The organism is Xanthomonas hortorum (assembly GCF_024339125.1).
In the GTDB taxonomy this organism is placed as follows: Bacteria; Pseudomonadota; Gammaproteobacteria; order Xanthomonadales; family Xanthomonadaceae; genus Xanthomonas; species Xanthomonas hortorum.
This window is the reverse complement of the sequence record NZ_CP101417.1, coordinates 4,807,955-4,862,175: the sequence shown is the minus strand read 5'-3', so window position 1 is coordinate 4,862,175 and position 54,221 is coordinate 4,807,955. Positions and strand designations below refer to the sequence as shown.

Sequence of the window (54,221 nt, the reverse complement as noted above, 5' to 3'; positions counted from 1 at the left end):
TGCCGCTGGAGCCGAAAAACACCAGATCGCCGGTCGCCAGCTTTTCGGGCGAAATTCTGGGTCCCTGGATGGCGGCCAGCTCGCGCGAGGTACGTGGCAGCGCCAACGCCAATACATCCTTGTAGACATAGGCGACCAGGCCGCTGCAGTCGAAACCGGTTTCCGGCGTGTTGCCGCCAAACAGGTAGGGCGTGCCGACCAGGCCCAAGGCGCGCATCAGGATGTTGTTGGCGGCGGCCGGGTCTGCCGGCGGTACCTGCGGCCATACGCGCGCAGTCGGCGCTGGGGCGGCAGCCGGGCGACGCACCGGGGTCTGTGCGCAACCGCCCAACAGCACGAGCAGGCCCAGCAATACACTGGCCACGACACGACGGGTGTGAGCGGCGAAAACTGGCGTGATAGGCATGGAGCCGGGATAATGGTCGGTTCGAACAGGTCGCCATGATGGCGGCGCACCCGGCGGCCGACAAGCCGTCCTCCACCGTCTGCCACCGGGCAGCCCATTCAGAGCCAGGCATGAAGATCGAAAAAGACAGCGTCGTCCGCTTCCACTACACCGTTTCGGAGATCGGCCAGGAGCCGATCGAGAGCTCCAAGGAACGTGACCCGTTGGCGATCATGATCGGCCACGGCAACATCATTCCGGGCCTGGAAGCGGCCATGATGGACAAAGAGGCCGGCGAGAGCTTCGGCGTGGACGTCAAGGCCACCGAGGCCTACGGCGAATACCGCGAAGGCCTGAGCCAGCGCGTGCCCAAGAAGCACTTCGGCGCCACCAAGCTGGCACCGGGTACCCAGGTGATGCTGCAGACCAACTTCGGCCCGCGCGCAGTGACGGTGCAGAAGGTCGGCATGAGCGTGGTCGATGTGGATCTCAACCACCCGATGGCCGGCAAGGATCTGCACTTCGATGTGGAAATCATCGACGTGCGTGAAGCCACCCAGGAAGAGCGCGACCACGGACATGTGCATGGCGAAGGCGGCCATCACCACTGAGAGCGGTGATTGACACGGCCGCGCTGCCCTCGGGCGGGCGTGGCCGGTGTCTGAACTCTGCATGTGCCACGCAGACATGCCGGTTTCTGGACCGTCTCCGCTTCCAGCCAACGAGGGCTTGCGACGTGTTGCCAGCCACTCCGGGTGACCGCTGTAGGTTAAACGGCCCGCCATCTCGGCGGGCTGTTTGCATTTTGTCGTGCATACCACGCTCCGAGCCTTGATGACACCACGCGATTTTCTGCAGCCCATTGCCGCAACCGAGCGCATCGTCGTGCTGGATGTGCTGCGCGGCTTTGCGCTGCTGGGCATCCTGCTGATGAATATCGAAGCCTTCGTCGGCCCGCTCGATCTGGCGCTCACCGGCGTGGATCCGAACTGGCATGGCATCGATCGTGTTGCCGATGCGCTGGTCTACCTGTTCGTGCAGGGCAAGTTCTACACCTTGTTCGCGTTGTTGTTCGGCATGGGCTTTGCGGTAATGGCGCAGCGCGCCGAGCAGGCCGGGCGCGGGTTTTTCGGCACGTATCTGCGGCGGACCCTTGGATTGCTGGCGATCGGGCTGGCCCATGCATTGCTGCTGTGGTCCGGCGATATTCTGGTGACCTACGCCTTGCTGGCGTTGCTGTTGCTGACCACCCGCTCGGTGCCAACGGTGACGCTGCCGTGGGTTGCGGCGCTGGTGTACTGCTGCGCGCCTGGCTTGATGCTGCTGTACGGCGCGGCAGGGACGTTGACGCAGGCCGATCCGGCAGCTGCGGTGGAGTGGAAGGCGGCGATGGCCGATGCGGCGCAGCAGGCGGTCGCGAACGTACAGGCGCAGCGCGCCGCGTACGGCAGCGGCACGTACCTGCAAGCGACGCTGCAGCGCTGGCATGACCTGCAGGAAGCGATGACCGGGCTGAGCATCAATGGTCCGGCGATGCTTGGCATGTTTCTGTTGGGCAGCTGGTTTGTGCGCAGCGGCGCGATTGCCGCACCCGAGCGCTTTCCGCGTCTGTTTCGCACGTTGCGATATGGTGTGTTGCCGCTCGGGCTGGGCGTGATGCTGGTGAGTTCTGCGTTGGAGCCGTGGATGGATCCGGCGCGTCTGGACTTGCGTGTGTCGGGCGCCTTCGCCTTGTCGTTGATCGCCGGGCCGCTGATGAGCCTGGGTTACGCCGCATGGGTGGTGCAGCTTGCACCGCGCCTGGCGTGGCTGGCACCGGCCGGGCGCATGGCATTGACCAACTACCTGCTGCAGTCGTTGCTGTGCACGTGGGTGTTCTACGGTTACGGGCTTGGTTATTTCGAGCAGTTGCCGCGCATGTGGCAGCTGCCGTTTGCGCTGGGGTTGTTCGCGCTGCAGGTGGTGCTGAGTCGGCTGTGGCTGCGCTGGTTCCGCTTCGGACCGATGGAGTGGCTGTGGCGTAGCGTGACCTATTTGCGTGTGCCGCCGATGCGACATGGCAGCGCGCGCCTGGAGTGACACGTGTCGTAGCACGCGCATTGCTGCGGGTTGCGTGGCATTGCACTTTGCGCAGTTGCCAGGCCAGGTCTGCAGGCCCAGCACGCAGTGGTGGGCAGGATCGTGACGTATTGCTCGTCGCTGCTATGACGACTGGATCGCCGGTGACGGGTTGGATTGCGCCCGATTGCAGCCGATAGACAAGCCGTGCGCGACCTGCCGTCCGTCCTCACGTCTGGCTCGCGGCAGGGCATGGCATGCTCGCCATCAGCATGAGCACTGCAAGCGAACAACTGATGGCCGATCTGATCACGGGCCGCGCACCTGCGCTGGACCTGCCTGTTTACCGCGCGGAGCGATTCGCATGAGTGCCCGTTACGACTACGACGTTGTGATCCTGGGTGGCGGTTCCGGTGGATTGGCGGCGGCATTTCGCGCGGCAAAACACGGTGCCCGCGTGGCGATCATGGAGCCGAACGAGTTGGGTGGCACCTGCGTCAATCTGGGCTGCGTGCCGAAGAAGGCGATGTGGTTGGCAGCCGATCTGGCTGGAAAAATCGCACTGGCCAGCGCGCTCGGTTTCGATGTGCCGCGGCCGACATTGGCGTGGCAGGAACTGGTTACGCATCGGCAGGGCTACATCGCCAACATCCATGCCAGTTATCGGCGCCGGCTCGATGAGGATGGCGTGGTCATGATTCCGCAACGCGGCGTGTTGCAGGACCGGCACACCCTCATGGGCAGCGACGGCGTGCCGGTGACCGCCGAGCACATCGTGATCGCCACCGGTGCGCATCCACTGCGCCCGGATGTGGACGGTGCCGAGCACGGCGAAGTGTCCGACGATTTCTTCAATCTCTGTCACGCGCCCGCACAGGTGGCGATTGTCGGTGGCGGCTATATCGCGGTGGAAATCGCCGGCTTGCTGCAGGCGCTGGGTAGCCGCGTGCATCTGTTCGTGCAAGGTGAGCGGCTGCTGGAGCGTTTCGATGCCGAACTGACCTTGCAGCTGGCCGACAACCTGCGCCATCTCGGCGTGCGCCTGCATTTCGGATTTTGTACCACCGGCCTGGAGCGCGATGCCGACGGTGGGCTGCGTGTGCATGGGCACCCGGCGCATACGAGCGAGCAGGGCAATGATGTCTTCGATAAGGTGTTTTTTGCCGTGGGTCGACGCGCCAATACCGCTGGGCTGGGTCTGGAGGCAGTTGGTATCGCGCTGGGCGAAAAAGGCGAAATCGTGGTGGACGAGGGTCAGACCACCAGCGTGCCGAATATTCATGCGATCGGCGATGTTGGCGGCAAGGTCGGGCTGACGCCGGTGGCGATCACGGCCGGTCGCAAGCTGATGGATCGCTTGTTCGGCAATCAGCCGGATGCGCGCATGGACTACGAAGGCGTGCCGAGCGTGGTGTTCTCGCATCCGCCGCTAGGGCACGTCGGACTGACCGAAGAGCAGGCGCGCGAGCGTTACCACGGTGCGGTGCGCGTCTACCGCAGCAACTTCCGCCCGATGCTGCATGCACTGGCCGATTCACCCCAGCGCAGCCTGTTCAAACTGGTGTGCGTGGGCGAGGAAGAGCGCGTGGTCGGCGTGCACCTGCTGGGCGAGAATGCGGACGAAATGCTGCAGGGGTTTGCGGTGGCGGTGAAGATGGGCGCGACCAAGCGCGACTTCGACGAGACCGTGGCGATTCATCCCACTTCGTCCGAAGAGATTGTGTTGATGCATTGAGGTGGTGGTTGCGGCAGCTGTGGCTGTCGCAGCTGCGCGGACGAGAGCAGCAACTCAAAGCCCCTCTCCCCCCGGGAGAGGGGCTCTGATCCTTAAGTGGCATCCTTGCGTGATGTCCAAGCCTCGCCAAGCCAGTCCTCGTCCGTCTGCCAAGCCAGCTGCGCGTTCCGCGTCCAATGGTGCGGCGCTCTCCAGCGAGCAGGCACGACTGCGCATTTTTGAAGTGATCCGTGCGATTCCTTCCGGCCAGATTGCCGGTTACGGCGAAGTCGCGCTGCGTGCCGGCCTTCCCGGTCGGGCGCGGCTGGTGGCGCGCGTACTCAGCGGCAACGACGATCCGCAGCTGCCCTGGCATCGTGTGCTGCGCAGCGATGGCCGGATCGCGTTGTCGGAAGGCTCGTCTGGCTACCGCGAGCAATGTCGGCGCCTGCGTGCCGAGGGCGTTGCGGTGGAGCAGGGGCGGGTGCGGCGTGCCAGTGCCGCGCAAACCCTGGATGCGGCTGTGTGGGGGCCTTCATAAGCCTGCCGTTATGATGGTTGGCATTCCGAAGGATGCCGCCATGCCACAACTGCCGCCCGTCACCAAAGCGTTATTGATTGCCAATATCGGCTTGTTCCTGTTGCAGTGGGCGTTGGGCGACTTGGGCGCCGGTGTGCTGCCCTCCGATGCCGCGCTGTCGTCGCTGATGTTGTGGCCGATTTCCAACGGCTTCGATGCGTTTTCGCCAGGCGCCAGCTTCATGCCGTGGCAGTTGCTGACCTATGCGTTCCTGCATGGCGGTTTCAACCATCTGTTCTTCAACATGCTGGCGCTTTTCATGTTTGGCGCGGCGTTGGAACAGACCTGGGGCCAGAAGCGCTTTCTGACCTATTACCTGGTGTGTGTGGCCGGTGCCGGCGTGTGCCAGCTGCTGATGGCCTGGTTCACCCAGAGTGGCGCACCGGTGGTGGGTGCCTCGGGCGGGGTATTTGGCCTGTTGCTGGCCTACGGCATGTTGTTTCCCAACCAGCGGGTGATGCTGCTGTTTCCGCCGATCCCGATGAAGGCGCGCACCTTCGTGATCGTGTTCGGTGCGATCGAACTGTTTCTGGGCGCGACCGGCTGGCAGCCGGGCGTGGCGCACTTCGCGCATCTGGGCGGCATGCTGTTCGGTTGGCTGATGATCCGTTACTGGCGCGGGCAGTCACCGTTCGGCGGCAGCGGCGGCAAGGGTGGGAAAGGTGGTCGCAAGCCGCCGTTGCGTGTGGTGCGTTGAGGTAGTGGCGGTGGATCAGATAGGCGCTGAACGGTAGGAGCGGCCTTGGCCGCGATGAGGCGTTATCGGTAATGCCCCGTCGCGGCCAGGGCCGCTCCTACGAAGAGCAGGGTGTGGTTCTTCGGGATGGAAGAACGCGAGTGACAGAAAAAAAAAGAGCGCGGAATCCGCGCTCTTTTTTTATTGCCAGTGACTGCGTGTTGGTTGCCAGTGACTGCCTGGCGCTGAAATCAGCGCCAGATCTTCAACTGCTCGGTATCCACACGCTGCATCGGCTGGCCCGGCTTGCAGGTGAATGCTGCACCGAACTCGGGCAAGTTGGACAGCGGGCCGTTGGTGCGCCACTGGCCCGGTGCACGGATGTCGGCGCTTGCACGCTGCACCGCTTCGTTCGGCGACAGCTGCTGTGCCCACAGGCCGGCCCAGGCAGTGAAGAACGCCTGCTTGTCGGCCTCGGTGGCGGCCGGCTGGGCCTTGCTGAAGGCCTGCCAGGCCAGTTCGATACCCGCCAGGTCGGCCAGGTTTTCTTCGGCGGTCTGCGCGCCGTTGACCTTGACGTTGGGCACGCCCGGGTACGGATAAGCGGCGAACTGATTGGCCACCTTGCCAGTCAGCAGCGTCCAGCTGGTCTTCTCGGCCGGCGTCCACCAGCTGCGCAACTCGCCCTTGGCGTCCACCAGCGAGCCCTTGGCGTCGATGGCACGGGTGATTTCGTGTGCCACCAGCGCGCCGTAGGCGCCGTACTGCGCGGCCGGGCTGCTGCCGTTGGTCAGCACCGGTGCCTGCAAGACGGCGGCGGTGATGATCAGACGGTTCTGCGCGATGTCATAGGCCACTGCCGGCTGCTGCGGCAGTACGTCCCAACGACGGTCGGCGTTGCCCTTGCCGATGCGCTTCATTTCTTCGCGGTGACGCCAGGTCGAGGCGATCAGCATGTTGCCGCCGAAGCTGCCGCGGCCCATCGGTTGCACGGTGTAGTCCAGGTCACGCCGCGGTGCACCGACTTCGATCTTCATCGCCGACAGTTTGGCCTTGGCTTCGGCGATCACCTCGCCGTTGCCCCAGCCGGTGCGCTCCAGCGCGGCCAGCTGTGCATCGCGCACCTGGTCGGCGATGGCTTCGGCCTGACGGCGGGTGTCGCTGCTCAGGTAACGCGCCACGTATTCGCGACCGAGCATCGGGCCGGCGGCGATATTGATCGCGTCAAGCACCTGCTGCCAGCGCTGCGGCGGCAATGCATCGCCACGCAGCAGACGGCCGCGGAACTGGTATTCGGCATCGTGGAAGCTCTTGGACAGATACGGCGCCATCGCATCGCCCACGCGCCAGCGCAGGTAGGCCTTCCACTGGTCAGGCTTGATGCTGACGATCATGCTGTCGAGCTGCTTGAACATGGCCGGGTCGGCCATCGACACCAGATCGTCCTTGACGCCCTGCGCTTCCAGAAAGTCGGCCAGGCGCAGGTTCTTGTACTGCTTGGTCAGCTCCTTGGTGGCGATCGGGGCGTAGTTGTTGAACGGGTTGTTGATGCCCTGCACCGACTGCGCGCTGCGTGCCAGCGCGGTTTCGATCTGCAGCACGGAGGCAGCATCGGCTTCGAGCTTGTCGGCCGGGGTACCGGTCAGCGCCAGCATCTGCTTGACGTAGCTGCGGTAGCGGCCCATCAGCGCCTGGGTGTCGGCATCGGTACGGGTGTAGAACGCTGGATCAGGCAGGCCCATGCCGCCTTGCATGAAGTAACCGATATGGCGATCCAGCGCCTTCAGATCCACGTCCGGGCCGAAGTTGAAGCCGACCGGGATACCGACCTGATGCAGCGCGGCGATGGAAGCGGGCACATCCTTGGCCTTCTTGATCGCGTCGATGCGCGCCAGCAAGGGGGCGATGGGGTTGGAGCCGTCCTTTTCGACCGAGGCTTCGTCCAGGCCACTGGCCCAGAAGTCGCCGAGCAGCTTCTGCACGTTGCCCTGCGGGGTCTTCATCGAGGCGTCCAGCAATTCGCGCTGCTGCTGTAGGGCGCGCTCGGACAACTGGCCCAGTGCGGTGACGGCGCCGGTCTGCGGCAGCGGATTGGCCTTGAGCCAGCCGGCATTGGCGTAATCGTAGAAATCGGTACACGCCGCCGAGACGGCCGGGGCCTTGGGAGCGGCCTTCTTCTTGCGCGCGGCGTCGGCGTCGGGGGCGGACAGCAGCGTGATCAGGCTGAAGCCAAGAGCGAGGGCAAGCGGACGAATGGTGGGCATCGAGAAGAAGGGTGGCCAGATTGAAGTCGGCGGAGTTTAGCAAGGCTGCGCCTCGTGCAGGCGGGCGCGAGCTGCCGTTCGTCCTCGGTGCCGGCCGCTTGCATGAACGCGACAGGCCCGCGTGGGCGGGCCTGTGCGTGTTGCCGTCGTGTTGGAAGCGCTTGCAGGCAGTGACTAGCGCAGCGCTACCAGATCACCACGCGGTCTTTCTCAGGCCGCACCATTGCATCGCCAGGCTTGCACGCAAACGCGGTGGCGAATTGCGGCATGTTGGAGGGGGCGGCGATGGCGCGCAGATTGTCCGGTGAGTGGGGGTCGCTCGCGAGGTAGACTAGCTGTTGCTGCTCGCGTGTGAGTCCACGCCAGTTACGCGCAAAGCCCAGGAAAAACCGCTGCTCGGGGCTGTACCCGTCAATATTTGCACCGCGCTCAGGGTGCTGACGCAGTGCGGTCTGCAGCGCGTCGTAGGCAATGTTGATACCGCCCAGGTCAGCGATGTTTTCGCCCAAAGTGAGTCTGCCGTTGACATGCATTTTGGGGTGACTCGGCAAGGGAACATACGCATCGAACTGCTTCACCAAGCCGTCGGCACGCTGCTCGAATGCCTTGCGATCCTGCGCAGTCCACCAATTGACGTTGTTGCCCGCGCCATCGAACTGGCTGCCTTGATCGTCGAAGCCATGCGTGGCTTCGTGCCCGATGATCGCGCCGATGGCGCCGTAGTTCAGGGCATCGTCGGCATTGGCGTCGAAGAACGGCGGTTGCAGGATGCCGGCCGGGAAATTGATGGTGTTGGTACTCGGGCTGTAGTACGCGTTGACCGTCTGCGGAGGCATCGACCACCGCTTGCGATCGGTGGGTTTGCCGATCTGGGCGATGTCGTAGTGATAGTTGAACTTGGCCGCCGCCTGCAGATTGCGGTAGTAGGCCCCGGGAACGATCTCCAGCCCCGACCAGTCACGCCAGGTGTCCGGATAGCCGATCTTGGGCAGGAAGGCCTCCCACTTTGCAAGCGCCTTTGTTTTGGTTTCGTTGCTCATCCAGTCGACGTTTTCGATGCGCGTCTTGAGCGCGGCGCGGACGTTGTCGACCAATTCGGCCGCGCGTTGCTTGGCTTCGGGCGTGAAGACCTTGGCGACGTAGAGCTGGCCAAGGCCTTCGCCCATGGCTTCGTCGACCGCGCGCAGGACGCGTTTCCAACGTGGGCGTTGCTCCGGTTGTCCGGACAGGGCCTTGCCATAGAAGGCGAAGTTGTTGTCGACGAATGCCTTGCTGAGCTGTTTGGACGCCTCGTCGATGGTATGGAAGCGCAGGTAGGCCTGCCATTGTGCAATTGGTGCACTGGCCAACTGATGGTCGAACGCTGCGAAGAAACGCGGTTGCGACAACGAGAAGCCGGCGCCCACATCCACGCCTTGCGCGGCAAAGAAGTCTTTCCATGAAAAGTGCGGGGTGAGCTTGTCTGCCTCGGCAACGCTGACGAAGTGATATTGGTTCTTGGGTTGGCGTGCATCGGTTGGCGCCAGCGACGCGGCAGCCAGTTGCGATTCCAGTGCCATCACGTCCTTCGCCTGCGCCTCGGCCGCGTCGGCATCGCTGCCGGTGAGCTCGAACGACTTGGCGATATAGGCCAGATAGGCCTCACGGATGGGAGCGTATTCGGCAGCGGTGTAGTAATCCTTGGTCGGCAGGCCCAGGCCGCCTTCGTTGGCAAAGGCGATTTGCCGATCTGCCTTGTGGAAGTCTTCGCTTGCGCCGAACTCGAAGACCTTGCCATCGCCCTCCGCATAGCGGCTGGTGATGTACGCGGCGACATCCTTGGCGGATTTCAGCGCGCCAATGGCCTCCAGCTGCGGGCGGATCGGCTGGTCTCCCGCCGCCTCGATGGCGGCTTCGTCCATCCCCGAGGCGTAAAGCAGACCAAGTTTGCGTGCAAGCGGGTCGGCTTGCTTGTCTGCCTGCTTGGCGGCGCTTTCAACAATCTCTCGCTGCGTGACCAGGCTCTTTTCCGTCAGTTCGTCGAACACGCCCCAACTGGTGCGGTCGGCCGGAATCGGATTGGCTTTGGCCCACTTGGCGTTGACGAACGTATCCAGGTTCTGGCAAGCGCTTGTTGCCGTGTCCAGCTCGTTGATGTCGAACGAGGATTTGGTTGCGGAGGCGGCGGCGGTTGCCGATGCGCGCGTCGGCGCAGCCGTTTGCGCGGGCGTGCTGCTGTCGCCGGCTTCGCGCTTGCAGCCGGTCAAGGCCACAACCAGTGCCAGAGCGAGCGTAGAGGTCTTGATCGGTGACATGGAAGCCCAGTCGCATGAAAGGACACCGAGCATAAGCGCGTGCGTCTTTGCGAGAGCACGCGTTTAGCTTTGTTGAGGCTTGGTGTTTATGCTCTCGATGGCTGAGTGACGAACTCACGCTTCAAGCATGGATAGATGCGCAGGCGATGCGTTTGTGTGTGCGCAAAAATCCCATCGAAAACGAAGTGGCTGCTGCATGCGAGTGCCTGCTGCCTGCGTTGCGGAAACAATCTCGCGCAGTCCGCACGCGTCGCGAACGTGCGTTTCGGAAATGCCCAAAAAAACGGGCGACGATCAACCGATCGCCGCCCGCGTTGGTTACCGCTTTCTTGCGATGACGATTACCAGATCACGACCTGCTTATCGCCCTGACGCACCATCGCATCGCCGGCCTTGCACGAGAACGCGGCGGCGAAGGCCGGCATGTTCGACGGCGCACCGATGGCGCGGAAGTTGGCCGGTGCGTGCGGATCGGTCTTCAGGCGCACCACCAGTTCTTCCGGGGTGAAGTTGCGGCGCCACACCGTGGCCCAATTGAGGAAGAAGCGCTGGTCGCGGGTGATGCCGTCGCTCTTGGGATCGTCCTTGCCGGCGGTGGCGGTCTTCATCGCGTCGTAGGCGGTGTTGAGGCCGCCCAGGTCGGCGATATTTTCGCCCAGGGTCAGGTCGCCCTTGACCTTGTCGCCGGCCGAGGTGCGATAGCCGTCGAACTGCGCGACCAGCTTGCCGGTGCGTGCCTTGAACGCGTCCAGATCCTTCTGCGTCCACCAGCCCGGATCGGCGATGAAGTTGCCATCGGCACCAAAGCGGCTGCCCTGGTCGTCGTAACCATGCGTCATCTCATGGCCGATCACCGCGCCGATACCGCCGTAGTTCATTTCCTCTGGTGCATTCGGGTCGAAGAACGGCGGCTGCAGGATCGCCGCCGGGAACACGATCTCGTTCTGCAGCGGGTTGTAGTACGCATTGACCGTCTGCGGGCTCATGCCCCATTCGGTCTTGTCCACTGGCTTGCCGATCTTGGACAGATTCCACTTGTAGTTGTATTCGGCCGCAGCCTGCACGTTGCCAAGATAGCTATCACGGCTGGTGCTCAGGCCATTCCACTCACGCCATTTTTCCGGGTAGCCGATCTTGGGCGTGAAGCTTTCCCACTTGGCGATCGCCTTGGTCTTGGTCTCCGGGCTCATCCAGTCGAGCTTTTCGATGCGGGCTTTCAGCGCGGTGCGCAGATTGGTCACCAGCGTTTCCATCTTGGCCTTGGAATCGGCAGGGAACGCGACCTTGACGTACATCTGGCCCAAGGCTTCGCCGGTCTGGCCGTTGATGGTCGCCAGCACGCGCTTCCAACGCGGCTTGATTTCCTTCTGGCCGCGCAGGGTCTTGTTGTAGAACGCGAAGTTCTCATCGACGAACGGCTGGCTCAGGAACGGCGAGGCGCCATCGACGGTGTGGAAGCGCAGGTAGGCGCGCCAGATTGCCGGGTCGGTGTCGGCGATCATCTTGCTGACTTCCTGATGGAAGGCCGGGATCGCCAGCGAGAACATTTCCGGCGTGGTCACGCCCTGCGACTTGAAGAACTCGGTCCACGACCAGTTCGGAGTCAGCTTGTCGGCCTCGGCCGGCGAGATCGGGTTGTAGGCCAGCGAGGCATCGCGCGACATCTGGGTGCTGGTCTTGGAGACCTTGGCCAGACGGCTTTCGAACGCGACCACCTGCTTGGCCTGCGCGGCGGCATCGGCCGCAGCCACGCCGGACAGCTCCAGCACCTTGGCCACGTGCGCCTGGTAGGCCTCCAGCTTGGCCTTGTTGGTGGCGCTGGTGTAGTACTCCGGATCCGGCAAACCCAGGCCGCCCTGCATGGCGTAGGCGATGTTCTGGCTGGACTTCTTGAAGTCCGCCTCGGCGCCGAAGCTGAAGAGCTCGTTATTGCCCTTGGCCGCGCTGCTGCGCAGATAGTCGACCAGCTTGGCCTGGTCGCTGATGGCGTCGATCGCGGCCAGTTCGGGCTTCAGCGGCTCGATACCCTGGGCGTTGATCTTTGCTTCGTCCATGCCGGTCGACCACAGGTCGCCGACGATTTTTTCCACGCCGCTGGCGCTGGTGTCGGCCGCAGCCTGTTCGACCAGTTGCTGCTGGATCGCATTGGAGCGCTCGTCGAGCATTTCGAACGCGCCCCAGCTGGTGCGATCGCTCGGCACCGGGTTGGCGGCCAGGAACTTGGCGTTGGCGTAGGCGTTGAGATCGGTACAGGCGTTGCCATTGGCATCCAGGTCGGCAGCACTGAACTGGTTCACCGCCGGCAGCTTGCTCTGGTCCAGGGTCAGCGTCTTGGGTGCAGCGGGCGTGGTTGCCGCTGTGTCGGCTGCGGGGGCGGCAGGCGTAGCGTCTTCAGACTTCTTGCAACCGCTCAGCGCAGTGGCCACAGCCAGGGTCAACGTCAATAAATGAGGTGTTCGAATCACAAAGGGCTCCAGAAGCAGCGGATTGGGAAGCCCCGTCGCCAGGGCCGTGGCCGGCACTCTACGCCTCGCCAGCCGGATGGCATGGTGTCGAAGGTCATGGGTGCGGCGTGTGTAGATGCGCTGGGCTGACGGCTGTTTGGCATGCGGCTGCTGGATGGCAGCGTGGCGTACGTGCCGTAACGCGCTGGGTAGGGAGCCTGCGGCCTTATTATTCTGCGTCGCGCGGGTGTTTGGTTCATGTTCTCGGCAGACATGGACCATGTCGGTGATGGTGAGCGCTCATCGGTGGCGATGGTCGCCACTGCGCGAATGGCCGACTCGGGCAAGCGATGCTATATACGAGCGCATGCCCACCGCCTCCGAACCGTTGGACGCACTGATCATCGGCGCCGGCCACAACGGCCTGGTGTGCGCTGCATATCTGGCCAAGGCAGGCAAGCGCGTGCTGGTACTGGAAGCGCGCGATGTGGTCGGCGGCGCAGCAGTTACCGAAGAATTTCATCCCGGGTTTCGCAATTCAGTGGCGGCGTATACGGTGTCGTTGCTGCAGCCCAAGGTCATCACCGATCTTGCGTTGGAGCGACATGGCCTGCGCGTGGTTGCGCGCCGCATCAATAACTTTTTACCGCTGCCGGATGGTGAGTATCTGCTGGCCGGTGCTGGGCGCACCGCTGCGGAAGTCGCCAAATTCTCCGCACCCGATGCCGCTGCATTGCCTGCCTATGAAGCGCGGCTGGAGCAACTGGCCGATGTCTTGCGTGCGCTGGCATTACAGCCGCCGCCCGATGTCACCGAGGGCGGCTGGCTACGCGCGTTGCCGCAGTTGTGGCGAGCGGGAAAGGTGGGGCTGCAGCTGCAGGGCTTGTCGCTTACGTTACGTCAGGATCTGCTCGATTTATTCACGATTTCCGCAGCCGAGTATCTGGATCGCTGGTTCGAAAGCGCACCAATCAAGGCGCTATTTGGCTTCGACGGCATCGTCGGCAATTACGCCAGCCCGTACGCGCCGGGCACGGCTTATGTGTTGTTGCATCACGTGTTCGGGCAAAGCAACGGCGTCAAGGGTGCCTGGGGCCATGCCATCGGTGGCATGGGCGCCATTACGCAGGCAATGGCCGCCAGTGCGCGCGAAGCTGGTGCGGACATTCGCACCGGCTGTGCGGTGGAGCGAGTGCTGGTGGAGCAGGGCCGTGCGGTTGGTGTCCTCACCGCTCACGGAGAGACGATTCGAACGCGTGCAGTGGTTGCCAACGTCAATCCGAAACTGCTCTATCAACGCCTGATGCGTCCAGAAGATGTCCCTGTGCCCACACACGAACGCATGGCGCATTACCGCTGTGGATCAGGCACGTTCCGCATGAACGTGGCGCTCTCTCGCCTGCCGGAATTCACCGCATTGCCAGGTACGGGCGACCATCTCACCGCCGGCATCATTCTCGCGCCGAGTCTGGATTACATGGACCGTGCCTGGCAGGACGCGCGCGCATTCGGATGGTCGCGCGAGCCGGTGGTCGAACTGCTGATTCCCAGCACCTTGGACGACAGCCTGGCGCCGCCTGGGCAGCATGTGGCCAGCCTGTTCTGCCAACACGTGGCACCTCAACTTCCCGATGGTCGGCACTGGGACGATCATCGCGAAGAAGTCGCCGATTTGATGATTGCAACGGTGGAGCGCTACGCGCCAGGATTCGCCGCATCGGTGCTGGGCCGGCAGATCCTCAGCCCCCTCGATCTGGAGCGCATCTTCGGCTTGATCGGCGGCGACATCTTCCACGGCGCCCTCAGCCTCAACCAACTCTTCAGCGCACGCCCCATGCTGGGGCAGGGCGCCTATCGTGGTGCGATACCCGGGCTGTATCTATGCGGGTCCGGGACGCATCCCGGCGGCGGGGTGACCGGCGCGCCTGGGCATAATGCGGCGCGGGTGATTTTGGGTGGTTGAGGGTTTGCTGTAATGCGTCGAACCGAATTCGCTTCCGAGGCGGGGCTGGTTTGAAGCAGGCACTCCTCTGAAAAGTCTAATAACTTTATTGCTTTTTATTCTTAAAATGTGATCTTTATCTATAATATATTTTAGGAAATGATAATAATGGAGTGCGCTCGCAGTAATTGCGCGAATTTCACTCACAAGGAGATGTCAGGTGAAGATTGCTTCTGCTGGGTTGTTGATTGTCCTCGCATGTGCTGGAGCAGACGTCCAGGCTGCCCGTAAGAACTCGATGAATTACGTCTATTTTACTGCCGAGGGCGTGCCCGTTGGTCAGCAGGCGTACTTCTGCAATAATGCCCGATGGCATTGAGGAGATACTTCTGCGCCATATCGTTTGACGATTAAGGGCGGCTGCAATAGTGAAGTCATTTGTCCGCCGGGCGGTGGAACTTGCAACATTCAAAACGATACATCGGTAACTTATTCGGTACCAAGCAGTGCCCCGTTCACAGAAGAAGAGGCATGTGATCTGATCGGACGCTTTCCGTGCCAGACAACTGAGCCTGAACTTCTGTGGGATTTTGGATGGACGCCTGTAAGGGGTTAGATGAGTCAACTTCAGGGCTGGCGGTATAGGTTCTTTTACACCGGTACAGCGCCTCCTGCGTCGATTATCGTCGTGCCTCCAAAGGAGGATTTTGCTTGCGTTCGCAGGTTTAGCTGCCAAAAGATCTGCGGACTGCGAGGTCCTTGCTACCCGTCTGCTTCGCTACAGACCGGTATGCCTGTAGTGGTTCGAAACCTCGGGGTGCATGTTCGGGTAGCGCGCGCCGCGTCTAGTCCTGCCGCTGATCAGTTTCTTAAAACCTCAAAAGAGGTCCGGATAACCGGTCTCTGGAGCAATGGTAAACCTGTCGGAATCGTCGCGACGACATCTCCGTGTTTCTTGCGATCAGAGATCGGGTTCACTCCCTTTATCACAGACACTTACAAAAAAAGGCCGATCGAGGCCTGAGAAGTGTTTAGGTTAGGCGAAGGAGGTTCAGCACAGAGTTCAAGCGTGGTGCGGTTGAGCCGGCGAGCCAGCTGGGCGTCAGCTGCGCCCAAGTGGCTCCAGAGTTGGGGGCGTGACAACAACAGCGCGATTGTTACGGCCAAGCTGCAGCGTTGCGAGCTGCTCGGAGGTGATCACCAAGGGCTCAGGGCGCCGTCAGCCTCAATCAACTCTTCAGCGCACGCCCGATGCTGGCTAGGGCGCGTATCGCGGTGCGGTGCCAGGTCTGTATCTATGCGGATCGGGCACGCATCCCGGTGGTGGAGCGCCTGGGCATAATGCGGCGCAGGTGATTTTGGCCGGCTGACGCAGGCAGCGATGGCAGCCCAAAAAAAGCCCCGGAAAGACCGGGGCCATAGACAGTACGTCTGCAGGGCGAAGGTGAGTATCCCACCTCCGCCTTTGCACGCGATCAAACGATCAGAAGTCGTAGGACGCAGTCAGACGCATGTAGCGCGGCTGGTTGTAGCTCCAGGCTTCGGTACCGAGCCCATACGTATTGGACACGGTCCGGCGAGTGACTTCATTGGTGCTGGAGATGCGATTGACCGAACGATCATTCAGTACATTGAATACATTCAGCGAAAATGCCAGCTTGTGATCGGCGAAGCCTGGACGATACGTGACGCCTAGATCGAGATTTTTGATCCATGGAGTCTCCCCAGCGCCGCCGGCAGATACAGGTTGGCCATAGCAGTAGTGATACGACGAGCCATAACCGACCGGATCGTAGTTCAGCGCTGCAGCGTCAGGGCCGGCGTAATAACCCAGGCAGGACTTCGGTGTGCCCGACATCACCCTGACCGTGGCAGATGCCAGCCATTCTGGAGTGAATTGGTAGGCACCGAACGCCTTCAACTGATGGCGACGATCATTGGCCAGATTGCCACCTGCGTAGTACATAAGCTGGGCTGCATCCCAGTCCTGAGTCTTGGAGATGTCGGCTTGCCCAAGATCTGACTTCACCTGCCCTTCGGTGTTGCCGTATAGGTGCGACCAGGTGTAATCGACGCGGCCGTACCACTTTTCATCGAAGGGATGCTCGATGAAGAGATCCACGGCAACGTAGTTGCGCTTGGCTTTGTCGGTGAAGCCCCAATCGGACTGCGACATACGCAGCTGGGTATAGCCAGAGCCGTCAGTGTTGGCAAGGTTGTAGGTGTTGGTCTCGCCCGGGTTGAACATCACGCAACCAGGAATACTCACGCTGCTGGCATCACCGCCCGCTGCGGTAAGCGCATCGGACATACGGCCGGGATCGCAGACGTCATCGATCGCAGTCTGGAGTTTGCGATAAGTGACTTTCGCGCCCGAATTCCACTTCTCGCCGAGCGTCTTTTCGAAGCCAATCAGGAACTCGTCTTGATACTGCGACTTCAGATCGCTTGGGGCGAACGAGTTCGGATCCGGTGCCTCACCATATTCACCGTTGGAGGAGACCGGGCCGGGACCGAGTGCAGTCAGGCCAGTTGGTTCGCCGTTGGCGTCGATCCCGGTGTAGGTGAAATATTCGTTCGTGAACGTCGAGGCCGATGCCCCGCGAATGGCGACCTGATTCGGCAGCGCAAGATAGTAGCGACCGACGTTAGCGAACACCTTAAAGGAAGAGTCGCCAAAGACATCCCAGCTCACCCCGACACGCGGAGCCCACTGGTCACCACTGTCCACGTAAGCCACATGATCGCTGTTGTAGTTGGTGAACTTGTCGTTTCGGATACCCAGCGTGAGGAGCCAGTTATCGTTGACCTGCCACCGATCTTCCAAGTAGTAGGCCTTCTGCTCGACGGCCATGCTGGTAACTGTGGTCAAGATACGGCGGTTCACGAAGTAGCCATTACCTCCGGAGGGGCCAACGCCCAGTGCACCATTGATGGGTTCGCTGGGATCGTCCTGGCTGCCGTAGATCCAGCGATACCCTGGACCACTGGTAAATACGCCTTCGTCGTAGGCGTTGAAGTACATATTGTCCACGCCGGCGGTCAAGTCATGATCGCCTAGACGATAGTTCAGCTCCAGACGCAGATTGCGACTCTTATTGATCGGGTCTGATGCCTTGACAGTCGTGGTGGCCTGCCCGTTGGTAATACGCCGGCCGCCGGTGATTGCCGGGTCCTGCAGAGTCGAACTGGCGATGTTGGGCAATGCCGATGCACCAGGGTTGAACTGTTGGTTGTGCTGAGTATCGCGTCCCCACGTTGCATTGAGGGTCAGGTCGTCTGTGATGTAACTGGTGAACTTGACGATATCGACACTGTCTTTGAGCTTGTACGTATCCGTGAACAAGCCAGAAGGGCCCTGATCCGTAAGTGTTGCATAGTCGTAGTTGTTGTATACGCCAGAACGTCGATCGTTATTTTCGATGCGTGTGTATTCGAGAATGTTGCTGTCGTTGATATTCCAGTCCAGTTTGCCGTAGAACTTCGGCGAACTGTTCTCATAATGGCTGCGTCCCTGGTCGCTGGCGGCCGTCGCAATATTGGTGGTTGCTCCGTCGACCTTGTCCGTTTCGCCGGCCACGAACAGGAATAGGCGATCCTCAATCAGCGGGCCACCCGCGTACGCGCTGTAAACGGTCCTGTTCTGCACGTCGCCCTTGCCGCGGCGATAGATCGTCCCGGGCAGGTCGTCATCTTCATAACCATAATTCTCCGGAAGTTCGCTATTCGGATACCAAGCATCGCCGCGTGAGCTCGCCAGCGATTTCGGTTCCCATACCGCTTGCGCACCAAAATGCCACTCGTTGGTGCCGCGCTTACCCACTTGGCTGATGACGCCGCCGGTCGAGCGGCCGTACTTCGCGCTGTAGCCGCCCGTATATGTTTCCTGTTGGTCGATTGCGCCGTAGGGGAGGCTGAGCCCGCCGAGGTTGTTGAACGGATTAGTGACATTAACGCCGTTGATGTAATAGGCATTCTCCGTCACACCAGCGCCGCCGAACGAGATGGTGGACCGCGAGCCATTGTTGAAGGCGCCACTTCCGGAAATCGCACCTGGTGCAAGCAACGCAATCGCTTCGGCGCTGCGTCCCAGCGGCAGGGTTGCCAACTGCTCTGAGGTGATCACCGAGCGCGAGCTGGTGGAGCTGACATCGATCTTCGGCGCATTGGCGGCCGTCACCGTGATCGCGCCGAGCGTCGTTGCATCGGTGCTGCCGCTGGCAGTTGCGCCAGCAAACGACACCTCTGTGCCGGACCCTACGCGCAGCTGCACGTTCTTGCGGGTATCGACGACCTGATCGCCGCGCTTGAGGGTGACGGTGTAGGCGCCCACCGGCAATGAGCCGAGGTTGTAACGGCCATTGGCGTCGATGGTGATCGTGCGGCTGAGGCCGGTGTCGCTCTGCACGACGATGGTGCTGCCCGCTTCAGAGGGAGCGCTACCGTAGATGCTGCCGGTCGTGCTTTGTGCATAGACCGCACCGTTGGCGAGACACGCGCCCAGCACAACAGCCAGAGCGGTGCGCTTGAGGGCGTGGCGACGAAATTGATTGCTCATTCCTAACCTTTCAACTGGGTATCGGGAGAAGTGGCGGTCATCGAAGAGTCAGATGGCCTTAACCCGAACGTAATGAATCTGTGGGCTGAGTCGCAAGCCTTTTGAATGATTCGTTAATGAAAAGGGCGAGATCCGCACCGAATATGCGGATCTGCGCACAAATTGCCTGGCATGCGAATACCGCCCGGCTTGGGTCACGCAAGTATTCATTTTTGTCAGTGCGCGCGATGCGGCGTGACATGGAGCGGCTCAACCGAACACTACCTTGCCGCCATATCAGTAACTGATTGTCGCGTCTTGTTGGTTTCATCTGAAACATGAAGTCAAAAAAGACCCCGTCAAACGGGGCCTTTTCGATGCATCGCCAACAGGCCTCAGAACCGGACTGTCGTGCCCAGGTAAAAGAACCGCCCGACGTTGTCATACAGCGCAGAATTGAAGTCCGAGCCGAAGTAGTTGCGCGGCGGGTCCTTGTCGAAGGCGTTGTCGATGCCCAGGTAGACGTCGATCTTCGAGCCGGGGAACTGATAGCCGAACTGGACGTTGTGGTAGGTGTACGAGCCGTTCTTGATCGGGCTGGCCGAGCCCGGGTTGCTGTTGTAGCTCTCCGGGGTCACGCGCAGATTGCCGTCCACGTAGTTCATGTCCCACGAGGCGCGCCATTCGTTCCAGTTGTACTTGGTCTGGAACTGCGCGCGCCAGCGCGGGTCGGTCACGTAGGTCACGTACTCGTCGTACTCGGCCGGGAAGTCCTGGAACACCCATTCGCGCGACTGGATCAGGCGCGTGCCGACAAAGCGCAGCACCGTATTGCCTTGGCCAATCTGGAAGCGGTATTCCATTTCCAGATCCACGCCCACACGCCGCGAGCGTGACAGGTTTTCGTTCAGCGCCTGCCAGCCGATGATGCTGTGCTCGGGATAGATGCGTCCCTGCGGGTCGGTGAATCCACCCAGCGGGGCACGCTGCACGAAGCCGCAGAAGCTGTTGTCGATGCCACCCGGATTGTCCACGCAGCGCGTTGCGTTGGTCTCTGCAGTCACCGTGCCGATCGCGTCCTGCAAGTCGATGCGCCAGTAGTCGATCGACATGCCGAAGCCTTCGAAGAACTCCGGTTGCCAGACCAGACCATACGACAGGCTGCGCGCACGTTCCGGCTTCAACTCCGGGTTGCCGCCGCTCACGCCCGGGCGGGTCGAGGTAAAGGTGTCGATCCAACCGACCGGCACGCCCAGCGCGCTGCAGTTGGCCTGGCGCAATGCCACGTCGCCAGCAGTACCAGGACGATTGGAATTGGTCGGCAGGTAGTTGCAAGGATCGTTGATGGTCGCGAAGTTCTCGCTCTGCGAGTCGTACAACTCGCCGATGCTGGGTGCACGCACTGCCTGCGCCACGGTGCCGCGCAGACGCAGCGACGGGATGATGGTCCAGTCCAGGCCCACGTTCCAGGTCTTGGTCGAGCCGATGCTGTCGTAGTCCGAATAGCGCCCTGCCACATCCAGCGCCAGTCGATCCACGCCCGGCAGGCCGGCCAGCAACGGAATGGTGCTTTCGACGAAGATTTCCTTGACGGTGTACTCGCCGCCACTGTTGGGGATGGCGTTGAGGAAGGTCACGCCCGAGGCTGCCAACGAATCGGTGATCTGCTCGCTCTGCTCCTTGCGGTATTCCACGCCACCGGCAAAACCGATGTCGCCGGCCGGCAGCGACAGCAGGTTGCTGTTGGCTACCGATGCGCTGAACACGGTTTGCTGGATCTTGGCCTGCGCGCGCGCGGTGGTGTTGAACCAGGCGGCGGCTTCCGGCGTGACCGCGCCATTGCCGACCGTAGTTGGCAGACACGTCGTAGGTCCAGTTGTCGGTGAAGTTGCCTTCGGCACCGAGCACGGCGCGATAGGTCTTGCGCTCGATGTTCTCGCCGCGACGACCGGCATCGACGTTGAAGCGGTTCATCAGGATCTGCGTGGCACCGCGCGAATCCATCAACGCACCGAGTTCGGGACTGACATACGGATTCTGGCGACGCACGCGCAGCGAACTGTCGAACGCCGGCTGGCCGAAGAATTCCGAATCGGTCTCGCTGTACTTGCCTTCGAAGAACAGGCGATGGTTCTCGCTGATCTCGAAGTTGATCATGGTGTTGACGCTCTTGCGATCAAAGCCGGGCTGCAGGTCGGCCACCGCATTCAGATCGGCGAAATCGCAATCCACGCACGAGGTGTTGCTCACTACCGTGCCGTTGTAGCGATTGCGGCGGAAGCTGCCGTCGTCGTTGAACAGGTAGCGGTTGCCGTAGCTGGCCGGGTTGCGGAAATCGAACGTGCCCAGGTTGAAGGTGCCACCGTAGGACGTGGAATGATTGCCGCCCGGGCCGCTGAGTACGTTCTGCGGATTGCTCTCGCTCGGAGGGCGGGTGGGATCGAAATTGGGGTTCTGCACCGACACCAGGTACTCGCGACCGATGGCGCGGTTGCCGCGACCGAAGCGGTCCTGCTTGCTGTATTCACCGGACACTGCGATGTTGCCGCGGCCGTCCGCAAAGTCGGTGCCTGCCGAGAAGCTGGCAAAGGAGCGGTTGTAGTTGCCCTCATCGGCCAGGCCGGTCTGCGCGCGCGTCTCGAAGCCGGTGAAGTTCTTCTTGAGGATGAAGTTGACCACACCGGCCACTGCGTCGGCGCCGTACACGGCCGAGGCGCCACCGGTGATGACTTCGACACGTTCGACCCATTCCACCGGGATCGTGTTGACGTCCACCGCGGTCGAGCCCGGGCTGGAACCCACATGGCGACGCCCGTTGACCAGTACCAGGGTGCGATCCACGCCCATGCCGCGCAGGTCGAGCAGGCCCAGGCCGGCGGTCCCGATGAAGCGGGTGGAATTGCCCAGCGTGTAGCTCGGCGCCAGCGCCGGCATGCGTGCCATCAGGTCGCTGATGGTGGTCGCGCCGGTGGCGCGGATTTCTTCGGCGCTGATCGCCGTGACCGGCGAGGGCGTCACAAAGCCGGTACGCGCGATGCGCGAGCCGGTAACGGTGACCTTGTCCAGATCGGTGGTGCCGGGCGCGACACCGTTTTCTGATTGCGCTGCAGCTTGTCCGGCAGAAGCGACCAGTACGGCAAATAATGCGGTGCTCAAACGATGACGCTGTGTGTAGTGCGGAAGACGACTCGACATGACCTTGCAGATTCCTCGCTGGAATTTGGCGAAACAGCTGTGCTCGCTGAGCGCTGGCTGAACTGGAACCCGAACGTAACAATTCCTTAAGAATGTGTCTATCTTTGTGAAATATGTCTTCGCTTGACATATTCGTATCTGCTTGTGAATTTCTTCAGCGAAGTCGCCAATGCGGATGTGTATAGACGAGCCGGTACACTGACCACCTCCATGGCGCAGTACCCGGCGGCGTTTTTCGCCGCTGCCGCTACGCCCACGACGAATTCAGGTAGGCAATGACGACGATGTTGGAAAGTGTTGTGAGCGTGACCATCGCCCCCGCGCAGGTGTGCCGCGCATGACCGGCGAGCGCAGAATCCCCGCGCATGCGGTACAGGGCGCACTGGCGCCGCATCCGCGGATCCGCAATGTGATCGCGGTCGGCTCCGGCAAGGGCGGGGTGGGCAAGTCCACCACGGCGGTGAATCTGGCGCTGGCCTTGCACCAGCAGGGCGCGCGCGTCGGCGTGCTGGATGCGGACATCTACGGACCGAGCGTGCCGGCGATGCTGGGCCTGAGCGGGCGGCCGGACAGCCCGGACAACAAGTCGATCGAGCCGCTGCGCGCATTCGGCATCGAAGCGATGTCGATCGGCTTGCTGGTCGACCAGGACACGCCGATGATCTGGCGCGGGCCGATGGCGACCTCGGCGTTGACACAGCTGTTCAACGACACGCTGTGGGACGACCTAGACTATCTGCTGATCGACCTGCCGCCAGGCACCGGCGACATCCAGCTGACGCTGTCGCAGAAGATTCCGGTGGCCGGCGCGGTGATCGTCACCACGCCACAGGACATCGCCACGCTGGATGCGCGCAAGGCCTTGAAGATGTTCGAAAAGGTAGAGGTGCCGGTACTTGGAATCGTGGAGAACATGGCAGTGCACACCTGTTCCAGTTGCGGCCACCGGGAGCATCTGTTCGGCGAAGGCGGCGGCGAGCGCATGGCGGCGCAGTACGGCGTGCCCTTGCTAGGGTCGTTGCCGTTGGAGATTGCGATCCGCGAGCAGGGCGATGCCGGCCAGCCGATTGTCGTTGCCGCGCCCGAGTCGGCAGCAGCCAAGGCCTATCTGGCCGCCGCTGCGCGCCTGACCGAAGAGCTGGGCAAGCGCCCGCGCGCCAGCATTCCGATTTCGGCCTCGTTGCTGTAGCGCGCGGGTCGGCCAGCAGTGCCGGCCGCTTGTTAGAATTCGCCGTCTTCGCGCGGGCCGCTGGGGCCGTCGCCTTCCGTCTTCAAGGAACATCACATGAGCATCAAGAGCGACCGCTGGATCAGGCGCATGGCCGAACAGCAGGCGATGATCGAGCCGTTCGAACCTGGCCAGATCAAGCACGACGCCGCCGGCCAGCGCATCGTCAGCTTCGGCACCTCCAGCTACGGCTACGACGTGCGCTGCTCGCGCGAGTTCAAGATCTTCACCAACATCAACTCGACGATCGTCGACCCGAAGCATTTCGATCCGGGCAGCTTTGTCGATATCGAATCCGATGTCTGCATCATCCCGCCGAACAGCTTCGCACTGGCCCGCACGGTGGAATATTTCCGCATCCCGCGCGACACCCTGGTGGTGTGCCTGGGCAAAAGCACCTACGCGCGTTGCGGCATCATCGTCAACGTGACCCCGCTGGAGCCGGAGTGGGAAGGCCACGTCACGTTGGAATTCAGCAACACCACGCCGCTGCCGGCGCGCATCTACGCCAACGAAGGCGTGGCGCAGATGCTGTTCTTCCAGTCCGACGAAGTCTGCGAGACCTCGTACAAGGACCGCGGCGGCAAGTATCAGGGCCAGACCGGCGTGACCCTGCCGCGCACCTGATGCGGTGGTGCGGCCGTGACCCTGCCTCAGCAGGTCGCGGTCGCGCGCTCCCAGTAGCGCAGCAGTTGGCGCACGCCAGCGGCGATCAGCAACGCCGGCCACCAGGTTGAAACCAGGTTGCCAAGATCGAAACGGGCCAGCCCTAGGTTGTCCAGCAGGAATAAGCTGCCCAACGTGATCAGAAACAGTGCAGGAATCAGGCGGTAGCGCATGGCGATGTCCTCGGTAGGTGTGAGGCCATGCTGCGCGGGATGCGCGCGCCGATCAGGTGCCGGAAGTCAACAATCGCGGATGACAAAGGTCATGTTGGCAGGGCCGCAAGGCTCGCTGACTGGCTGCTGTGGCCATGTCGCCTGCGGTTGATCGCTGGCCATCAGGTCATCGACATTTTCAGGGATGCTGGAACCCTGGTTCCTACGGGTGCAGTTGGCTAGCGCATGAGGCTTCGCGCGTACCCTCATCCGCCCCTTAGGGGCACCTTCTCCCGATGGGAGAAGGGATCTCGGCGATCTGATGACGCGCGGGGCTGATCGACTGCTTACCCCAGTCCCAATTCCCGGCTACTTGCCCCGCCCAAACAGCATGCCAACGCCGCAAGCGACCAATGCCGCCGGCCACCACGTGGCGATCAGCCGGCCCAGGCTGACATTGGTCCAGCCCAGGTTATTGGCCAGAAACAGCAGGCCGACGAGGATCAGGATCAGCGCGGCGACGACATTGGATTTCATGCGGAAGGGTGGTTGAAAGACGGGCGCCTATCGTAGCCGTTGCGCCCACGCAGCGACACGGTGTTGCAATGCATCGGGTGCGAAGCGCTGCGCGCTGCCGCTGCCCCACACCGGGCCAGGCCAGGCCGCATCGCCCGGATGCCGGCCGACCAGATGTACGTGCAGCTGCCGCACGATGTTGCCCAGCGCGCCGATGTTGAGCTTGGTCACTTCGGGCTCGACGCGCAGCAGCTGCGAGAGCTGATTGATCTCGGCCAGCAACAAGCGTTGCTGACCACCCTCCAGATCGATCCATTCGCTGACCGCGGCCATCCGCGGCACCAGCACGATCCACGGGAAGCGGCTGTCGTCCATCAGCCGCACCTGCGACAGCGGTCCGTCGGCGACGAATACGCTGTCGGCCGCAAGACGCGCATCGAGTTCGAAGCCGCTGCCGGCGGACATGGTCTGTGCAGGCTCGTTCGCTGCGGTCCCGCTCATCCCAGATGCGCTTCGAAGAAGCCCAGGGTGCGCTCCAACGCGCGCTCGGCGCTGTCGGCGTCGTAGTGGTTGGGATCGATGCTGCGATTGAAGGCGTGGCCAGTCGGATATACGAAGGTTTCCATCTGCGGCAGCTTCTCGCGGTGGGCCTGGATCGCCTCGGGCGGAATGCTGGTATCGCGCTCGCCGAAGTGGAACATCACCGGCGCCTTGGGGGTTTCGTCCAGCAACTGGGTGTTGCGGCCGCCGTAGTAGCTGACCGAGGGCAGGCCCAGGCGGATTGCCGACAGCAGCGCCACCGAGCCGCCCCAGCAATAGCCCACGGTGCCGACCTTGCCGGCGCGGCTGAGCAGGGTGGCGGCGGATTTGACCACCTCCACCGCGCGCTCCAGGCCGACCGCATTGGCCAGCGCCAGACCGCGTTGCAGGCTTTCCTGGTCGTAGGGCAGCTGCACGTCCTTTTCTTCCAGATCGAAGAAGGCCGGTGCCAGCACTTCGTAGCCGCGTGCAGCGTAATCATCGGCCACCGCGCGGATATGTTCGTTGACGCCGAAGATCTCCTGGATCACCACCAGGCCGCCGCGCGGGCTGGTGGTCGGAGTGGCGTGCCAGGCGGCGACCTGGCCGTCGGGGGTGTCGAGCGTGGTCCAGTGACCCATGGGAATTCCTGATGTGCAGCGAGGGAGGCGCGCATTATCGGCCGGACCGGCATCGTGAAAAGTGAGGGTTTCGCAAAGCCGGCCGGGCTGGCGAGGCCCGGCGGTTCAGAGCGTTGCCCGCACGCCGCTATAATTGCTGCACTCAGGCCCCAGGCCGCTCCGTTCCCCAGGCTCCTGCTTCCATGTCCCAGCTGAACCCCAAAGTCGGCTTCGTCAGCCTTGGCTGCCCGAAAGTTAGTTCAAGTAAACTTTGAGTAAGAGGCTTCGTTAGGTCGGTACTGGCTTCGACAGGATACGCAGGTGGCCGTTGCCGATTAAGAAGTTGCGATACGACTTCACGGACGCATCGAAGGCCGCAGCAGCAATCTCTTGGCCAACTGCAATAACGCGTCCATCTTGATCGACAACTGCAAGCCTCGCTGGTTTGCCGTCAGCGGTCTGGACGCTCAATCCCTCATGACTCAACGCACTGACGATCACCGCCGTGCGCTTCGTATCCGTAATGCAGTCGTTGCTAGCATGGCGCTGCAGGTTTTGCGTCATCGCCCCGTACCTCCGGTCAGTCGCAGCCCCATCTGCACCACGTTGCTGGCTGCTGGACGGGGCTGACGCGCCGCGCGGATCCCGTTGCCACGTCGCCACTCGGCGATGGCCAGCTCGAAGCTGGGATGCTTCTGCGTGCGCCCGCAGGCGCACTCCACGAAGTGCCCGCCACCAGCCTCAGGACGGCGAAGGTCGAGGATGTGGCGCGCGGTGTGGCCGTTCCTACAGCCCGGCAGTGGTGTGTTGTGGTCGACCTGACGTTGCGTCACGGTACCTCCCGGCGCAATGCGCGTTCGGCATCCCGCAGATGCTGCACGGTGTCGGAGTCGATACGGTCCAGCGCCTCGGCGATGGTGTAGTCCATCTCGGCCAGCCAATCGGCACGATTCAGCACCAGAGCGGCGGTCAGCGCTTCTCCGGTAGACAAAGGACCAGGCTCTCCCATACGCGCAGCCGCGCGAGCAACCTCGATCGTGCGCTGCAGGTTCATGGCTGCGTCCTCCATGCGGTGCCGAGCTGGGCGCGTGCTTCCTCGACACGCATGAGGCGCAACCCCCAGCGCACCGACAAGGTACTGGCTTGCTGATCGTCGCAGGTCAGGATCAGTTGCCCGGAAGACTCCAGGCGATCAGCGCGGAACGTGAACAACATTTCGTCCAGTTCGATGACCTCCTGCAGGCCGAGTTCTCGACATAGAGCCTCGGCGTTGAGAGATTTGCAGCTGCCCTGCGGGCCGAGAAGGATGACCGACTCAGCCATGAGCAGCCTCCCGCCTTACAGCCATGTGGGTGCGGCGACGCAGGCGCTGCGGGATCTGCCCTACGGCCAGCCCGATATATGCGGTATGCGTCGGGCGCGAGATCCACAGGCGGTAGAGCAGCGCGCCGCCGATCGTCGGCGCAATCATGATCAGGGCCAAATTAAGCATGCGCCACCTCCCGCGCGGCAGCAGCGATCGCCGCCTCGGCGGCAGCGGTCGGGCGGCGCGGCAGCATGTTGGCCAGGTCGAAAGGAAAATCCAGATCGTCCATAAATTCGGCCAACGCATTGCTGATCCGGCCGGCCTCGCTGGTTAGGCGTGGGCCGCTGATCAGCTTCCATTCTTTGCCAGGGCCTCGGCGGCGCTCCCAGCGCTGGGCGGCACTGCTGTGCTGCCCCATGGTCAGAGCGGCCACCGCCACTACCGCGTCGTGGGTGATGTAGAGCGTGGCGATCGCGCTGCAGTCCTTGCCTGCGGCTAAGTCGAAGTCGGCTCCGACGGGCGTGGTAGCCTCCTGGTAGGGTCCGGCACTGGAAATCTGCGGGCGTGTGACAGCGTGCTGTTGCATGTGGCTCTCCTCGAGCTTCGTTGATGGAAGGTCCAGGGGCGGTGTTGACGCACCGCCCGCCGGACCCGCTGGAACGGTCAGATCAAATCGGCGCCGGTTGGCGGCTTGGTGGGTTCACGCAGGTGCCTGGCGCCGCAGGCGATGTCGAGCAACTCTTCGCGCATGAAATCGGCAACAGCGGCGATGCCGTCGTGGCTGATTCCTGCACGTGTGGCGATGTTGTGATTGAGAGTGGCAAGCAAGCTGGCTGCTTGCTGCACGCGCCATAGGCGGTCGTGTTCTTCTTCGCTGATCGTGTAATCGGCGTCTTCTGGATAAGCGAGTGCCTGCGCCGTGTTCATCGTGCGGTTCCGTTGGCGCCTGCTTGTTTCTGCAGCCAGGTGAGCACCTCGACTGCACGATCTACACGCATGCAGACATGCAGCCGGCCCAGCACCACGCTCTGCGCATCGCCACCCAGCAACACGTCATCAAAGCCAGTGGCTTCGCAGGCGATCAGCACCGGTGCCACGTCGTGCTGCGCATCGGAATGCAGCATTGCCAGCACATAGCCCTGCATCATCTCGAAGCTGAGGATGACGCCTGCGCAGACGCGAAATTGCTTGTTGGCGCTCATCGCTGCGCCTCCGTATACGCAGCATCGACGACAGCGATCGCTGCAGCAACGTCAGCAAGCGTGAGGGCGTGGATGGCCTTACCAGTGCCTTCGAGGCGCGCCATCAGGCTCAGCCACGCGGCATGGTTCCATTCGAGGGTGTTGGCGATCAGGCCGAAATAGTGTGCGACCTGGCGCGCCGCAGACGCGGGCGCTTCTTGGGTGTCGTAGGACATGCTGGACTCCTGAGTAGATTGGAGTCCGCCAACCCGCTGCCAAGCAGGGTGGCGGACGGCACGGGTTGGCAGACCGGACTCAGGAGCCGGCAGGGCCGAAGCCCTCCACGTACCGCCCGCCATAAAGATGGCAAGCACGTGCCCGGCGCGATGCAGGGCAACAAAAAAGCGCCTTGCATCGGTCGATGGGCGCTGGTGCGCCTGAGTAATCGGGCTGCCAAGCCCGGTCGCCGATTGTGCGGCGACGAAGTAATGGTTGCTCCGATCCTGGGCGGATGTCAACGAAAATTTCCCAAAATTTCCAACATGAGAAAGCGCGCTCATTTCTGAAACACCCAGCACTTCACGGTGGTGCCGACGCCGGTCAGATCGTCCTTGAGGACGGCGCTGTTGACGGCCACGTTTGCGCCCATGAACTTGTGCCGGCGCGAGTCCCCGAGCAGCGCACGTAGCACCTTGAGATCGGGTACTGGCTGACTGAATTGCGAAGCACGTGCAGCGAAGTGATTGAGGTTGATCGCAATGCGCTGCGCGTCGCGGCTGTGATTGACCACAGCTTTGCCGTGGCCGGTCGCCTCGAGGTATTCGTAGACCTCCCAGAATTCGTTGACCATCGCGTGGTCTGCGCTGATCGCCTTTTGTCGTTCCAGCGCCATGTCCAACAACGCGAGCCGCGTCTGCTCGACCATGTCGTCAGGTAGAGCGACAACCAGGCGCAGACAGTCGAACAGCGCCAGCATCTGCGCATGGTTCTTGATGACGCGTTCAAGGCGTAGATCTTGCTGAGCGCGAAGCTTGGCCTCAAATACCTTCACCCGCTCAGCGAACAGATCGAGGATTGCGCGCTCTTGGCGAATGGCACGCACGAGGAAGTGGCTGACTTCTTCGACCTGCAGCGCGTTGAGGTTGTCGGCCGCGATACGGCTTTCGGTGGTGACCTGCGGTCGCTTGAAGTGCAACTTCACGATGCGCGTGAGGATCGCCTCGCTGGCGTCCACCGCAGCGTTCTGTGTGATCACGATCGTGCCGCGAAACGGTGGCTCGTAGGTCTCGTTGCCGCCGTTGCGCACGCCGCGCGTTGCTAGGGTGCCGCCGCCGAAGAAGTCCTTCAGCTCATCCCACTCGAACGTCTTGGAGTGCGCTTTGTCCGGCTCGCTGCGGTCGGCCTCCAGCAGGACGACCGGCATGCCGGACACCTGGCCCATGGCGCGTGCACGGCCGGCCTTGGACGACTTGGCCGGGTCGAAGCCTTCGTAGTCCGAGCGGCCCAGCAGCTTCCACAGGAACGTCAACAGCGTGGTCTTGCCGGCGCCGGCTTCACCGGTGGCTTCAAGGAACGGAAAGCTCTTGTGCCCGGCGCGGATCTGCTCGGCGAACAACGAGCCAAACCAGAACGTCATGGCGACCATGCCGTGCGTGCCGAAGCACTGCCACAGCCATGGTAGCCAATCCACGCGGAAAGCCTCGGCGTCGCGCTGGATCTCCAATCGGATGGACTTCTGCGTGGTCTTCAAGCGCAGCTTGTCGAACTCGAAGTAGTCCTCCTCGTTGGCCGTCACCAGCTCTCCGTCGCGCACAGCCATATCGCCGAGCAGGTAGGCGCGGTGTTCCTTGCTGTAGCCCACGAAGTCGATGGCATCGACCGTCTTGATTGCCTCGGTTTGCTCCTCGATCAGGCGGTCCAACTGGTGGCCGGTGCCGGTGAACATGGCGCCGGCGGCCAGCGAGATGAGACGCTTTTTGAACTCGGACGCGCTGGAGACATGACCACCGGTAAAGGTGCCCTTTACGCTAGGGCCGTCGTGCGGAAAATCGACGCGGAAGTAGTACCAGCTCTCATCCGTGACTTCCTGGCGTTGGAAGTACAGCGCCTCGGGGTAGCAGTTGGCGATTTTCTGGACTGAACAGGCGGCGCGCTTGATCTTCTTCAGATCCTCGGCTGCAACCTCGTCGCCGTCGTCGGCATCGATGTCCCCCAGCTTCTCCTTGCGCAGCTTGTCGAAGCGCTGCGTGTCGAAATCGAACCAGTACAGGCGTGAGCGGTACTCCAGCCAGAAGTCGTTGCGGCCGTCGTGCTCGAACATCAGCAGGCCTTTGTCTACCGCCGAGCGGGCCACGAGCAGGTCGCCCTGGTAGCGGGCTTCCTTGACGTCGTTGTCCCACTGCTTGGGATCGTCCGACGCGATAGCGCGCAGATGTAGGTCGTTCCAGTCGGTCTTCTTGCTATCGCGCTGGACGATCTGCGCGGCCCGCGAGTCGAAGCCCAACGCTGCTGCACGCTTGATGTGCTTGTGCGTGTACGCACGGGCGCCTGGCTCGTTGTCCAGTGCCCACACAAGCGTCGGAAGATCGGCCATGCGTGCCTTGCACAGCTCGCGCAGCGATTCCTCTGGGAATGCGTTGGAAGACATGGCCGATACCGCGCACACGCCGTGCTGCAGGAGCGCGATCGCATCGAAGATGCCCTCAACGATCCACACCTCGCGTGCCGTCTGCATGGCTGTCAGCGCGGCAGGCGCCGCCCACCACACACCCGCATAGCTCTGGCCTGGAGCAAAGCGCGCCTTCTGTTTGCCGAAGCGGTGCGGGCGATCGATCAGGCGCTCCCACCAGCCGCCCTTGACCAGCGCAAAGCGCACGGTTGCGGTGCCGGCGCTGATCTTGCGATCGTAGTGGCTGTCCTGGGTGTAGAGACCTTTCAGCGGCGCCAGGTCGAAACCACGCGAGAACTGCAGGTAAGCATCGGCTGCAGCATTGGGAGCCGCAGGCGTTGGCTGAAAGCGCTTGGACCAGTCGTCGAACAGGTCGTCATACAGATCCTTGACGTGCAGTTCGCGCCCGCACTTGGATTGACGGCCGCACTTCACCACCCATGGCTTGAGATGGTTGGTGTAGAGCTCTTTTTTGCTGCACGACGGGCACTTGCCGCCGCGCATGTACTCGGTACCACTCCGGTGCTTGAGTCCGTAATCCCGCTCTAGTCGGGACAGCACCTGTTGCCGCAGATCCTCTTGCATCGAAACTTCCTTAGACGCCGAGCCGGCGCTGAGGCGCGAGCGAAGCTGTGGCGTTGTCGATCACGAGATAAGCGCCGCCGGCACGGCGGTGCGCGTCAACGGCAGCAGCTAGAAGGCGCGCCTCTTCGTGTTTGGCGTGCGGCGCGATGCGCTGCGGCACATTGCTTGCCGCATCTACGAATCGCGGCTCCTGTGCGGTGAACCAGCTATTGGCGTGCATCACGAGCCGACCTCACTGTTTGCGAGTTGGAGATGGAACAAAACGGCTGCGGCATCGGTCAGCACGACAAGGCGCTCATTGGTGCCGTCAGACGTTGCAAGTCCTTCGCGCATGAGGGTGGCCACCACGACCGCACCGAAGCGCTGCGCGGTCTGCGCAGGCGCATTGCGGCCGATGTAACCGTGCTCGGTTTTCAACAGGCCGCCATGAACTAGCGCGACTTCCAGGCAAAGCTTCGCCGTGGGCGGCAATGCCGCCCAATCAAGGGTCTTTCGCATTAGGGGTGCCTCAGATGTGAGGGAAGAACGGCTCGCCGCTCACGGGAATCAGATCCAGCTGACGGTCGCCGAGCGACTCGCGGTAGGCCTGTAGCGCCTGGGCGCGTTGGAGCGCCGGTGTCGGTGGAAGCTCGCTGTGTGAGGTGGGCACGCCGCTGGGGCTGGCAATACCGGTCAACTCCGAATGGCCTGTGTAAGTAGCGCCACACATCGGGTTCTCGCACACATAGGAGTCATGCCGAAGGAACTTATGTGCGAGGAAGCTGGTGCGTTTGATGAGCCTTGCGCTACAGGCCTCGCAGCGGAAGACGATTTTTTTCCGACCGAACATGCTCACCCCCTAGAGTGCTTGGAAGTTTGGACTTTTGCGGCATAATTCGGCGGTGCTTTGAGGCCGAGTGCAATTGCAGCTGTGTGCGAATCTCCGTACTTGCCTTGCGAGCGGCCTCGGAGCAGATCGTCGACAACAGTGCGATTCACCCCAAGTTGCCGGGCGAATCCAGAGACCGTAATGCCGTTGGACACCAACCATTCCCGCGCCTCTGCTGTGGTTCGAGGATGGAACTGCTGCTGAGATTGCACGTTGCGGGGCATCGGTGGCGGTCGTCTGTGGTTTTGGAAATTGTTGGTGTTAACACCAACTTTGTCAATATGAGGAAAAACCTTAGTGACTGTAGGGAAACGCCTGAAGGAAGAACGGAAGCGCCTGCGCCTTACGCAGCAGGAGATGGCCGACGCTTGTGGCATCTCGAAGTGGGCACAGCTTTACTTCGAGAAGGACCAGAACATGCCCGGAGGAGCTTATTTATTGGCTGCACACGCGCGTGGTGTGGACATCGTGTACGTGCTGTTGGAGCACCGGATGGAGTTAGACCCTTCCGAGGCGGCGCTGGTGGCCGCGTTCCGCGCGGCGCCGCAGGAGATGCGCGCTGCGATGCTGGACAACCTTGGACTTGCAAGGAATGTCAGTGAGAGAGCTGCGCCTGTGGTGACGTTTAACGACAACAGCCGGGTGGGTCATATGGTGACCACCACGGCTGCGATCAATCAAAGCAACATGCAGATCAACATGGGTGGCCGGAAAAAAAAGAAGTCGTGATCGAACTGCAGATCGGACAGCTGGTCCTCGCAAAAGAGTGCGTTATCGGCAGTTACCCGGTGACGTTTAGGCTTTAAATTGCAAAGGTGTCAGGAATGGGAACCAATTCGCACAACGCGCCTACGCATGTCGGAGTGAGCGACTCAGAAGTCGGACAGCTCAACGTTGCTGAGCGCATCGAACAGCATTACCACGTTGAGTCTGCACCGCCCGCAGAGGTGTCGCTGTCCGCTTTGCAGTTTGCTTACAGCACTTCTGAAGAAACGCTAAGGCAGGCGCGCTTTTGGTCAGCAGTGTGTTCGCTTCCGTGGATGGCGCTGACAGCGTTTATCTGGGCGACGCTGCCCCACCAACTGCCACCAAGCTCCACTTCGCTGGATCTTCTCGTCTATGTGCTGGTCTTTGCTTTGATTCCCTTGACCACTCGCTTTTGTATGCTTGACCACCTAAAGATAAAGAAAAATCATTGGCAGCATGTGATCGATGCAGAGACGCAGATCATGACGGATTTGCATCACCGGATAGTTCGCGAAAAAGCGCGGCTCCGAGTGCTCTTGCGCGGATAGCAGACCATGCATGCCTGCTACGCCGCTTGGGTATCCAGCCTGGTGCGGGTGTTAGGCCGTTTTCCCTTTTTCTCTAGCAACTTACAGGATCTTGGCAGATGGACATACGAAAATCCTTTCTTGGGCAATACCTCTACGTCGTAGCCATCAACCAGGGACTTATGAGTCGCGAAATTGCGGATTCTCTCGCGAGGTATGACAGAGACACTTTCCTGTGGCTTCTTGAAGCTCGTGTTGAGCATCTTCAATCAGAGGCGCAGTCTGATACTGCATTCTTTTCTCCTGAGTACTACGCAAGCGGAGTCGAGAGTGCGCGCGAGGTCATTGACAATATAGACGCCATCCTTGCGCAAGCGGCCTAACAATTCATTCAGGCCGAATCCGCTTCGCGGGTCGGCTTAATTCAGGCGTAGGGCGTCAAAAAAAAGCCGCCGGTATATGCCGGCGGCTTTTCAAGGTGTCGGCGCACGGCTCCTTGCGATCCATTCGCCGCCGTCCTGGCAGCGCGAAATGACCTGACATCCATGAGCGAAGCTACAGAGGCTATGTCTGACTGGATATCAGGGAAGTCCTACACAAGCTGTAGGTGATGCACCGATGAAACGGGCTCTGCAGCGGGCGTACAATTCGCAGCACTTAGATTAACGATGCATGGATGCGGACATGATTCGACAGGTTGGTGATTACGTTCTGACGGCACACGCAGCTACCGTCGACGCTATGTTCTTTCCGGAAATACTGGTATCAAGAATTGGTGGTTTGACGCTGCACCAATACTGGTTGCCGACGTCGGGTTTTGCCACATACGCCCGTGCTGTTGCGCATGCTCAGGATCAGCTGATGGGATGCGGAGTATCGAGCGATGGTTCGCTGTTGATGTGTCACACCGGATCGAAGGATACGCCAGTGACAGAGTTGCGCGAACACTCACGACGCACTTTCCAACTCAAGTGAAGTGTTGAAGCCGCTTGAGCCGGTGATGGCGTGGGTTGTCTTCGCAATCAGCCAGCGTTGCCGATCAATTTCCGGCTTGAAACCGCTCACCGTGACGATGTGCTCTGGAAAGAGATCAGGGCGCCCGACTGCGAGGGTGTAATCGAACTTTGCCATGCCGCGCTTGACCCGCTCCAGCTCCGCATGCGCATGCTGGCGTGCCGTCGCCTCATCTGCATACGACTCGCGCAGGCGCTTGGCGTTGTCATCCGTGCCAACTAGCACCGACTGCCGCCGCGCCTTGCCTTTGTCTACCCAGTACGCACGCACGCCGGTGTAGGCATCGCGGTCGGCCACGGAGTAGCGGTGTTGGTCGCCGTCGCGCCGCGTCAGGGTGACAGTCGGCAGCGGTTTGCCGGTCGCCGTGGTGCCGGCGCCGATCGGCGCAAACAGCAACGCACCGGCCTTCACTGTGGCCACCGCATCGAAGCGCTGCCCTAAACGTGTAAGCAGATTCATATCGCTCTCGTTGGCCTGGTCGAGATGAGGCAGCTTTGTGCGCGCGAGCGCCTCGGCCACGCGCGGCGTCAGCCCATGCTCGCCGGCGAGCGTATTGAGCACTGCACCCAGCGTGGTGTTGTGCCAGCTGCGTTCGCGCCGCGTGCGCATGTCTGCAGTCAGATCCGCACTACGCGCGCGCACGGTGATGATGTCGGGCGCACCGCTGTATTCCACCTCGTCCACGATGAAGGTGCCTTTGTCGATCAGGCCGGTAGCTTTCCAGCCCAGCGCCACGGCCAGGCGCACGCCGCGTTTGGGCAGCGCCATCTTGCCGTCGTGGTCGTGGATGCGCAGATCCAGTTGGTCGGCTTCGCCGCCACGGCATTCAGTGAGGGTGAGATCGAGCAGGCGCGGTGCGATGCGCTCGGTGAGGTCGGTCCCGTCGAGCACTACGCGCCACTGCGGAATCGGGTAGCTCATGCGGCGGTCGCCTCGGGCGCAACGTCGTCGGTGCGGCGCAGGCTCAGTTGGAACTCGACGCGGCGCGGTGTGCCATCCGGGAAGAACAGCGAGGCCGTCTCGTTGACCGCCAGCAACACATACGGCCCATACACCCAGCCGGTGCCGTCGACCAGCGGCAGCGGCTCGCCGGCGGCTGCGAGTCTGCGCAGCGTGGTCAGCGATCCACGCGAGCCGGTCAGGTCCGGCGCGATCAGGCCTGATAGCTCGATGGTTTCATCGCCTGGACCCAGGAACTGGCTGGCCGCTCGCGCGCCGACACGCTCGCTGGTGGGGTGGCGCCAACTCATCTGCCGCTGCAGCTGCAGATACGCGGCGCTATCGAGGGCAAACACAAACGTGCCGTAGGACATCATCATCGGGGTGGATCCTCAGTCGTCGCGCAGGCTGGAACGGCGGGTGGCCACCGCGCGGCGTTCGCGCTCTTCGATCTGGCGGGCGACTTCGCGCGCCAGTGCAGTCGCATCCATGCCCGGTGCGGCATGGACGTGGATGACGTAGCTGTTGCCGCCTGCATGCGCGCTGGCGGCGCGCGTAGGGGCCGACAGCGGCGCCCGGCTGTCGATCGCCGTCACCGGCGCTGTGGCAGTTGCCAGGGCCAGGCCGGCGCCCACCGCACGCATCCGGTTGCCAAGCGCCATGACGGCCTGCACAGGCGCGCCCTGGCCGCGCTGCAGACCCACGCTCAGGCCCTGCATGGTGAAGTCGCCCAGCTGGGCGAACACGCGCGAGGGGCTGTGGATGCCCAGCAGGCCCTTGAAGCGATCGACCACGCCGGTGCCGACGCTGGCGATCGCATTGCTGGCGGCGCCGAGCTTGGAGCGGATGCCCTGGACAAGACCGCTGATCATGTCGGCGCCGGCCTGCAGCATCCGGGCCGGCCAGTTGGCCAGCTGCAGGTTGATGCCGGCCCACAGCTGCAGCAGCCCTTGGCGGATGCGATCGCCGTTGCCGGTGAACACGCCCACGATCAGCGACCACGTGCCCTGGACGGTTTGCCACACGCCGCCGAGGATCTGCTTGATCACTGGCAGCACAAACACAAACGCCTGCACCAGCCAGCCGATCGCCTTGACGGCTAGCTGCAGCTGGGTGACCAGCACCGCGCCAATGATCTGCCCGAAGCCGCGACCTGCCTGCGTTGCACCGTGCAACTGCGCGGTGGTGGCCTCGAACGGCGTCAGCAGCTGCTTGACCCACGCCCAGGCTTGGCCCATCGCAGCGGCCACGGTGTCCCACACCGGCGCCAGTGGCGCGAGCGCGGTCTTCAGCTCGGCGAGCACCGGCGCGGCAACATCAACGATGCCTTGCCACACACCGATGGCGAACGCCTTGATCGGCCCCCAGTATTTCCACACCAGCAGCGCCACCGCAGCGACGGCCGCGCCGATCGCCAGCACCGGCAGGCTGACGCCGCCGAGCAGCGGCAGCAGCAGGCGCGCGCCATTGGCGAGCATCGGCAGCACACGGCCGCCGAACGCCAGCCCCTGCCGCAGCAGCGCACCCAAGCCGCCACCGCCGGACAGCAGTGCTACCGCACCGTGGATCTGCGAGAACGCCATCGCGGCCACGCCGCCGGCCACCAGCAGCCCGCCCAGAATCGTGACCAGCGCGGCGCCGGCGATCGCCGTCTTGGCGATCGCACCCACCAGCACCGGATTGGCGCGGATCCACGTCGTGACCTGGCCGACCACCGCAGCCGTGCGCTCTGTCAGTTGCTTGAACTGCGGCAGCAGGGTCTGGCCGATCGATTGCGACACCACCACAGCGGTGTTCTTCAGCAACTGCAGCGAGTTGGCCGAGGTGGCCACCCGCGATGCGTACTCGGCCGACATCGATCCGCCATAGCGCTGTGCGTCAGCCACCTTGGCGAAGTTGCCCTGCAGCAGCTCCAAATTAGTCAGCAGCGGCGCGATCGCGCCGATCGACTCGCGCCCGAACAGCTGCGTCATGGTCGCGGCCTGCTCGGCCTTGGGCAGTGCGCGCAGCTTCTGCAGCACCGACATGATCGCCCCGCCTGCATCCTTCTGCATGACCTCGGCCATGGTGGTGGCCTTGATGCTGAGCTTGTCAAAGGCCTCGCGCTGGCTCTTGGTGGCCGATTCGCCCGATGCCAGGGTGAGTAGCATGTTCTTGATGCCGGTGGCCGAGACTTCCGACTCGATGCCCATGCCGGCGACAGTGGCGCCCAGGGCCGCCAGCGGCCCGCTCTGCAGGCCGGCGACCTCGCCGAGGGCACCAATGCGGTTCACCACCGCGCTGATCTTGTTGACGCTGGCCGGGCCGGTATTGCCGAGGTAGTTGATCTTGTCGGCCAGCACGACGACTTCGGCCTGGCCCATGCGAAACGCTGTGCGCCAGGTGGCCATGGTCTGGCCGGCGTCCTCGGCGCTGCTGTCGAAGGCCACGCCCATCTTGGCCGCGTCCTCGGCGAAGCGGACCAGCTCCTGGCGCGGGATGGCGGCCTGGCCGGCGGCCGCCACGATCTTGGCAATCTCGGCCGGAAGCATCGGCAGGCGCATGGAGAGGTTTTCGACATCTCGCCCCATCTGCAAGAACTGCTGCGGCGTCTTGAAGTCCACGACCTTGCGCACGTCCGCCATGGCCGACTCGAACTCCATCGCATCGCTGATCGGCAGCGCAGTGGCACCCAGTGCGCGCTGGCCGGCGAATGCCATGCCGGCGCCGTAGGCGCTCGCCTGCAGGCCAGCGCTCTGGATCCGGGCGCTGCGCCGTTGCGCAGCATCGATCGCCGCCAGGCGCTGCTGCTGGGCGCGCATCGCAGTGTTGGTGCTCTCGATCTCAGTGCGCAGGCGGCGCTCATGTGTGACCAGCTCGCGCGTGCTGATCCCGGCCGTCTCCAAACGACCACGCAGTCGCTGTAGGCCAGCTTCCTGCGCGCCGTGGACGGTCTTGAGTTCGCGTGCGGTGCGCACGGCGCGTTCGAACTCGGCATTCATGGCAGCGGTGGGCGTGCCGGTGGCCTTGATCTGCTGAGCAAGCGTGCGCACCGATTGGCGCTGCGCATCGAGCGCGGTCTTGGCCCGCTGTGCCAACGCCACCTGTTCGCGATAGGCGCCGATGTCGCGGTGCTGGCTGTTGAGCTGCCGCAACGCGTCGCGCTGACTGCGCAGTGCGGTGGCAACGCCACGGCTGCCATTGAGCACACGGCGGAACGGGCCGGTGGCGCGATCGACGGCGGCCAGGATGACCTGCAGGCGCAGATTGTCGGAGGCCGCCATTTAGGCGGCCTCGTTCGTTGGGTGATGCATCATTCGGCTCCGCTTCTTAGGCGGGCACGCTCGCGCCACGCCGTGAGTTCGTGCAGCGACCAGCCGTTCATTTCAGACGGCGGCCAGTGGAAGATGGCCGCGATGTCGGCCATCGCATCCTCTACGCAGTCGGGAAATCCGCTTCCCTCTGGGCCTTCGGCAAGAAAAAAACCTGCACCTCTTGGCCTACCGCCAGCAGGTCGGCCGGATCCATCGCATTGACGTCGGCGGTGGTCAGCGTGGGCGAGGAAATGCGCGGCAGCAGTGTTGCCAGCGCGGTGACATCCAGCTGCAGCACGTCGGTGAGCTTGAGGCCGCGCAGTTCGCCTGCGCCGGGCTTGCGCACCTTGAGGTCGGTGATGGTTTGCTCGCCGCGCGCGATGGGCTGGTCGAGGGGAATGGCTGGGGAAAAGGTCGGGGTCATCGGAAGGTCTCAAGGCGGAGGCCCGGCGGCGCCAGGCCGGAAGGGTCAGGCGCCGATGGCGCGGCGGTGAGGGGCGAGCAGATCCACGCCGTTGACGATCTCGATCATGTTCATCAGATCGATCTCGATTACGGGCACGCCATTGATACTCAGCTTGTAGTAGCTGGCCGAGGTCTTGACCGAAAACTCGGTGTCATCGCCTGACTTGGCGTTACCCGGATCAATCTCTTTGTGGCGGCCGCGCACCACCACTTCCACCGCGTCCACATCGCCGCTGTCGTCGCGCTGATAGGCGCCGGCAAAGCGCAGCTGCACGGCGTTGTGCGTGGTGGCGCCGTACTGATTCAGTACGCTGCGCATCAGGCCGCCGCACTTCCATTCGAGCTCGATCTTCTCCTGGCCGAAGTCGATGTCGACCGGGCCATTCATACCGCCGCCGCGATACTCCTCCATCTTGCGGGACAGCGTGGGCAGCTTCACTTCGACCACCTGGCCGAGATAGCTCTCACCGTCGTTGAACAGGTTGAGCGCTTTGAGTTTCTTGGGCAAAGCCATGGGGTTCTCCGGGAATCTGAGGCGGGTGCGTTACGCGTTGACGCGTTCGGCGAAGTCGGCCAGGTAGCTGGTGGTGATCTTCTTGTACAGCTGCAAGTTCTCCAGCGGTGGCACCGGCGTGTAGTCGTAATCGATGCGCAGCGCGCCATCGGCGAGCGTGGTGGCGCTGTTGACCATGCCGTCGTACCAGGCGTTGGCATCGATCAAGTAGCCCGACGACTTCAGGTCGCGGAACTTGGCGTTGATCGTTTCGATCAGATCCCTGACCAGCGAGGGGTGCATCGGTTTGTCGACGTAGAACGCCACGCCTTCGGCGATGGTGTCGGCCAGGATCTGCGCGGTGCGCGTGGCCGTCTCGAAGGCGAACATGTTGTCCTCCGCGCACGTGCGCGATCCCCAGAAGCGCTGGCCGTTGAACGTCACCAGCGTGGTGATGTCGCCCTCGTTGAGGATGCCGGCATCGGTGGCCGGATCCTGCAGATCCCAATGCACATCCTTGGAGATGCCGGTGACGCCAGCCACGGGCACGTTGGACAGGCTCTTGTGCCAGCCCTGTTCGGTGTCGATCTTGGCGCGCAGGCCGAGCGCACGCGCAGTGGCATATGCCGCCGTCGTGGTGCTGGTAGCGGTGTCGAAAGCCAGGAAGTCCGGCCAGATCAGCATCAACTCGCGATCGCTGAACTGCCCACGGTAGGTGACCGCCTCGGCCACGGTGTCTGCGACAGGCCGCGCATACGCCATGGCGCGCAGCTTCTTGGCGATGGTCGCCAATGCCTTGGCCACCGGCAGCGTGTCCAGGCCCGGCGCGCCCAGGATGCGCGGGCGAACGCCCAGCTGCGCTTGCGCGGCGAGCAGCGCATACAGGCCGGTGTAACCGCTGGACTTGGCCTCGCCGATGACGTTGGTGGACGTCTTGGCCGCATCTGCGTCCTCGGCCACACGCACGACGATGGTCACCGGGTTGGTCTGGTCGGCAATGCCCTGCAGCGTGGCGCGCAACGTGCCCTTGGTGCCGGCACTGGCGATGGCACCGAGCACATCGGTGATCAGCACTGCCTTGTTGAGTGGAAAGACTTTCTCATCCGCATCGGCGGCCGTTGCGACCAGGCCGACGACAGCAGTGGAGACGGTGCGGATGGTGCGCGTGCCCGCGCTGACTTCGATGACGCGGACGCCGTGGTGGTAGGCAGTAGACATAGGTTCCTCGATCAGGACGAGCGGAAGCGGAGCGGGATGGTCATGCGCGAGCGCGCATTGGCGGGGGCAACGTCGGTGCGTTCGCCTTCGATCGTCAGCACAAAGCGGCCAGGGGCATCGCCGACGACCAGGTCGACGCGAGTCAGGCGCAGGCGCGGCTCCCAGCGCATCAATGCGGTGGCCGTAGCGCCGTAGAGCAGCGTGCGGGTGGCGCCATTGAACGGCTGGTCGATCAGCTCGGGCAGCAGCGAGCCAAAGTCGCGGCGCTGCTCGCGCGTGCCGATGGGCGTGGTGAGGATGCAGGCGATCGACTGGGCCAGATGCTGCTCGCCCTCGATCACACGGCCGGTGGTGGCATCGACGCCGATCACTGCGGGCCACCGCTCAGCGCACTACCGGCGGTCACGCCGGTCGTCTTGTGATTCTTGAGGCTTATCCCGCCGCCGAGTACGTCGGTGGTTGCGGTAGCGGTGCCGACTACGTGCACATCGCCGTTGACCGTCAGCGGCCCGTTGAGTGTGATGCCGCCATCGGCCGTAATTGTCGCGGTGCCACCACTGGGCAGCGTGGCCTGCAGCGCATGCGCCTCGGTGTCGTAGTGGATCTGCGCGCCATCGGCGAAGCGCAGCACGTGCAACGTATCGGAAGCAGCAGGCGCTGCGAATTGGTCGGAATACAGGCCGCGTAGTACCAGGCCATCGGCCAGGTCGCCGGCCGGCGATAGCACCACGACTTGTTCACCGATCGCCGGCGCCGACCAGATGATGGTGGTGCCGGCTAAGGTGACCACCCAGGGCAGATAGTCGGTCAGCATTTCGCCGACTTGCACGCGGCATCGCGCGGTGGCGAGATTCACCTCGGCAACGGTGCCGAGGCGAATGGCGTTACTTAGTGCGGAGGATGCGTTACCCATGCAGCCATGGTCAGTGGCTGCAGCGTCTTGCGCACTGCAATTGGTGCGTAAAGCGCTTAGCTACACGGCGGCTGCATCGGGCGTGCTGGGTTGAACCGACCAGGCCTGTCCACCTTCATCCCACACCAGCGTGCCGTCAACGGAAATCGGTGGTGCGACCGTGGTCAGTTGCCCTGGCAACGCGACGCCAGCGGCCAGGCGCGGCACGATCGTACCGGTGGACTTCTCCCAGACCAGCGCTGTGCTGTAGTCCGGATCTGCACGCCAGCTCGCGCGTGTCTCGTCCCAGACGTTGCGGCGGTAGTCGCTGGGGAGGAACGCGATCGGCTGCGAGGTGGTGTAACCCTGCGGCAGTGCATCGCCCAAGGCAAGCGTGTTGGCGACTGGCACGGCGATGTCAATGCTGTAGAGCATCACGCCGCGATAGTCCGGGACCAGCTCCCATGTCGCCGACGCTGGCGACAAGCGATGCCGTTGATACAGCCCTGCTGGCGGCGCTGGCGCGATGGCAACCGTGTTGGGCGGTAGCGGGTAGCGCCCTTCAAGCTCGGAGAGATAGACCGTCACTGGGCCGGTGTACTCACCGGTGGTGGGATCAAAGGCGTAGGCAGTGCTGGTGCGTGGCAACGGGTTGGTCATGGTCAGTTCTCAGTAGGCAATGCAGTAGGTCATGCGCAAACCGGCCGGCAGGTTGTCTGTGCCGCCGGCTGCGTTGACGGTGATCGCGTGGTTGTGGGCACCGGCACCCCGATGATCTACGTCATGGGCGTGATTGCCTCCCTCGCCGATGCCAATGCTGTGGCTGTGGTTGCCAGCGCCGTTCATGCCGATGTTGTGGACATGGTTCCCTGTAGCCTCGGTTGCGATGCTATGGGCATGGTTGCCGCCGGCACCCGTCCAGCCATCGGAGGGCGATGCATCGTTGTCGCGCTCGCGGTAGATGCCGTAGCCGTTGATAGCATTGGAGGGAATCACTCCCGGATGTTGGTGGTCGCCGGAGGCGCTGGTGCTACCACCGTGGGCGTGGTAGCCCTGTGCATCGGTCCATGCGCCGTGGGCGTGATCGCCAGAAGCACTGGCACTCGCGCCGTGGGAATGGTTGCCGGCGCCGTACAGCGCGATGTAATGCGCGTGATCGCCCACGGCTGCGGCGCTGGCACCATGCGTGTGGGAAATGACCTGGCCGGCGCCATACGAACCCACCGACGCTGCGACGCTGGTGTGGGTAATGACGGTGCCGTCCTTGATCTTGGGCAAGTTGAACGTGGTGCTGCCGTCGCCTGCACCGTAGATCCCGCCGATAGCAGCGAAAAGCGCCGCGTATTTGGTGCGCGAGATGGCCGCACCATCGCAGACGAGCAGACCGGTCGGCGGATAGGGCGAGGCCATGACCACAATCTGGCCCGGCAGCATGAATGACTGCGGGACGTTGAGCATGTTGCGGAAGTCGCGATACCACGCACCCTCCTGTCCGTCCAAAAGGTCAGCATCCAGGCTATTGCCAGTGCCAACATGAAACGTTGCCGCAGAGCGGAGGCCGAGCATGTTGCGCGCCGCTGCCGCAGTGGGACGTGCCAATAGCCCTTTGATGAATTCGGTGGGCGCTGCATCGCCCAGGCGCGCATTCAATACGGCAATCAGGTTGGCCGGCGACACTGCCCGCTCTTTGTCCAGCCCTTCGATTGCTTGCGCGTCGGTGGACAAGCGCACCACACCCGGCACGTCCACCGTCGCCGCTGGATCGGTGAAGTTGGTATCGCCAAAGGTGATCTGCGCGGTGTCTACGTCGGCCAGCACCACGTCGATCGCCAGCAGCACAGAGGCTGCACCGGACTTCTCCACCAGCAATGCCGGCTGGCCGTAAGCGGCAAACAGGGTGCCATCTGCCAGGTACAGGCCGAACCCGTAGCAGCTATAGACGGCGTTGGATTCGTCGCGCACCGACACGTGGATCGTGTCCTTGGCCGTCACCGAACCACCGATAGTGGTCAGGCGCTTTATCTCGGACGGCAGCGCCGGGAGCGCGGCATCGGCCACGAACGCCACGCTGGTCAATCCGACAGCGGCGATGGTCACCGCCTGGGTGCCAGTTTGCTTGGCATTGACCAAAGCTTGGCGGCCGGCGGTGGTGATCTTGAGTTTGAGTCCGGGCATGTGTGCTCTCTAGCTCGCCTCGCCCTGCAGGCGCAGGAACAAAGTGGTTCTGCCGCGCGCCACGACATTGAGTCGGGCCTCGGCCTGGAATCCTTGGGTGAAGCTGAAATGCGAACGCACAGGCTTGGTGCGCTCGACCTCTGCGATGACTTCCTCGACGAACCTGGCGCTGGCGCTCTGCCCATCGGCACCGGTCAGCGTCAGTGCCAACTCGAAGGTGTGCGGCAGGCCGCGCGGTTCCTGCTGCCACCACTCGCGGATGGCCACCGCGCCGCCGAACGACTCGACCACCATCCGCACGCTGTTGGCCGTGCCTTTGCGGCGCTGGATTGCCATAGCGCTGCGCAGGCGCGAGCGCTTGACCGCATCGCTCCAGTCGGCCTTCCAGTCGTCGACCGATAGCGTCCACGCCAGCCACGGCAAATGGCCGGCCGGGCATGTGTCCGGATTCCACAGGTCTGGATACGGCAGCGGGATCGCCTCCAGGCGCTCGGTGACGGCGGCCAGGGCGCGCTCCATCGGCGTGGCATTGGGCGGCAGCGGTGAACTACTCATCGATGCCGGCGTGCACGATGTCGATCGCAGTGCAGTACGCAGCCTGCGTGCGGCTAATGCGGATGTCGGCTGCAGGCGAGTCCAACTCAACACGCTGCACGCCATCAGCGAACAGCTTGGCCTTGATGGCCGACTCGGGGACGTCGCGGCCGATGCGGTGCGCCTCGGCAAGATAGGCCTGCAGGCTGCGCAGCGCCTCGCGCATGACCACCGCCGAGTCTGGGCCAGCGTAGGTATAGACGCGCCCGCGAATGGCGTATAGGACGATCTGAGCGCTCTGCACCGCGACTTCGTCTGTCATGGGCCGCACGTCGTCATCGGTGAGCATGGCGGCCACTTGATCGAGCAGTGCCTGCGGCGCGGTGCCATCGCCGGTGCGCGATTGCACGGTGACCAGCACTTGCCCAGGTGCGGGGCTGGTGGCACTGGCGTCCATGACATCGGCCGCCGCGCTGAGCGCGTGATAGATGTAGGCGCCCTCGGGGCCCGCAACACTGAAGCCCTCCGGCGCCAGCTGGATCCGCCGGCGGAAGTCCACGTCCGATTCGTAGGTCGGTGCAACGCCGTTCTCCGGTTGGCCCGGATCGAGCACCAGACGCGCAACGCCGAACAGCGCGCCGAGGTGATCGAGGTTGGTGCCGGTGGCGAAGGCCAGCATGGTCTGCTGCGCCTTGTCGTTGGCGCGCTGGCGGATCAGTAGCTCGCGGGCCGCGAACAGCTGCAGGAGCTTGTAGACCGGATCTGATTCGGTGAGCGCGGAGAATTCCGGCATCAGGCGGCGAAACTGAGCAAGCGCCTGGGTAAATATCGTTTCGAAGTCCAGTACCTCGATCAGATCCGGAGCCTGAAGTTTAGACAGGTCGACTGCAGTGAAAGAAGCCATGATGGCACCGATAGGAAACCTTTGTAGATTTCCCCATCGATGCCTTTAGACCAAAACAAATGTCCTGTAGAGCGACGCGCTACAAGTTGTGCCGCACGTATCGGGCCTTCTAGTCCTGGGCCGATCTGATGCAGGTTCATGCAATAAATATATTTAATAGAATTCACAACAAGTAACGATTTTCAGAGGTGTCTGCATATCCGCCACCCAGTGGCATTAAATTTATCGGGCGATCCTGTCTGCACTCGCAGCCTCCTTTCACTATAAATAAAAATACGATATAACTAACTTAAAAATATATAATATTTGATTAAGGTTCATTGAGGGTCGATGCTTCGCTTATGTCAAACGGCTTTCGCTAGCGGCAATGCTTGCCACTTTTTGATCGGGTAGGATCTATATTGGTTTATACAGGTCTTATTTAATGAAAGGCATATTAAAATCTCTTGGTTTCAAGTCAAGTAGAAGCAGTGTTCCGGAGCCAAGCTATCAAGCTCCATCATCTTCTGAGAACTCTCCGCAATCATCGCCGGAGCGATCATCACCTGCTAGGCCTGCAACTTTTTCTGGGTTGGCAAGTCGTCCGCGTCGTAAAGCTGAGTTACTGGCTAGCGAGTTGCAGAATTCGCAATCGTCTAGCGCCAATAATTCTAGCCTGCACCAATATGCTAGGAATACATTGGATAACCTAGCCAGTGGGATTCAGCCAACTCATAGCGACACTATGATTGATATCGACAATTTGCATGAGGTGGTTGCATCTTATCGCTACGAAGATTTAAATCTCCGCGCATTCGATTCTGTAGGCGATTTTATTGATTCCCTTGAGGCCGGACGTAGTTCGCAAGGTCGGCAGCGCGCTATCGTGCGCGATTATCCTAACGTTCACCACTTCGCCGTTGATGTTAAACACCATGAGGATGGGGCATCTACTTTGATTGTGCTTGAATCTGCATCAGCCGCGAACGAGAAGGCCTTGCCAGGATATACAAAACTCGCATCCATGCTCCGGTCAAGGTTTGGCGGCAGTGCACGCATGGTGGTGATTGAGGCAGAGGCCCAAAAGTCCTTGAATGACTGTGTGATTTTTGCTTTGGATTTCGCTTTGGCGGCGTATCAGAAGCGTAATAGTGTATTTGAGGGGTGGCATGACAATTTGGCACACCACGGATCAATTGCTGACCAAGGCGAAAGACATAAAAAATATGGTCCGTTTGACTCCGGACTTTTTCGTAATTACGGAGTCTTTCTGATTAAAGGGTGGGGAGTGCTTCCTCCTATATTTTACAAGCATTGTCAGTCTCGCGAAGTTCTTCAAGGAGTGGAGAAGAGACAGCCAGGAAGTTTGGATACAAATGTTAGTACGGGAGGGAATAGAGAGCAGGATGAATCACTTTCTGAGCGGATGGATGCTTTTACAGACAGTCGTGGTTATCGGCCGAGAAATATTTCAATAGAAGCCTCTCGCGCCACAAAAATTCGTCATGCGTTGAGTCGTAGCTAATAAGCCCTTAAGGGGCTAAACGACTAATTAGCATGTCACGAATACGTGCGTAGTCAGCCTTCGCCAGCCCTAGTAAGGTGCGTTTCTCATAGCTAACTCTAGGCCCGTCTGGCCGAATTTTCTCGGCCAGACCTTCTTGATGCACGCGCGCAATGCGCGACACGCGCCCCACGAATCCCACGCTCACCGCGTTGGGGCTGGCGCTGATTTTGAAGTACTTGGGTTGCCGTAGTTTGGCAAACATCTTGGCGCGTTTAACGCGCCCTGACTTCTGCCGTAGCTGCTGCTTGCGTGGTGCGTACGGCGTGCCATCGGGCGCTTGCTGCTTGCCGATGCGCTGGCTCTGCGAGCGCCTCAGTTCCGTTCCGATCTTGCGGGCCAACGTGCGGCGTTCGCCCGGCTGCAGGCTCGCCAGCAGCGGCGCGGCCCAGTTCTCCAGCGCGGTCAGCTCATCCATGTCGGATCGATCACGGGCTCAGGCGCATGCGTCATGTCGTAGCCGCCACCATCTTTCGCCGTCACGACCACGCGTTCGGTCAGTGGCAACTTGATCGACAGATCCACCGCATCGTTGGCGAGGATGTCGGCCTCGAAGGCGATGTCGCCGCGCCGCGCTGGATTGGACAGCAGTTCGGACTGGTTGACCTGCACCCATTCCAGCAGCGGCAGCATCACGCTGTCCGGGTGGCCGGCGTAGTCGGTCACGATGAGGTTGAGCGTGTACTGGTACTCGAACGACAGCCCCGGCTGGAACGTGCTGACCAGGCTGCCGGCGTCGATAAACACCAGCAGCCGGTCGGCATCACGTGCCAGATCCGGCAAGGCCGCCACCAGATGCGCACGCAGGCTGGCGGGCTTGATCATGGCGTCGCTGCCGGCAGATGCAGGTCGATCCAGTCCTGCAGTGCGCTCAGCTGCGCGGCGGTGGCGTGGCAGCTGGTGTAGTTGTCGGCGACGGTGCCGGCAATGCCAGAGAGCGTAATGCCGGCGGCCGGCGCATCAGGATCTCCGGTGGGCGGCCCGGCAGGGTTGCCCGAGGCGGCGGCGTCATGCAGCCGCACAAAGCCAGCAGGGATAGCGCAAGCGGCGTCAGCTTTCTGGGTGACATAGATCGGGATCTCGCGGGTGATGGTGGCGCCGACTTCGCGCACGATCTGCACGCGGTCGACGTACTGCGTCACGACGGTGGTGGAGCCTTTGGCGCTGTCGCGTTCCGCTTCGGCCTGGCGCTTGGCGAGCAACGCTGCATCGCGGTCTTTCTGCGCGGCGCTGACTCGCTGCTCCTGCCACACGCAGCCACCGACAAGCACTGCAATCAGCGCCAGCAGGATGATCAGGCGCGTGACCATCAGCTGACGCCCAGGATCTGCAGGGCGCGCTGCGTGCGCGTGACGCGATCGCTGTGGCCCTCGGGCAAGCGCTTGGCGCGCACATTGCCCAGGTTGATCTTGCGGCCCAGGCCAAGCACGTCGCCCGTATCGGCCAGCGCGCTGAGGCCGTTGTCTTGCCAGTACGCTGCCGCGCCCAGTGCGCTGGGTTCGACCTGCAGCAGCAGATCTGGCTGCTCTTCTACCGGCAAGCCGATCAGCACACCGATGCGGCGGTAGTTGCCCCGGAAGGTGTGCTGCATCGGACCACGGCCCCGGTGGCGATAGCCATCGCCGCTGGCTTCGTTGCCGTTGCCCAGGCGGTCGGCGTAGACGAAGTTGGCCAAACCGACCGGGTTGCGCAGGAACTTGGGCGCCTGGGCCGGCGTGATGCGTGCGCCAAACACTTCCAGCAGCCGTGCGCTGGTGGTGTAGGTCAGCCCTTCTTCCATGCGCGACAGGCTCAGGCTTTCGTGGCCGACCTGGCCGAGCCAGTGTGCGGCGCGGCGCTTGGTGGTGATGCCAAATCGGTTGGCAGCGGCGAGCAGTGGGCCATGCCAGCGCTGTGCGCGTTGGGGCGAGCACTGCATGATCGAGGCGAGCTGGGTATCGGTGAACATCAATCGACCTTCAGGATGCGCGCCACATTGCCCTGGGCGCGGTAGGTGAGCACCGCCAGCACGATCAACGTGCCCAGGTGCCAGAGACTGACTTGCGAGCCGGCGCCGGCCAGCAGGATGTGCAGCGCCTGGCCGCCGGTGCTGGCGATCAGCAGCCACGCGCACCAGCCCGCACCACGCCGGTGGCGTGCATCGACGGGCCGGTGGTAGGTAAGCAGGCGGACGCAGATGGCGAGCGAGGCCATCAACGTCAGGACGGTGACCAGGCTATGCACTGGGCGGACCTCCACGACGTAGGAAGGAAAAGTCGAAGGACTTGCTCTTTTCGATCAGGCCCAGCGTGACCGTGATGGCGCACGCGGCACTGGCGAAGGCGGCCACACCGCTGGACTTGATCGGTAACCAGCGCAGGATTTCCGGCGCCAGCTGGTAGCCGGCGATCACGCTCACCGGAAAATAGATCAGCCGCGCCAGCAGCGGTTGCTTGGCGGCGGACACCACGAACAGCGCGCCACCCGCGAAGGCGCCGATCAGCGCATCGCCGTCGATGCCAGGCAGCACGGAGGCAAGGCCCACACCGGTGGCGATCAAAAAGCCGCTCGATACGGAAGTGGGTTCGGTCATCAGATCAGTCCCATAGCTGCACAAGCGGCGTCATCGCCGCTGTGGTGGTGGTTACCTCGGGCAACTCCACCGGCGTGCCATGCGGAAGCACGGCGCCCAGTTCGGCCAGGCCGGGATTGAGGAGATAGGTGCGCTCGACCAGGCCGGCCGTGCTGCCCAGGTGGCGCCAGCACAGCAGGTCGACGGTGTCGCCTTGCATGGCGTGCACGCGCATCAGATGAGCTCCACCGTGCTTCGCGGCAGGTTCTGCAGGTCACGCACGGCCCAGCGCTGGTCGCGGCGTAGCTCGGTGATGCTGGGTGACAAGTCATCGGCGCGCTGGTTGGCGCTGTCGGTCGCATCGAAGCTGCGGTAACGCTCTGCCACCTCGACGGCGGTGGCACACGCGACGGCGCGCAGGTACAGCTGCACGCGGCGCGAGATGCCGTCGACCGTTGTGCTGGGCACATCGGCCAACGCCGCGTAGCCGGCCGCCTGCTGCGTCTGCGCCCAGGTCTGCAACTCATCGTTCACCGCGAGCATTGCGGCCACGATGGCGTGGCGCAGACGCGCATCGGTCACGGTGCCATCCAGGCGCATGCTCGCGCGCACGGCACCCGGTGCGATCGCCGGCCAGAACGGCGCATTGGCGATCGCATCGGGCGTGGCGCTGGTGGTGCCGGTGGCAGTGAATCCGCTCATGGATGGCTCGGAAGAGATCGCCGGTGGTCGGGGCGTCACCGCAGCGATGGAGTGCTGTGGATCAGCCCCGAGCCGGCGAGGGTTGCGGGGACGCTCGGTTATGCGTTGGTGCCCGCAGGCTCAACGCTGAACTTCTTCAAGAGCCGCTCGGCGCGCTCTAGATCCTTCTTGCCGCCGCAGCTGCCGTGCAGTGCGATGGCGCGCTTCAGGTCGGCCACAGCGGCGGCGGCGATGGGCTGCGCCTGGTCGGCCGGCGTCTCGTCGGTGATGTCTGCCAGCGAGGCGCGGGCCAGCGCCAGGTGCAGCTTGGCGCGCACCTCATCGGGCATGTCCTGTTCGGCGGTCAGCGCTGCGGTGTCGGCTAGCACGGCCGCATCGAACGGCTGGCCGGTCTTCTGCGCCGACAACGCCGCCTCGGCGACTTCCTCTGCCAGTACGCAGCCCACCGTGCGGGAGAAGCGGTCGGGCATCTGCAGGCCGTGCTTGAGCACATAGGCGCCCAGCTCCAGCGCGCCGGCATAGTCGCCGGCATCAATGCGCCACACCATGCACGTCATGACGATCTCGTCCTGCGCGCCCTGGCCGCCGGCCAGCACGCCGGCCAGATACGGCACGTAGGTCGGCAGCAGCTGCACCTTGAGCGCAGCCTTGCCTTGGGTGGACTGGATCTGCTTCAGCCGCAGGCGATCGCTCTGCAGCTGCGCCATGTGCTGCTCGTAGGCCGTTGCGCCGGCCATCAGCTGGTGCGGAGCCCGTTGCGCCGCCTCCAGCTCGGCCAGCACGCGGCTGTGGTGACGCTTGGCGGGACTGTCGGCCATGGTTTAGGCCTCGATCTCGATGTGCTCGACCACGCAGCCCAGGCCGTAGTCCTCGACCACGTAGGCATCGTTGGAGGACTCGTAGTTCTCGATGCGATCGCGTGCGGGTACTTCCTGGATGTAACGGCGACGGCCGCCGGTCTGGTAGTAGATCGACAGGTTCGCCAGCGAGGTGACCATCAGCGCGCCGTCCGGCAGGTAGGGCACCTCGGCCACCTGCAGGCCGCCGACGCGGCGCTGGCTCAAGATCAGGTCGGTGGCGATCTTCTCGCTGGCCGCCTGGTCCTTGTTGACCATCGGGAAATACTTGTCGTGCATCAGATCGCGACCGAGCACCACCACCAGGCTCGGATCCTTGCGGTGCCACGGATCCAGCAGGTTGCTCACTACATCGAACACCAGCGCATCGAGGTTGCGGTAGTCCGCGCCATCGCCGGCGCCGATGACCATCTTGCCAGCCGTCTTGCCGCTCGCCAGCACGCGCTGGGCAGCGTTGGTGCGGTACTGCTGCATCCAACCGATGTTGACGTCCTCCAGCAGCGGGAACGCAGCGCGGTCGGTGTCGGCAGCGGCATGGGTGCCGTTGAAGCCGATCTGCAGACGGTCCAGCGCCTGGCGCTTGACGATGGCATCGCGCAAGCGCGCCTGGAAGTCCGGGAATTTGGCCCACGCATCGAGCAGCGCATACGGAATGGCGGTGTCGAAGTCGGTCTTCTTGGCGACGTATTCGTTCTTGTCGAGCGCGGCCACGTTGCGCGGGGTGCGGGTCTTGCCGGCGCCGGTGTCGGTGCGGCTGGCAATGCTGCCGGTGACGCCAATGCCAACTTTCTGGCCGGACAATTCGTCCACCGGGATGATGTTGATCTTGGACAGGAACTCGCTGGATTCCTGCATGCGCGTTTCCAGCTTCTGCTGCACGGTCGGATCGACAGCGAAGGAATGGAAGGCGGAGGTGATGCCGTTGAGCTTGGCGATCTGATCGGCGAACTGATTGAACTGCAGGCGGGTGGCGTTTTGCATGGTGGCTCCGAAGGGTGTGGCGCTGGCTGCGTGTGCGTGTGGTGGTGTGGGATCAGCAGTCGGTCAGCACGGCCGCGCCGCCGCCAGTGACCACCGGGCGTGCGGGCTGTGCAGGGTCCGGCTGTTGCGACAGCGACTCGCGCAGCTGCGCCAGGTCGTTTGCCAGCTGTTCGTGCTTGGTCTTCTGCTCGGCGTGTTCGGCCTGCAGGCGGTTGAAGCGTTCGTCCTGGCCGCGCACGTGCTCGGCGATCTCTTCGACGCCTTCGCCAAGCTCTGCGAACTGCTCGGCGGTGATGCTGGTGGCGTCCTCGCTCTTGAGCGCGGTGCGGATCCGGCTGAGCAGGTTGGCGACCGGACCTTCGCTGACCTCGCTAAATTCCAGCGCGGTTTCCTCGGCGACGGTGAACAGGTTGCCTGGTGACTGCTTGCGATCGGCCAGCGGGTTGGCGTCGGGGTTCTGGCTGGCGAAGCTGAGCATGGAGGTGCCCAGGCTGGCCGGCGAATCGGTCACGGCCAGGCCGACCAGATACGCCTTGCCGGTGTTGGCGAACTTCTCCTGCACTTCGATGCTGGTGTAGAGCTTCTGCTTGGACTTGTTGATGGTGATCAGGTCGGCGGTCGGCTCGATCTGGGCAAACAACGCGAGACGCTTGGCACCATCGATCTCCACCTCTTCCGCCTTGACCGCGGTGACATCGCCATACGCACGGAACGGCGAGTCCGGCAGCAGGCTGCGCATGTGCTCGATCCAGATGCGGGCGTTGTAGGTCTCGCGGTTGTAGGTCGCGGCCATGTCGTCGATCCAGCTGCGCTGAATTGTGCGGCCATCGGTGGTGGCACCTTCGACGGCTACACGGAACCAGTTGGAACGGAACTTCTTGGTCTTGCCCGACATGGGTGTCCTCTGCGCTGGATGCGTTTGCGATGACCCATGGTCAAACGCGAGGCACAACGCAGCAACGCAATCACCGTGTAAACAAGGCGATTACGCGTCGTTGAACTGTCGGGATTAAGAGGTGGGCTGCACCCTGGTCGGCATGCAAAGCGTTGCCACCCAGCTCCCGATGGATACCCGCAGACAGGCCAAGTTCCTGTACTGGATGGGATGGCGCGTGACCGAAATTGCGCAGGCCATCGGCGAGAACGAGAAGACTGTACACAGCTGGAAGTCGCGTGACGAGTGGGATCGCGCAGACAACGTTGAGCGCATCGGTGGTGCACTGGAAGCGCGCTTGGTTGTGCTGATCATGAAGCCGGAAAAGTCCGGCGGCGACTTCAAAGAAATCGATCTGCTGCATCGGCAGCTGGAGCGCCAGGCGCGCATCCAGCGCTATCAGAGCGGCGGCAACGAGGCCGACTTAAATCCCGCTGTGGCGAACCGCAACGCCGCGCCGAAGAAGAAGCCCAAGCGCAACGATTTCACTGAGGAACAGGTCGAGCAGCTGACCACCGCGTTCATCGACGGCTGCTTCGATTACCAGCGCGACTGGTACCGGGCCAGCAACGAGCGCACCCGCATCATCCTTAAATCGCGCCAGATCGGTGCAACGTTCTACTTCGCCCGCGAGGCGCTGATCGATGCGCTCACCACCGGACGCAATCAGATCTTTCTCAGTGCGTCCAAGGCGCAGGCGCATCTGTTTCGCGGCTACATGCAGCAGTTCGTGCGCGAGACGATCGACGAGACGCTGTCCGGCGGCGACAGCATCGTGTTCCCCAACGGCGCCGAACTGTTCTTCCTGGGCACCAATGCGCGCACCGCGCAGGGCTACCACGGCAATTTCTACTTCGACGAATTCTTCTGGACCTACGGCTTCAACGAGTTGAACAAGGTCGCCAGCGGCATGGCGATGCACAAGAAGTGGCGCAAGACCTACTTCAGCACGCCGTCGAGCATGGCCCATGAGGCCTACACATTCTGGACCGGCGAGCGCCGCAACAAGGGCAAGCCCGCCGCGCAGCGGATCCAGATCGATGTCTCGCACGAT

The 54,221-nt window shown here is 62.7% G+C and carries 59 protein-coding genes and 5 pseudogenes (2 of these 64 running past the window's edge); 16 read left to right on the top strand and 48 right to left on the bottom strand.

Going from position 1 to position 54,221, the window contains the following annotated elements; genetic code table 11:
- Positions 1-518, bottom strand: a pseudogene (locus tag NMB96_RS20915) (C40 family peptidase) (it extends 140 nt beyond the left edge of the window).
- On the opposite strand from NMB96_RS20915, the gene NMB96_RS20910 reads away from it, so the two are divergent.
- The 6 genes and pseudogenes from NMB96_RS20910 (at position 517) to NMB96_RS20885 (ending at position 5,434) form a co-directional block, all read left to right on the top strand.
- On the top strand, positions 517-996 hold the full coding sequence (locus tag NMB96_RS20910; protein ID WP_006449968.1) for an FKBP-type peptidyl-prolyl cis-trans isomerase: 480 nt from the start codon (positions 517-519) through the stop codon (positions 994-996). The pseudogene NMB96_RS20915 and the gene NMB96_RS20910 sit on opposite strands and share 2 nt — an antisense overlap.
- A 223-nt stretch (positions 997-1,219) precedes the next feature.
- The gene (locus NMB96_RS20905) at positions 1,220-2,464 is read left to right on the top strand and encodes a DUF418 domain-containing protein (protein WP_023903389.1); all 1,245 of its coding nucleotides are present in this window, start codon (positions 1,220-1,222) and stop codon (positions 2,462-2,464) included.
- 206 nt (positions 2,465-2,670) lie between these two features.
- Positions 2,671-2,811: pseudogene (locus tag NMB96_RS20900) on the top strand (amino acid dehydrogenase); the annotation flags it as partial.
- Entirely contained in the window at positions 2,808-4,178 is a 1,371-nt protein-coding gene (gene gorA, locus NMB96_RS20895; protein WP_023903391.1) for a glutathione-disulfide reductase, read from the top strand. The pseudogene NMB96_RS20900 and the gene gorA, both read left to right, overlap by 4 nt.
- A 112-nt stretch (positions 4,179-4,290) precedes the next feature.
- Positions 4,291-4,698: an MGMT family protein gene (locus NMB96_RS20890; RefSeq protein WP_043889088.1), complete on the top strand. Its 408-nt coding sequence runs from the start codon at positions 4,291-4,293 to the stop codon at positions 4,696-4,698.
- Positions 4,699-4,738: 40 nt separating this feature from the next.
- Positions 4,739-5,434, top strand: a complete 696-nt coding sequence (locus tag NMB96_RS20885) for a rhomboid family intramembrane serine protease (protein WP_043889734.1) — start codon at positions 4,739-4,741, stop codon at positions 5,432-5,434.
- Between the two features lie 230 nt (positions 5,435-5,664).
- Here NMB96_RS20885 and NMB96_RS20880 read toward each other — a convergent pair whose 3' ends face one another.
- The 3 genes from NMB96_RS20880 to NMB96_RS20870 all read right to left on the bottom strand — a co-directional run bounded on the left by NMB96_RS20880 (position 5,665) and on the right by NMB96_RS20870 (position 12,415).
- Positions 5,665-7,677: a M13 family metallopeptidase gene (locus tag NMB96_RS20880; RefSeq protein ID WP_255085548.1), complete on the bottom strand. Its 2,013-nt coding sequence runs from the start codon at positions 7,675-7,677 to the stop codon at positions 5,665-5,667.
- Positions 7,678-7,862: 185 nt separating this feature from the next.
- Positions 7,863-9,971, bottom strand: coding sequence for a M13 family metallopeptidase (locus tag NMB96_RS20875; protein WP_255085547.1), 2,109 nt, complete (start codon positions 9,969-9,971; stop codon positions 7,863-7,865).
- Positions 9,972-10,312: 341 nt separating this feature from the next.
- A complete protein-coding gene (locus NMB96_RS20870; RefSeq protein WP_043889089.1) occupies positions 10,313-12,415 on the bottom strand; it encodes a M13 family metallopeptidase in 2,103 nt (700 codons plus the stop codon).
- A gap of 367 nt (positions 12,416-12,782) precedes the next feature.
- Between NMB96_RS20870 and NMB96_RS20865 the strand changes: the two genes are divergently transcribed.
- From NMB96_RS20865 to NMB96_RS23640, 3 genes and pseudogenes are all read left to right on the top strand, one after another.
- Positions 12,783-14,378, top strand: coding sequence for a phytoene desaturase family protein (locus NMB96_RS20865; RefSeq protein WP_255085545.1), 1,596 nt, complete (start codon positions 12,783-12,785; stop codon positions 14,376-14,378).
- A 199-nt stretch (positions 14,379-14,577) separates the two neighbouring features.
- Positions 14,578-14,736: a hypothetical protein gene (locus NMB96_RS20860; RefSeq protein ID WP_255085544.1), complete on the top strand. Its 159-nt coding sequence runs from the start codon at positions 14,578-14,580 to the stop codon at positions 14,734-14,736.
- 659 nt (positions 14,737-15,395) lie between these two features.
- Positions 15,396-15,491, top strand: a pseudogene (locus NMB96_RS23640) (transposase); the annotation flags it as partial.
- A 349-nt stretch (positions 15,492-15,840) separates the two neighbouring features.
- Here the strand turns inward: NMB96_RS23640 and NMB96_RS20855 are convergent.
- Together NMB96_RS20855 and NMB96_RS20850 are read right to left on the bottom strand one after the other, a co-directional pair.
- On the bottom strand, positions 15,841-18,915 hold the full coding sequence (locus NMB96_RS20855) for a TonB-dependent receptor (protein ID WP_023903399.1): 3,075 nt from the start codon (positions 18,913-18,915) through the stop codon (positions 15,841-15,843).
- A gap of 374 nt (positions 18,916-19,289) precedes the next feature.
- Positions 19,290-22,089, bottom strand: a pseudogene (locus tag NMB96_RS20850) (TonB-dependent receptor plug domain-containing protein).
- Between the two features lie 337 nt (positions 22,090-22,426).
- Here NMB96_RS20850 and apbC point away from each other — a divergent pair.
- Positions 22,427-23,278, top strand: coding sequence for an iron-sulfur cluster carrier protein ApbC (gene apbC, locus NMB96_RS20845; protein WP_255085543.1), 852 nt, complete (start codon positions 22,427-22,429; stop codon positions 23,276-23,278).
- A gap of 96 nt (positions 23,279-23,374) precedes the next feature.
- The gene (dcd, locus tag NMB96_RS20840; RefSeq protein WP_006452354.1) at positions 23,375-23,944 is read left to right on the top strand and encodes a dCTP deaminase; all 570 of its coding nucleotides are present in this window, start codon (positions 23,375-23,377) and stop codon (positions 23,942-23,944) included.
- A gap of 26 nt (positions 23,945-23,970) precedes the next feature.
- Here dcd and NMB96_RS20835 read toward each other — a convergent pair whose 3' ends face one another.
- The 18 genes and pseudogenes from NMB96_RS20835 to NMB96_RS20745 form a co-directional block, all read right to left on the bottom strand.
- Positions 23,971-24,156: a LiaI-LiaF-like domain-containing protein gene (locus NMB96_RS20835; RefSeq protein WP_057672021.1), complete on the bottom strand. Its 186-nt coding sequence runs from the start codon at positions 24,154-24,156 to the stop codon at positions 23,971-23,973.
- Between the two features lie 348 nt (positions 24,157-24,504).
- Positions 24,505-24,672, bottom strand: coding sequence for a LiaI-LiaF-like domain-containing protein (locus tag NMB96_RS20830; protein ID WP_006452352.1), 168 nt, complete (start codon positions 24,670-24,672; stop codon positions 24,505-24,507).
- A 27-nt stretch (positions 24,673-24,699) separates the two neighbouring features.
- Positions 24,700-25,152, bottom strand: a complete 453-nt coding sequence (locus tag NMB96_RS20825) for an HIT domain-containing protein (RefSeq protein WP_425520899.1) — start codon at positions 25,150-25,152, stop codon at positions 24,700-24,702.
- Positions 25,149-25,811: a dienelactone hydrolase family protein gene (locus NMB96_RS20820; protein WP_115040466.1), complete on the bottom strand. Its 663-nt coding sequence runs from the start codon at positions 25,809-25,811 to the stop codon at positions 25,149-25,151. Before NMB96_RS20820 ends, NMB96_RS20825 begins: the two co-directional genes overlap by 4 nt.
- A 267-nt stretch (positions 25,812-26,078) precedes the next feature.
- Positions 26,079-26,354, bottom strand: a complete 276-nt coding sequence (locus NMB96_RS20815; RefSeq protein ID WP_023903407.1) for a hypothetical protein — start codon at positions 26,352-26,354, stop codon at positions 26,079-26,081.
- A gap of 265 nt (positions 26,355-26,619) precedes the next feature.
- A complete protein-coding gene (locus NMB96_RS20805) occupies positions 26,620-26,844 on the bottom strand; it encodes a hypothetical protein (RefSeq protein WP_023903408.1) in 225 nt (74 codons plus the stop codon).
- Complete coding sequence (locus NMB96_RS20800) at positions 26,841-27,113, bottom strand: hypothetical protein (protein ID WP_023903409.1); 273 nt, start codon at positions 27,111-27,113, stop codon at positions 26,841-26,843. Before NMB96_RS20800 ends, NMB96_RS20805 begins: the two co-directional genes overlap by 4 nt.
- Positions 27,106-27,282 (bottom strand): hypothetical protein, encoded by a 177-nt coding sequence (locus tag NMB96_RS20795; RefSeq protein WP_043889091.1) that lies wholly within the window; start codon positions 27,280-27,282, stop codon positions 27,106-27,108. Before NMB96_RS20795 ends, NMB96_RS20800 begins: the two co-directional genes overlap by 8 nt.
- On the bottom strand, positions 27,275-27,682 hold the full coding sequence (locus NMB96_RS20790; protein ID WP_023903411.1) for a hypothetical protein: 408 nt from the start codon (positions 27,680-27,682) through the stop codon (positions 27,275-27,277). The genes NMB96_RS20795 and NMB96_RS20790 overlap by 8 nt, the downstream gene beginning before the upstream one ends.
- Positions 27,683-27,759: 77 nt before the next feature.
- A complete protein-coding gene (locus NMB96_RS20785; protein WP_023903412.1) occupies positions 27,760-28,023 on the bottom strand; it encodes a hypothetical protein in 264 nt (87 codons plus the stop codon).
- The gene (locus tag NMB96_RS20780) at positions 28,020-28,298 is read right to left on the bottom strand and encodes a hypothetical protein (RefSeq protein ID WP_023903413.1); all 279 of its coding nucleotides are present in this window, start codon (positions 28,296-28,298) and stop codon (positions 28,020-28,022) included. The genes NMB96_RS20785 and NMB96_RS20780 overlap by 4 nt, the downstream gene beginning before the upstream one ends.
- Positions 28,295-28,513, bottom strand: coding sequence for a hypothetical protein (locus NMB96_RS20775; protein ID WP_023903414.1), 219 nt, complete (start codon positions 28,511-28,513; stop codon positions 28,295-28,297). The genes NMB96_RS20780 and NMB96_RS20775 overlap by 4 nt, the downstream gene beginning before the upstream one ends.
- A 320-nt stretch (positions 28,514-28,833) precedes the next feature.
- Positions 28,834-31,530, bottom strand: coding sequence for a toprim domain-containing protein (locus tag NMB96_RS20770; protein ID WP_023903415.1), 2,697 nt, complete (start codon positions 31,528-31,530; stop codon positions 28,834-28,836).
- Positions 31,531-31,540: 10 nt separating this feature from the next.
- On the bottom strand, positions 31,541-31,753 hold the full coding sequence (locus NMB96_RS20765; RefSeq protein WP_043889092.1) for a hypothetical protein: 213 nt from the start codon (positions 31,751-31,753) through the stop codon (positions 31,541-31,543).
- Entirely contained in the window at positions 31,750-32,028 is a 279-nt protein-coding gene (locus NMB96_RS20760) for a hypothetical protein (RefSeq protein ID WP_023903417.1), read from the bottom strand. Before NMB96_RS20760 ends, NMB96_RS20765 begins: the two co-directional genes overlap by 4 nt.
- A 10-nt stretch (positions 32,029-32,038) precedes the next feature.
- Complete coding sequence (locus NMB96_RS20755; RefSeq protein WP_255086998.1) at positions 32,039-32,239, bottom strand: hypothetical protein; 201 nt, start codon at positions 32,237-32,239, stop codon at positions 32,039-32,041.
- Between the two features lie 24 nt (positions 32,240-32,263).
- Positions 32,264-32,359 (bottom strand): annotated as a pseudogene (locus NMB96_RS20750) (ogr/Delta-like zinc finger family protein); the annotation flags it as partial.
- 2 nt (positions 32,360-32,361) lie between these two features.
- Positions 32,362-32,622 carry a helix-turn-helix domain-containing protein gene (locus NMB96_RS20745; protein ID WP_043889093.1) on the bottom strand — a complete coding sequence of 87 codons (261 nt, stop codon included), beginning with the start codon at positions 32,620-32,622 and terminating at the stop codon, positions 32,362-32,364.
- 73 nt (positions 32,623-32,695) lie between these two features.
- On the opposite strand from NMB96_RS20745, the gene NMB96_RS20740 reads away from it, so the two are divergent.
- From NMB96_RS20740 to NMB96_RS20730, 3 genes are all read left to right on the top strand, one after another.
- Positions 32,696-33,127: a helix-turn-helix domain-containing protein gene (locus NMB96_RS20740; protein WP_023903419.1), complete on the top strand. Its 432-nt coding sequence runs from the start codon at positions 32,696-32,698 to the stop codon at positions 33,125-33,127.
- 95 nt (positions 33,128-33,222) lie between these two features.
- Positions 33,223-33,693 (top strand): hypothetical protein, encoded by a 471-nt coding sequence (locus NMB96_RS20735; RefSeq protein ID WP_255085538.1) that lies wholly within the window; start codon positions 33,223-33,225, stop codon positions 33,691-33,693.
- A 663-nt stretch (positions 33,694-34,356) separates the two neighbouring features.
- Positions 34,357-34,647 carry a hypothetical protein gene (locus NMB96_RS20730; RefSeq protein ID WP_225970118.1) on the top strand — a complete coding sequence of 97 codons (291 nt, stop codon included), beginning with the start codon at positions 34,357-34,359 and terminating at the stop codon, positions 34,645-34,647.
- On the opposite strand, the gene NMB96_RS20725 is transcribed toward NMB96_RS20730, so the two are convergent.
- Genes NMB96_RS20725 through NMB96_RS20665 form a run of 13 tightly spaced genes read right to left on the bottom strand, consistent with a single transcriptional unit; the run spans position 34,621 to position 45,599 of the window.
- Entirely contained in the window at positions 34,621-35,607 is a 987-nt protein-coding gene (locus NMB96_RS20725) for a phage late control D family protein (protein WP_023904846.1), read from the bottom strand. The two genes, NMB96_RS20730 and NMB96_RS20725, sit on opposite strands and share 27 nt — an antisense overlap.
- On the bottom strand, positions 35,604-36,005 hold the full coding sequence (locus tag NMB96_RS20720; RefSeq protein ID WP_005929505.1) for a phage tail protein: 402 nt from the start codon (positions 36,003-36,005) through the stop codon (positions 35,604-35,606). The genes NMB96_RS20725 and NMB96_RS20720 overlap by 4 nt, the downstream gene beginning before the upstream one ends.
- A 12-nt stretch (positions 36,006-36,017) precedes the next feature.
- Entirely contained in the window at positions 36,018-38,888 is a 2,871-nt protein-coding gene (locus NMB96_RS20715; RefSeq protein ID WP_023904845.1) for a phage tail tape measure protein, read from the bottom strand.
- Positions 38,889-38,917: 29 nt separating this feature from the next.
- A complete protein-coding gene (locus tag NMB96_RS20710; protein ID WP_011258456.1) occupies positions 38,918-39,031 on the bottom strand; it encodes a GpE family phage tail protein in 114 nt (37 codons plus the stop codon).
- A gap of 8 nt (positions 39,032-39,039) precedes the next feature.
- Positions 39,040-39,342, bottom strand: coding sequence for a phage tail assembly protein (locus NMB96_RS20705; protein WP_023904844.1), 303 nt, complete (start codon positions 39,340-39,342; stop codon positions 39,040-39,042).
- Positions 39,343-39,387: 45 nt separating this feature from the next.
- A complete protein-coding gene (locus NMB96_RS20700) occupies positions 39,388-39,897 on the bottom strand; it encodes a phage major tail tube protein (protein WP_023904843.1) in 510 nt (169 codons plus the stop codon).
- Between the two features lie 30 nt (positions 39,898-39,927).
- Positions 39,928-41,094, bottom strand: a complete 1,167-nt coding sequence (locus tag NMB96_RS20695) for a phage tail sheath protein (RefSeq protein ID WP_023904842.1) — start codon at positions 41,092-41,094, stop codon at positions 39,928-39,930.
- A gap of 11 nt (positions 41,095-41,105) precedes the next feature.
- Positions 41,106-41,465 carry a GPW/gp25 family protein gene (locus NMB96_RS20690; RefSeq protein WP_015472846.1) on the bottom strand — a complete coding sequence of 120 codons (360 nt, stop codon included), beginning with the start codon at positions 41,463-41,465 and terminating at the stop codon, positions 41,106-41,108.
- Positions 41,462-42,007, bottom strand: a complete 546-nt coding sequence (locus NMB96_RS20685; protein WP_023904841.1) for a phage baseplate assembly protein V — start codon at positions 42,005-42,007, stop codon at positions 41,462-41,464. Before NMB96_RS20685 ends, NMB96_RS20690 begins: the two co-directional genes overlap by 4 nt.
- A 60-nt stretch (positions 42,008-42,067) precedes the next feature.
- Complete coding sequence (locus NMB96_RS20680) at positions 42,068-42,646, bottom strand: hypothetical protein (RefSeq protein WP_023904840.1); 579 nt, start codon at positions 42,644-42,646, stop codon at positions 42,068-42,070.
- 9 nt (positions 42,647-42,655) lie between these two features.
- A complete protein-coding gene (locus NMB96_RS20675) occupies positions 42,656-44,161 on the bottom strand; it encodes a phage tail protein (RefSeq protein ID WP_023904839.1) in 1,506 nt (501 codons plus the stop codon).
- A gap of 9 nt (positions 44,162-44,170) precedes the next feature.
- On the bottom strand, positions 44,171-44,716 hold the full coding sequence (locus NMB96_RS20670; protein ID WP_023904838.1) for a phage tail protein I: 546 nt from the start codon (positions 44,714-44,716) through the stop codon (positions 44,171-44,173).
- Positions 44,709-45,599: a baseplate assembly protein gene (locus tag NMB96_RS20665; protein ID WP_183086714.1), complete on the bottom strand. Its 891-nt coding sequence runs from the start codon at positions 45,597-45,599 to the stop codon at positions 44,709-44,711. The genes NMB96_RS20670 and NMB96_RS20665 overlap by 8 nt, the downstream gene beginning before the upstream one ends.
- Positions 45,600-46,023: 424 nt before the next feature.
- Here NMB96_RS20665 and xopJ point away from each other — a divergent pair, with 424 nt between their 5' ends.
- Positions 46,024-47,103, top strand: coding sequence for a YopJ family type III secretion system effector XopJ (gene xopJ, locus NMB96_RS20660; RefSeq protein ID WP_084217905.1), 1,080 nt, complete (start codon positions 46,024-46,026; stop codon positions 47,101-47,103).
- A gap of 7 nt (positions 47,104-47,110) precedes the next feature.
- On the opposite strand, the gene NMB96_RS20655 is transcribed toward xopJ, so the two are convergent.
- The 11 genes from NMB96_RS20655 to NMB96_RS20605 all read right to left on the bottom strand — a co-directional run bounded on the left by NMB96_RS20655 (position 47,111) and on the right by NMB96_RS20605 (position 53,128).
- Positions 47,111-47,560, bottom strand: a complete 450-nt coding sequence (locus tag NMB96_RS20655; RefSeq protein ID WP_023904836.1) for a phage virion morphogenesis protein — start codon at positions 47,558-47,560, stop codon at positions 47,111-47,113.
- Positions 47,548-47,967 (bottom strand): phage tail protein, encoded by a 420-nt coding sequence (locus NMB96_RS20650; RefSeq protein WP_006450514.1) that lies wholly within the window; start codon positions 47,965-47,967, stop codon positions 47,548-47,550. Before NMB96_RS20650 ends, NMB96_RS20655 begins: the two co-directional genes overlap by 13 nt.
- Positions 47,964-48,452, bottom strand: a complete 489-nt coding sequence (locus NMB96_RS20645) for a hypothetical protein (RefSeq protein ID WP_183086715.1) — start codon at positions 48,450-48,452, stop codon at positions 47,964-47,966. Before NMB96_RS20645 ends, NMB96_RS20650 begins: the two co-directional genes overlap by 4 nt.
- Entirely contained in the window at positions 48,452-49,090 is a 639-nt protein-coding gene (locus NMB96_RS20640; protein ID WP_023904835.1) for a glycoside hydrolase family 19 protein, read from the bottom strand. Before NMB96_RS20640 ends, NMB96_RS20645 begins: the two co-directional genes overlap by 1 nt.
- Entirely contained in the window at positions 49,090-49,365 is a 276-nt protein-coding gene (locus tag NMB96_RS20635) for a phage holin family protein (protein WP_005922189.1), read from the bottom strand. The genes NMB96_RS20640 and NMB96_RS20635 overlap by 1 nt, the downstream gene beginning before the upstream one ends.
- Entirely contained in the window at positions 49,358-49,714 is a 357-nt protein-coding gene (locus tag NMB96_RS20630; RefSeq protein ID WP_005929454.1) for a phage holin family protein, read from the bottom strand. Before NMB96_RS20630 ends, NMB96_RS20635 begins: the two co-directional genes overlap by 8 nt.
- 4 nt (positions 49,715-49,718) lie before the next feature.
- Entirely contained in the window at positions 49,719-49,928 is a 210-nt protein-coding gene (locus NMB96_RS20625) for a tail protein X (RefSeq protein WP_005917735.1), read from the bottom strand.
- On the bottom strand, positions 49,928-50,395 hold the full coding sequence (locus NMB96_RS20620; RefSeq protein ID WP_023904834.1) for a head completion/stabilization protein: 468 nt from the start codon (positions 50,393-50,395) through the stop codon (positions 49,928-49,930). Before NMB96_RS20620 ends, NMB96_RS20625 begins: the two co-directional genes overlap by 1 nt.
- A 98-nt stretch (positions 50,396-50,493) precedes the next feature.
- Positions 50,494-51,213: a phage terminase small subunit gene (gene gpM / locus NMB96_RS20615; protein ID WP_023904833.1), complete on the bottom strand. Its 720-nt coding sequence runs from the start codon at positions 51,211-51,213 to the stop codon at positions 50,494-50,496.
- A 3-nt stretch (positions 51,214-51,216) separates the two neighbouring features.
- Positions 51,217-52,233 carry a phage major capsid protein, P2 family gene (locus NMB96_RS20610; RefSeq protein ID WP_023904832.1) on the bottom strand — a complete coding sequence of 339 codons (1,017 nt, stop codon included), beginning with the start codon at positions 52,231-52,233 and terminating at the stop codon, positions 51,217-51,219.
- Between the two features lie 52 nt (positions 52,234-52,285).
- Entirely contained in the window at positions 52,286-53,128 is an 843-nt protein-coding gene (locus NMB96_RS20605; protein WP_023904831.1) for a GPO family capsid scaffolding protein, read from the bottom strand.
- 142 nt (positions 53,129-53,270) lie between these two features.
- On the opposite strand from NMB96_RS20605, the gene NMB96_RS20600 reads away from it, so the two are divergent.
- On the top strand, positions 53,271-54,221 hold the 5' portion of the coding sequence (locus NMB96_RS20600; RefSeq protein WP_183086716.1) for a terminase ATPase subunit family protein. The gene runs 813 nt beyond the window's last position; the window shows 951 of its 1,764 coding nt (coding positions 1-951); it begins with the start codon at positions 53,271-53,273; its stop codon lies beyond the right edge, outside the window.

What these genes read in the sequence shown, in the direction of transcription:
- NMB96_RS20910 (WP_006449968.1), top strand. Translation starts at nt 517, where the DNA reads ATGAAGATCGAAAAAGACAGCGTCGTCCGCTTCCACTACACCGTTTCG.
- NMB96_RS20905 (WP_023903389.1), top strand. Translation starts at nt 1,220, where the DNA reads ATGACACCACGCGATTTTCTGCAGCCCATTGCCGCAACCGAGCGCATC.
- gorA (WP_023903391.1), top strand. Translation starts at nt 2,808, where the DNA reads ATGAGTGCCCGTTACGACTACGACGTTGTGATCCTGGGTGGCGGTTCC.
- NMB96_RS20890 (WP_043889088.1), top strand. Translation starts at nt 4,291, where the DNA reads ATGTCCAAGCCTCGCCAAGCCAGTCCTCGTCCGTCTGCCAAGCCAGCT.
- NMB96_RS20885 (WP_043889734.1), top strand. Translation starts at nt 4,739, where the DNA reads ATGCCACAACTGCCGCCCGTCACCAAAGCGTTATTGATTGCCAATATC.
- NMB96_RS20880 (WP_255085548.1), bottom strand. Translation starts at nt 7,677, where the DNA reads ATGCCCACCATTCGTCCGCTTGCCCTCGCTCTTGGCTTCAGCCTGATC.
- NMB96_RS20875 (WP_255085547.1), bottom strand. Translation starts at nt 9,971, where the DNA reads ATGTCACCGATCAAGACCTCTACGCTCGCTCTGGCACTGGTTGTGGCC.
- NMB96_RS20865 (WP_255085545.1), top strand. Translation starts at nt 12,783, where the DNA reads ATGCCCACCGCCTCCGAACCGTTGGACGCACTGATCATCGGCGCCGGC.
- NMB96_RS20855 (WP_023903399.1), bottom strand. Translation starts at nt 18,915, where the DNA reads ATGAGCAATCAATTTCGTCGCCACGCCCTCAAGCGCACCGCTCTGGCT.
- apbC (WP_255085543.1), top strand. Translation starts at nt 22,427, where the DNA reads ATGACCGGCGAGCGCAGAATCCCCGCGCATGCGGTACAGGGCGCACTG.
- dcd (WP_006452354.1), top strand. Translation starts at nt 23,375, where the DNA reads ATGAGCATCAAGAGCGACCGCTGGATCAGGCGCATGGCCGAACAGCAG.
- NMB96_RS20835 (WP_057672021.1), bottom strand. Translation starts at nt 24,156, where the DNA reads ATGCGCTACCGCCTGATTCCTGCACTGTTTCTGATCACGTTGGGCAGC.
- NMB96_RS20830 (WP_006452352.1), bottom strand. Translation starts at nt 24,672, where the DNA reads ATGAAATCCAATGTCGTCGCCGCGCTGATCCTGATCCTCGTCGGCCTG.
- NMB96_RS20825 (WP_425520899.1), bottom strand. Translation starts at nt 25,152, where the DNA reads ATGAGCGGGACCGCAGCGAACGAGCCTGCACAGACCATGTCCGCCGGC.
- NMB96_RS20820 (WP_115040466.1), bottom strand. Translation starts at nt 25,811, where the DNA reads ATGGGTCACTGGACCACGCTCGACACCCCCGACGGCCAGGTCGCCGCC.
- NMB96_RS20815 (WP_023903407.1), bottom strand. Translation starts at nt 26,354, where the DNA reads ATGACGCAAAACCTGCAGCGCCATGCTAGCAACGACTGCATTACGGAT.
- NMB96_RS20805 (WP_023903408.1), bottom strand. Translation starts at nt 26,844, where the DNA reads ATGAACCTGCAGCGCACGATCGAGGTTGCTCGCGCGGCTGCGCGTATG.
- NMB96_RS20800 (WP_023903409.1), bottom strand. Translation starts at nt 27,113, where the DNA reads ATGGCTGAGTCGGTCATCCTTCTCGGCCCGCAGGGCAGCTGCAAATCT.
- NMB96_RS20795 (WP_043889091.1), bottom strand. Translation starts at nt 27,282, where the DNA reads ATGCTTAATTTGGCCCTGATCATGATTGCGCCGACGATCGGCGGCGCG.
- NMB96_RS20790 (WP_023903411.1), bottom strand. Translation starts at nt 27,682, where the DNA reads ATGCAACAGCACGCTGTCACACGCCCGCAGATTTCCAGTGCCGGACCC.
- NMB96_RS20785 (WP_023903412.1), bottom strand. Translation starts at nt 28,023, where the DNA reads ATGAACACGGCGCAGGCACTCGCTTATCCAGAAGACGCCGATTACACG.
- NMB96_RS20780 (WP_023903413.1), bottom strand. Translation starts at nt 28,298, where the DNA reads ATGAGCGCCAACAAGCAATTTCGCGTCTGCGCAGGCGTCATCCTCAGC.
- NMB96_RS20775 (WP_023903414.1), bottom strand. Translation starts at nt 28,513, where the DNA reads ATGTCCTACGACACCCAAGAAGCGCCCGCGTCTGCGGCGCGCCAGGTC.
- NMB96_RS20770 (WP_023903415.1), bottom strand. Translation starts at nt 31,530, where the DNA reads ATGCAAGAGGATCTGCGGCAACAGGTGCTGTCCCGACTAGAGCGGGAT.
- NMB96_RS20760 (WP_023903417.1), bottom strand. Translation starts at nt 32,028, where the DNA reads ATGCGAAAGACCCTTGATTGGGCGGCATTGCCGCCCACGGCGAAGCTT.
- NMB96_RS20755 (WP_255086998.1), bottom strand. Translation starts at nt 32,239, where the DNA reads ATGTGTGGCGCTACTTACACAGGCCATTCGGAGTTGACCGGTATTGCC.
- NMB96_RS20745 (WP_043889093.1), bottom strand. Translation starts at nt 32,622, where the DNA reads ATGCCCCGCAACGTGCAATCTCAGCAGCAGTTCCATCCTCGAACCACA.
- NMB96_RS20735 (WP_255085538.1), top strand. Translation starts at nt 33,223, where the DNA reads ATGGGAACCAATTCGCACAACGCGCCTACGCATGTCGGAGTGAGCGAC.
- NMB96_RS20730 (WP_225970118.1), top strand. Translation starts at nt 34,357, where the DNA reads ATGATTCGACAGGTTGGTGATTACGTTCTGACGGCACACGCAGCTACC.
- NMB96_RS20725 (WP_023904846.1), bottom strand. Translation starts at nt 35,607, where the DNA reads ATGAGCTACCCGATTCCGCAGTGGCGCGTAGTGCTCGACGGGACCGAC.
- NMB96_RS20720 (WP_005929505.1), bottom strand. Translation starts at nt 36,005, where the DNA reads ATGATGATGTCCTACGGCACGTTTGTGTTTGCCCTCGATAGCGCCGCG.
- NMB96_RS20715 (WP_023904845.1), bottom strand. Translation starts at nt 38,888, where the DNA reads ATGGCGGCCTCCGACAATCTGCGCCTGCAGGTCATCCTGGCCGCCGTC.
- NMB96_RS20710 (WP_011258456.1), bottom strand. Translation starts at nt 39,031, where the DNA reads ATGGCCGACATCGCGGCCATCTTCCACTGGCCGCCGTCTGAAATGAAC.
- NMB96_RS20705 (WP_023904844.1), bottom strand. Translation starts at nt 39,342, where the DNA reads ATGACCCCGACCTTTTCCCCAGCCATTCCCCTCGACCAGCCCATCGCG.
- NMB96_RS20700 (WP_023904843.1), bottom strand. Translation starts at nt 39,897, where the DNA reads ATGGCTTTGCCCAAGAAACTCAAAGCGCTCAACCTGTTCAACGACGGT.
- NMB96_RS20695 (WP_023904842.1), bottom strand. Translation starts at nt 41,094, where the DNA reads ATGTCTACTGCCTACCACCACGGCGTCCGCGTCATCGAAGTCAGCGCG.
- NMB96_RS20685 (WP_023904841.1), bottom strand. Translation starts at nt 42,007, where the DNA reads ATGGGTAACGCATCCTCCGCACTAAGTAACGCCATTCGCCTCGGCACC.
- NMB96_RS20680 (WP_023904840.1), bottom strand. Translation starts at nt 42,646, where the DNA reads ATGACCAACCCGTTGCCACGCACCAGCACTGCCTACGCCTTTGATCCC.
- NMB96_RS20675 (WP_023904839.1), bottom strand. Translation starts at nt 44,161, where the DNA reads ATGCCCGGACTCAAACTCAAGATCACCACCGCCGGCCGCCAAGCTTTG.
- NMB96_RS20670 (WP_023904838.1), bottom strand. Translation starts at nt 44,716, where the DNA reads ATGAGTAGTTCACCGCTGCCGCCCAATGCCACGCCGATGGAGCGCGCC.
- NMB96_RS20665 (WP_183086714.1), bottom strand. Translation starts at nt 45,599, where the DNA reads ATGGCTTCTTTCACTGCAGTCGACCTGTCTAAACTTCAGGCTCCGGAT.
- xopJ (WP_084217905.1), top strand. Translation starts at nt 46,024, where the DNA reads ATGAAAGGCATATTAAAATCTCTTGGTTTCAAGTCAAGTAGAAGCAGT.
- NMB96_RS20655 (WP_023904836.1), bottom strand. Translation starts at nt 47,560, where the DNA reads ATGGATGAGCTGACCGCGCTGGAGAACTGGGCCGCGCCGCTGCTGGCG.
- NMB96_RS20650 (WP_006450514.1), bottom strand. Translation starts at nt 47,967, where the DNA reads ATGATCAAGCCCGCCAGCCTGCGTGCGCATCTGGTGGCGGCCTTGCCG.
- NMB96_RS20645 (WP_183086715.1), bottom strand. Translation starts at nt 48,452, where the DNA reads ATGGTCACGCGCCTGATCATCCTGCTGGCGCTGATTGCAGTGCTTGTC.
- NMB96_RS20640 (WP_023904835.1), bottom strand. Translation starts at nt 49,090, where the DNA reads ATGTTCACCGATACCCAGCTCGCCTCGATCATGCAGTGCTCGCCCCAA.
- NMB96_RS20630 (WP_005929454.1), bottom strand. Translation starts at nt 49,714, where the DNA reads ATGACCGAACCCACTTCCGTATCGAGCGGCTTTTTGATCGCCACCGGT.
- NMB96_RS20625 (WP_005917735.1), bottom strand. Translation starts at nt 49,928, where the DNA reads ATGCGCGTGCACGCCATGCAAGGCGACACCGTCGACCTGCTGTGCTGG.
- NMB96_RS20620 (WP_023904834.1), bottom strand. Translation starts at nt 50,395, where the DNA reads ATGAGCGGATTCACTGCCACCGGCACCACCAGCGCCACGCCCGATGCG.
- gpM (WP_023904833.1), bottom strand. Translation starts at nt 51,213, where the DNA reads ATGGCCGACAGTCCCGCCAAGCGTCACCACAGCCGCGTGCTGGCCGAG.
- NMB96_RS20610 (WP_023904832.1), bottom strand. Translation starts at nt 52,233, where the DNA reads ATGCAAAACGCCACCCGCCTGCAGTTCAATCAGTTCGCCGATCAGATC.
- NMB96_RS20605 (WP_023904831.1), bottom strand. Translation starts at nt 53,128, where the DNA reads ATGTCGGGCAAGACCAAGAAGTTCCGTTCCAACTGGTTCCGTGTAGCC.